The organism is Amycolatopsis sp. cmx-11-51, from assembly GCF_047608665.1.
GTDB lineage: Bacteria > Actinomycetota > Actinomycetes > Mycobacteriales > Pseudonocardiaceae > Amycolatopsis.
In genome coordinates this window covers 1-54,347 of sequence record NZ_JADNQO010000020.1, presented here as the reverse complement: position 1 = coordinate 54,347, position 54,347 = coordinate 1, and the positions used below count along the sequence as shown (strand labels likewise).

General features: G+C 68.7%; 57 protein-coding genes and 1 pseudogene (1 of these 58 running past the window's edge). 24 read left to right on the top strand and 34 right to left on the bottom strand.

Going from position 1 to position 54,347, the window contains the following annotated elements; genetic code table 11:
• From ACM6LU_RS35845 to ACM6LU_RS35835, 3 genes are all read right to left on the bottom strand, one after another.
• Nucleotides 1–237: the 5' portion of a helix-turn-helix transcriptional regulator gene (locus ACM6LU_RS35845; RefSeq protein ID WP_414942297.1), read on the bottom strand. Its footprint begins 33 nt before the window's first position; 237 of the gene's 270 nt are visible here — the first part of the coding sequence; its start codon is at nucleotides 235–237; its stop codon lies beyond the left edge, outside the window.
• An 82-nt stretch (nucleotides 238–319) separates the two neighbouring features.
• The gene (locus ACM6LU_RS35840) at nucleotides 320–1,861 is read right to left on the bottom strand and encodes a glycerol-3-phosphate dehydrogenase/oxidase (RefSeq protein WP_414942296.1); all 1,542 of its coding nucleotides are present in this window, start codon (nucleotides 1,859–1,861) and stop codon (nucleotides 320–322) included.
• Nucleotides 1,858–2,421 carry a TetR/AcrR family transcriptional regulator gene (locus ACM6LU_RS35835; protein WP_414942295.1) on the bottom strand — a complete coding sequence of 188 codons (564 nt, stop codon included), beginning with the start codon at nucleotides 2,419–2,421 and terminating at the stop codon, nucleotides 1,858–1,860. Before ACM6LU_RS35835 ends, ACM6LU_RS35840 begins: the two co-directional genes overlap by 4 nt.
• A gap of 97 nt (nucleotides 2,422–2,518) precedes the next feature.
• Here ACM6LU_RS35835 and ACM6LU_RS35830 point away from each other — a divergent pair, with 97 nt between their 5' ends.
• A complete protein-coding gene (locus tag ACM6LU_RS35830; RefSeq protein WP_414942294.1) occupies nucleotides 2,519–4,138 on the top strand; it encodes an FAD-binding oxidoreductase in 1,620 nt (539 codons plus the stop codon).
• Here ACM6LU_RS35830 and ACM6LU_RS35825 read toward each other — a convergent pair.
• The 4 genes from ACM6LU_RS35825 to ACM6LU_RS35810 form a co-directional block, all read right to left on the bottom strand.
• Nucleotides 4,116–4,763 (bottom strand): gamma-glutamylcyclotransferase family protein, encoded by a 648-nt coding sequence (locus ACM6LU_RS35825; RefSeq protein WP_414942293.1) that lies wholly within the window; start codon nucleotides 4,761–4,763, stop codon nucleotides 4,116–4,118. The two genes, ACM6LU_RS35830 and ACM6LU_RS35825, sit on opposite strands and share 23 nt — an antisense overlap.
• Entirely contained in the window at nucleotides 4,757–5,851 is a 1,095-nt protein-coding gene (locus ACM6LU_RS35820; protein ID WP_414942292.1) for an S-(hydroxymethyl)mycothiol dehydrogenase, read from the bottom strand. The genes ACM6LU_RS35825 and ACM6LU_RS35820 overlap by 7 nt, the downstream gene beginning before the upstream one ends.
• 148 nt (nucleotides 5,852–5,999) lie before the next feature.
• Complete coding sequence (locus tag ACM6LU_RS35815; protein ID WP_414942291.1) at nucleotides 6,000–7,262, bottom strand: C39 family peptidase; 1,263 nt, start codon at nucleotides 7,260–7,262, stop codon at nucleotides 6,000–6,002.
• Between the two features lie 199 nt (nucleotides 7,263–7,461).
• Entirely contained in the window at nucleotides 7,462–9,183 is a 1,722-nt protein-coding gene (locus tag ACM6LU_RS35810; protein ID WP_414942290.1) for a TIGR03767 family metallophosphoesterase, read from the bottom strand.
• Nucleotides 9,184–9,353: 170 nt separating this feature from the next.
• On the opposite strand from ACM6LU_RS35810, the gene ACM6LU_RS35805 reads away from it, so the two are divergent.
• Nucleotides 9,354–9,788, top strand: coding sequence for a hypothetical protein (locus ACM6LU_RS35805; RefSeq protein ID WP_409493723.1), 435 nt, complete (start codon nucleotides 9,354–9,356; stop codon nucleotides 9,786–9,788).
• 419 nt (nucleotides 9,789–10,207) lie between these two features.
• Here ACM6LU_RS35805 and ACM6LU_RS35800 read toward each other — a convergent pair whose 3' ends face one another.
• Entirely contained in the window at nucleotides 10,208–11,470 is a 1,263-nt protein-coding gene (locus ACM6LU_RS35800; RefSeq protein WP_414942289.1) for an ABC transporter substrate-binding protein, read from the bottom strand.
• A 90-nt stretch (nucleotides 11,471–11,560) separates the two neighbouring features.
• Entirely contained in the window at nucleotides 11,561–13,198 is a 1,638-nt protein-coding gene (locus ACM6LU_RS35795) for a long-chain fatty acid--CoA ligase (protein WP_414942288.1), read from the bottom strand.
• Nucleotides 13,199–13,648: 450 nt separating this feature from the next.
• Here ACM6LU_RS35795 and mihF point away from each other — a divergent pair, with 450 nt between their 5' ends.
• The gene (mihF, locus tag ACM6LU_RS35790; protein WP_005155963.1) at nucleotides 13,649–13,960 is read left to right on the top strand and encodes an integration host factor, actinobacterial type; all 312 of its coding nucleotides are present in this window, start codon (nucleotides 13,649–13,651) and stop codon (nucleotides 13,958–13,960) included.
• Nucleotides 13,961–14,067: 107 nt separating this feature from the next.
• Entirely contained in the window at nucleotides 14,068–15,207 is a 1,140-nt protein-coding gene (locus ACM6LU_RS35785; RefSeq protein WP_414942287.1) for an isochorismate synthase, read from the top strand.
• A gap of 76 nt (nucleotides 15,208–15,283) precedes the next feature.
• Here the strand turns inward: ACM6LU_RS35785 and ACM6LU_RS35780 are convergent, their stop codons facing one another.
• The gene (locus ACM6LU_RS35780) at nucleotides 15,284–15,973 is read right to left on the bottom strand and encodes a 4'-phosphopantetheinyl transferase family protein (protein ID WP_414942286.1); all 690 of its coding nucleotides are present in this window, start codon (nucleotides 15,971–15,973) and stop codon (nucleotides 15,284–15,286) included.
• Entirely contained in the window at nucleotides 15,970–17,310 is a 1,341-nt protein-coding gene (locus tag ACM6LU_RS35775; RefSeq protein ID WP_414942285.1) for a cation:dicarboxylate symporter family transporter, read from the bottom strand. Before ACM6LU_RS35775 ends, ACM6LU_RS35780 begins: the two co-directional genes overlap by 4 nt.
• Before the next feature lie 126 nt (nucleotides 17,311–17,436).
• Between ACM6LU_RS35775 and ACM6LU_RS35770 the strand changes: the two genes are divergently transcribed.
• A complete protein-coding gene (locus ACM6LU_RS35770) occupies nucleotides 17,437–18,606 on the top strand; it encodes an acyl-CoA dehydrogenase family protein (RefSeq protein ID WP_414942284.1) in 1,170 nt (389 codons plus the stop codon).
• 162 nt (nucleotides 18,607–18,768) lie between these two features.
• Here ACM6LU_RS35770 and ACM6LU_RS35765 read toward each other — a convergent pair whose 3' ends face one another.
• The 4 genes from ACM6LU_RS35765 to ACM6LU_RS35750 are packed head-to-tail and all read right to left on the bottom strand — an operon-like array spanning nucleotide 18,769 to nucleotide 22,073.
• Nucleotides 18,769–19,098: a hypothetical protein gene (locus tag ACM6LU_RS35765; RefSeq protein WP_414942283.1), complete on the bottom strand. Its 330-nt coding sequence runs from the start codon at nucleotides 19,096–19,098 to the stop codon at nucleotides 18,769–18,771.
• A 58-nt stretch (nucleotides 19,099–19,156) separates the two neighbouring features.
• Complete coding sequence (locus tag ACM6LU_RS35760) at nucleotides 19,157–19,792, bottom strand: TetR/AcrR family transcriptional regulator (RefSeq protein ID WP_414942282.1); 636 nt, start codon at nucleotides 19,790–19,792, stop codon at nucleotides 19,157–19,159.
• Complete coding sequence (locus ACM6LU_RS35755) at nucleotides 19,789–21,333, bottom strand: ATP-dependent acyl-CoA ligase (protein WP_414942281.1); 1,545 nt, start codon at nucleotides 21,331–21,333, stop codon at nucleotides 19,789–19,791. The genes ACM6LU_RS35760 and ACM6LU_RS35755 overlap by 4 nt, the downstream gene beginning before the upstream one ends.
• Complete coding sequence (locus tag ACM6LU_RS35750) at nucleotides 21,330–22,073, bottom strand: enoyl-CoA hydratase/isomerase family protein (RefSeq protein WP_414942280.1); 744 nt, start codon at nucleotides 22,071–22,073, stop codon at nucleotides 21,330–21,332. The genes ACM6LU_RS35755 and ACM6LU_RS35750 overlap by 4 nt, the downstream gene beginning before the upstream one ends.
• A 47-nt stretch (nucleotides 22,074–22,120) precedes the next feature.
• Here ACM6LU_RS35750 and ACM6LU_RS35745 point away from each other — a divergent pair, with 47 nt between their 5' ends.
• The 7 genes from ACM6LU_RS35745 to ACM6LU_RS35715 all read left to right on the top strand — a co-directional run bounded on the left by ACM6LU_RS35745 (nucleotide 22,121) and on the right by ACM6LU_RS35715 (nucleotide 27,407).
• Nucleotides 22,121–23,749: an amidohydrolase gene (locus ACM6LU_RS35745; RefSeq protein ID WP_414942279.1), complete on the top strand. Its 1,629-nt coding sequence runs from the start codon at nucleotides 22,121–22,123 to the stop codon at nucleotides 23,747–23,749.
• Nucleotides 23,750–23,754: 5 nt separating this feature from the next.
• Complete coding sequence (locus ACM6LU_RS35740) at nucleotides 23,755–24,204, top strand: GNAT family N-acetyltransferase (RefSeq protein ID WP_414942278.1); 450 nt, start codon at nucleotides 23,755–23,757, stop codon at nucleotides 24,202–24,204.
• A 36-nt stretch (nucleotides 24,205–24,240) separates the two neighbouring features.
• Nucleotides 24,241–24,924: a metal-dependent transcriptional regulator gene (locus ACM6LU_RS35735; RefSeq protein WP_414942277.1), complete on the top strand. Its 684-nt coding sequence runs from the start codon at nucleotides 24,241–24,243 to the stop codon at nucleotides 24,922–24,924.
• Between the two features lie 187 nt (nucleotides 24,925–25,111).
• Complete coding sequence (locus ACM6LU_RS35730; protein ID WP_414942339.1) at nucleotides 25,112–25,492, top strand: transcriptional regulator; 381 nt, start codon at nucleotides 25,112–25,114, stop codon at nucleotides 25,490–25,492.
• A gap of 9 nt (nucleotides 25,493–25,501) precedes the next feature.
• Nucleotides 25,502–26,560, top strand: a complete 1,059-nt coding sequence (locus ACM6LU_RS35725; protein WP_414942276.1) for an alcohol dehydrogenase catalytic domain-containing protein — start codon at nucleotides 25,502–25,504, stop codon at nucleotides 26,558–26,560.
• Nucleotides 26,561–26,646: 86 nt separating this feature from the next.
• Nucleotides 26,647–26,784 (top strand): hypothetical protein, encoded by a 138-nt coding sequence (locus ACM6LU_RS35720; RefSeq protein WP_414942275.1) that lies wholly within the window; start codon nucleotides 26,647–26,649, stop codon nucleotides 26,782–26,784.
• Entirely contained in the window at nucleotides 26,772–27,407 is a 636-nt protein-coding gene (locus tag ACM6LU_RS35715) for an alpha-ketoglutarate-dependent dioxygenase AlkB family protein (RefSeq protein ID WP_414942274.1), read from the top strand. Before ACM6LU_RS35720 ends, ACM6LU_RS35715 begins: the two co-directional genes overlap by 13 nt.
• Nucleotides 27,408–27,620: 213 nt before the next feature.
• On the opposite strand, the gene ACM6LU_RS35710 is transcribed toward ACM6LU_RS35715, so the two are convergent.
• The 5 genes from ACM6LU_RS35710 to ACM6LU_RS35690 are packed head-to-tail and all read right to left on the bottom strand — an operon-like array spanning nucleotide 27,621 to nucleotide 31,918.
• Nucleotides 27,621–28,481 carry a biotin-dependent carboxyltransferase family protein gene (locus ACM6LU_RS35710; RefSeq protein WP_414942273.1) on the bottom strand — a complete coding sequence of 287 codons (861 nt, stop codon included), beginning with the start codon at nucleotides 28,479–28,481 and terminating at the stop codon, nucleotides 27,621–27,623.
• Complete coding sequence (locus ACM6LU_RS35705) at nucleotides 28,478–29,095, bottom strand: 5-oxoprolinase subunit B family protein (protein WP_414942338.1); 618 nt, start codon at nucleotides 29,093–29,095, stop codon at nucleotides 28,478–28,480. The genes ACM6LU_RS35710 and ACM6LU_RS35705 overlap by 4 nt, the downstream gene beginning before the upstream one ends.
• A complete protein-coding gene (locus tag ACM6LU_RS35700; RefSeq protein ID WP_414942272.1) occupies nucleotides 29,095–29,853 on the bottom strand; it encodes a LamB/YcsF family protein in 759 nt (252 codons plus the stop codon). Before ACM6LU_RS35700 ends, ACM6LU_RS35705 begins: the two co-directional genes overlap by 1 nt.
• On the bottom strand, nucleotides 29,853–30,647 hold the full coding sequence (locus ACM6LU_RS35695) for a putative hydro-lyase (protein ID WP_414942271.1): 795 nt from the start codon (nucleotides 30,645–30,647) through the stop codon (nucleotides 29,853–29,855). The genes ACM6LU_RS35700 and ACM6LU_RS35695 overlap by 1 nt, the downstream gene beginning before the upstream one ends.
• A 26-nt stretch (nucleotides 30,648–30,673) precedes the next feature.
• Nucleotides 30,674–31,918, bottom strand: coding sequence for an MFS transporter (locus ACM6LU_RS35690; protein ID WP_414942270.1), 1,245 nt, complete (start codon nucleotides 31,916–31,918; stop codon nucleotides 30,674–30,676).
• A gap of 182 nt (nucleotides 31,919–32,100) precedes the next feature.
• On the opposite strand from ACM6LU_RS35690, the gene ACM6LU_RS35685 reads away from it, so the two are divergent.
• Nucleotides 32,101–32,748, top strand: coding sequence for a GntR family transcriptional regulator (locus ACM6LU_RS35685; protein ID WP_414942337.1), 648 nt, complete (start codon nucleotides 32,101–32,103; stop codon nucleotides 32,746–32,748).
• Nucleotides 32,749–32,812: 64 nt separating this feature from the next.
• On the opposite strand, the pseudogene ACM6LU_RS35680 reads toward ACM6LU_RS35685, so the two are convergent.
• Nucleotides 32,813–32,947 (bottom strand): annotated as a pseudogene (locus ACM6LU_RS35680) (1,3-beta-glucanase); the annotation flags it as partial.
• 175 nt (nucleotides 32,948–33,122) lie between these two features.
• Nucleotides 33,123–34,370 (bottom strand): ROK family protein, encoded by a 1,248-nt coding sequence (locus ACM6LU_RS35675; protein WP_414942336.1) that lies wholly within the window; start codon nucleotides 34,368–34,370, stop codon nucleotides 33,123–33,125.
• 97 nt (nucleotides 34,371–34,467) lie between these two features.
• Between ACM6LU_RS35675 and ACM6LU_RS35670 the strand changes: the two genes are divergently transcribed.
• Entirely contained in the window at nucleotides 34,468–35,856 is a 1,389-nt protein-coding gene (locus ACM6LU_RS35670; protein WP_414942269.1) for a GH1 family beta-glucosidase, read from the top strand.
• A gap of 118 nt (nucleotides 35,857–35,974) precedes the next feature.
• Here ACM6LU_RS35670 and ACM6LU_RS35665 read toward each other — a convergent pair whose 3' ends face one another.
• Both ACM6LU_RS35665 and ACM6LU_RS35660 read right to left on the bottom strand, forming a co-directional pair.
• Entirely contained in the window at nucleotides 35,975–37,117 is a 1,143-nt protein-coding gene (locus ACM6LU_RS35665; RefSeq protein WP_414942268.1) for an acyl-CoA dehydrogenase family protein, read from the bottom strand.
• On the bottom strand, nucleotides 37,114–39,465 hold the full coding sequence (locus ACM6LU_RS35660) for a bifunctional salicylyl-CoA 5-hydroxylase/oxidoreductase (protein WP_414942267.1): 2,352 nt from the start codon (nucleotides 39,463–39,465) through the stop codon (nucleotides 37,114–37,116). The genes ACM6LU_RS35665 and ACM6LU_RS35660 overlap by 4 nt, the downstream gene beginning before the upstream one ends.
• Before the next feature lie 48 nt (nucleotides 39,466–39,513).
• Here ACM6LU_RS35660 and ACM6LU_RS35655 point away from each other — a divergent pair, with 48 nt between their 5' ends.
• Nucleotides 39,514–39,912, top strand: coding sequence for a RidA family protein (locus ACM6LU_RS35655; RefSeq protein ID WP_414942266.1), 399 nt, complete (start codon nucleotides 39,514–39,516; stop codon nucleotides 39,910–39,912).
• A gap of 109 nt (nucleotides 39,913–40,021) precedes the next feature.
• On the opposite strand, the gene ACM6LU_RS35650 is transcribed toward ACM6LU_RS35655, so the two are convergent.
• Entirely contained in the window at nucleotides 40,022–40,873 is an 852-nt protein-coding gene (locus tag ACM6LU_RS35650) for a PaaX family transcriptional regulator C-terminal domain-containing protein (RefSeq protein ID WP_414942265.1), read from the bottom strand.
• A gap of 84 nt (nucleotides 40,874–40,957) precedes the next feature.
• On the opposite strand from ACM6LU_RS35650, the gene ACM6LU_RS35645 reads away from it, so the two are divergent.
• The 3 genes from ACM6LU_RS35645 to ACM6LU_RS35635 are packed head-to-tail and all read left to right on the top strand — an operon-like array spanning nucleotide 40,958 to nucleotide 42,475.
• Entirely contained in the window at nucleotides 40,958–41,632 is a 675-nt protein-coding gene (locus ACM6LU_RS35645; RefSeq protein ID WP_414942264.1) for an oxidoreductase, read from the top strand.
• A gap of 37 nt (nucleotides 41,633–41,669) precedes the next feature.
• Nucleotides 41,670–42,020 (top strand): PLDc N-terminal domain-containing protein, encoded by a 351-nt coding sequence (locus tag ACM6LU_RS35640; protein ID WP_414942263.1) that lies wholly within the window; start codon nucleotides 41,670–41,672, stop codon nucleotides 42,018–42,020.
• Nucleotides 42,021–42,058: 38 nt separating this feature from the next.
• A complete protein-coding gene (locus ACM6LU_RS35635) occupies nucleotides 42,059–42,475 on the top strand; it encodes a nitroreductase family deazaflavin-dependent oxidoreductase (protein ID WP_414942262.1) in 417 nt (138 codons plus the stop codon).
• A gap of 86 nt (nucleotides 42,476–42,561) precedes the next feature.
• Here ACM6LU_RS35635 and ACM6LU_RS35630 read toward each other — a convergent pair whose 3' ends face one another.
• Nucleotides 42,562–43,746: an acyltransferase family protein gene (locus tag ACM6LU_RS35630; RefSeq protein WP_414942261.1), complete on the bottom strand. Its 1,185-nt coding sequence runs from the start codon at nucleotides 43,744–43,746 to the stop codon at nucleotides 42,562–42,564.
• 97 nt (nucleotides 43,747–43,843) lie between these two features.
• Nucleotides 43,844–45,178 carry an FAD-binding oxidoreductase gene (locus ACM6LU_RS35625; RefSeq protein ID WP_414942260.1) on the bottom strand — a complete coding sequence of 445 codons (1,335 nt, stop codon included), beginning with the start codon at nucleotides 45,176–45,178 and terminating at the stop codon, nucleotides 43,844–43,846.
• A gap of 70 nt (nucleotides 45,179–45,248) precedes the next feature.
• On the opposite strand from ACM6LU_RS35625, the gene ACM6LU_RS35620 reads away from it, so the two are divergent.
• On the top strand, nucleotides 45,249–46,133 hold the full coding sequence (locus ACM6LU_RS35620; protein ID WP_414942259.1) for a LysR family transcriptional regulator: 885 nt from the start codon (nucleotides 45,249–45,251) through the stop codon (nucleotides 46,131–46,133).
• On the opposite strand, the gene ACM6LU_RS35615 is transcribed toward ACM6LU_RS35620, so the two are convergent.
• From ACM6LU_RS35615 to ACM6LU_RS35605, 3 genes are all read right to left on the bottom strand, one after another.
• Entirely contained in the window at nucleotides 46,102–47,196 is a 1,095-nt protein-coding gene (locus ACM6LU_RS35615) for a methyltransferase (protein WP_414942258.1), read from the bottom strand. The genes ACM6LU_RS35620 and ACM6LU_RS35615 overlap by 32 nt on opposite strands.
• Before the next feature lie 125 nt (nucleotides 47,197–47,321).
• Nucleotides 47,322–48,146: an NAD(P)H-binding protein gene (locus tag ACM6LU_RS35610; RefSeq protein ID WP_414942257.1), complete on the bottom strand. Its 825-nt coding sequence runs from the start codon at nucleotides 48,144–48,146 to the stop codon at nucleotides 47,322–47,324.
• Entirely contained in the window at nucleotides 48,143–48,760 is a 618-nt protein-coding gene (locus ACM6LU_RS35605) for a hypothetical protein (RefSeq protein ID WP_414942256.1), read from the bottom strand. Before ACM6LU_RS35605 ends, ACM6LU_RS35610 begins: the two co-directional genes overlap by 4 nt.
• Nucleotides 48,761–48,812: 52 nt before the next feature.
• Here ACM6LU_RS35605 and soxR point away from each other — a divergent pair, with 52 nt between their 5' ends.
• On the top strand, nucleotides 48,813–49,259 hold the full coding sequence (soxR, locus tag ACM6LU_RS35600; RefSeq protein WP_414942255.1) for a redox-sensitive transcriptional activator SoxR: 447 nt from the start codon (nucleotides 48,813–48,815) through the stop codon (nucleotides 49,257–49,259).
• Here the strand turns inward: soxR and ACM6LU_RS35595 are convergent.
• Together ACM6LU_RS35595 and ACM6LU_RS35590 are read right to left on the bottom strand one after the other, a co-directional pair.
• Nucleotides 49,249–50,469, bottom strand: a complete 1,221-nt coding sequence (locus ACM6LU_RS35595) for an RNA polymerase sigma factor (protein WP_414942254.1) — start codon at nucleotides 50,467–50,469, stop codon at nucleotides 49,249–49,251. The genes soxR and ACM6LU_RS35595 overlap by 11 nt on opposite strands.
• Nucleotides 50,457–50,825 (bottom strand): YciI family protein, encoded by a 369-nt coding sequence (locus ACM6LU_RS35590; RefSeq protein WP_414942253.1) that lies wholly within the window; start codon nucleotides 50,823–50,825, stop codon nucleotides 50,457–50,459. The genes ACM6LU_RS35595 and ACM6LU_RS35590 overlap by 13 nt, the downstream gene beginning before the upstream one ends.
• Nucleotides 50,826–51,101: 276 nt before the next feature.
• On the opposite strand from ACM6LU_RS35590, the gene ACM6LU_RS35585 reads away from it, so the two are divergent.
• On the top strand, nucleotides 51,102–51,869 hold the full coding sequence (locus tag ACM6LU_RS35585; protein WP_414942252.1) for an SDR family oxidoreductase: 768 nt from the start codon (nucleotides 51,102–51,104) through the stop codon (nucleotides 51,867–51,869).
• Here the strand turns inward: ACM6LU_RS35585 and ACM6LU_RS35580 are convergent.
• Entirely contained in the window at nucleotides 51,860–52,420 is a 561-nt protein-coding gene (locus tag ACM6LU_RS35580) for a TetR/AcrR family transcriptional regulator (RefSeq protein ID WP_414942251.1), read from the bottom strand. The two genes, ACM6LU_RS35585 and ACM6LU_RS35580, sit on opposite strands and share 10 nt — an antisense overlap.
• A gap of 83 nt (nucleotides 52,421–52,503) precedes the next feature.
• Between ACM6LU_RS35580 and ACM6LU_RS35575 the strand changes: the two genes are divergently transcribed.
• Both ACM6LU_RS35575 and ACM6LU_RS35570 read left to right on the top strand, forming a co-directional pair.
• Entirely contained in the window at nucleotides 52,504–52,992 is a 489-nt protein-coding gene (locus ACM6LU_RS35575) for a DoxX family protein (RefSeq protein ID WP_414942250.1), read from the top strand.
• Nucleotides 52,993–53,043: 51 nt separating this feature from the next.
• Nucleotides 53,044–53,205, top strand: coding sequence for a hypothetical protein (locus tag ACM6LU_RS35570; protein ID WP_414942249.1), 162 nt, complete (start codon nucleotides 53,044–53,046; stop codon nucleotides 53,203–53,205).
• 19 nt (nucleotides 53,206–53,224) lie between these two features.
• On the opposite strand, the gene ACM6LU_RS35565 is transcribed toward ACM6LU_RS35570, so the two are convergent.
• The gene (locus ACM6LU_RS35565) at nucleotides 53,225–53,932 is read right to left on the bottom strand and encodes a hypothetical protein (RefSeq protein WP_414942248.1); all 708 of its coding nucleotides are present in this window, start codon (nucleotides 53,930–53,932) and stop codon (nucleotides 53,225–53,227) included.
• Nucleotides 53,933–54,136: 204 nt separating this feature from the next.
• Here ACM6LU_RS35565 and ACM6LU_RS35560 point away from each other — a divergent pair, with 204 nt between their 5' ends.
• Nucleotides 54,137–54,283, top strand: coding sequence for a hypothetical protein (locus tag ACM6LU_RS35560; RefSeq protein WP_414942247.1), 147 nt, complete (start codon nucleotides 54,137–54,139; stop codon nucleotides 54,281–54,283).
• Nucleotides 54,284–54,347: the final 64 nt, after the last annotated feature.

Sequence of the window (54,347 nt, the reverse complement as noted above, 5' to 3'; positions counted from 1 at the left end):
CAGTGGCGTGAACGGTTCGCGGCTGAACACGGCTTCGACCGGGAGGTCGAACACTTCGCAGATGCGGAACGCCAGATCCAGGCTCGGGTAGTGATCCCCCCGTTCGAGCGCGCCGATGGTCTGCGGGTTGACCTCGACCGCCGCCGCGAGGGCGGCCCTGCTCAGCCCGCGCTCCGCCCGGAGCACGGGAAGCCGGTTGTAGATCGGCAGCTCTTTGCCGCGTCTGACCGGACTCATGGAACATACTGTTGCAAAAACCCAACGTTTCGTCAACCTAAAAGCGCGCTTCACTGCGCGTAGTTGACTAATCGCGGGTGGGTCAGACGAGCCCGGCGAGCGACTTGTCGACGAGTTCCTGGACGCGGGCACTGGCGGCCTCGGCTTCGGCGGCGACCAGGCTGAGCCGGGTGCGGCGCTCCAGGACGTCCTCGACGTCGAGCGCGCCCTCGTGCCGCACGGCCCAGACGACCTCGGCCGCGCTGATCTCGGTCCCGCCGAAGAGGGGAAGGCCCAGGTCGGGATCGACCTCGCCGAGCGCCGCGATCTTGGGCGCTTCGGTGCCGTATTTCGCGACCAGCCGGGCAGGAGCATCCACAGTGGACAGACGGCTTCGCTGGATCGCGCCCAGCAGCGGAAGCCGGGACGTGGTCGACGGCCCGGCGTGGAGCCCGGATCGTTTCAACGCGGTGTCGACGGCGTCCTCGGCCATCTTCCGGTACGTCGTCAGCTTGCCGCCGACGACGGTGAGCACGCCGTCGGCGCCGGTCACCACCGCGTGCTTGCGCGAGAGATCCGCGCTTCGCCCGCCGCCGCCTTCGACCAGCGGCCGCAGTCCGGCGAACGTGCCGGCGACGTCGGCGCGGGTCAGCGGGCGGGTGAACGCCGTCGACGCCACTTCGAGCAGGAAGTCCACATCGGACTCCGGCACGGTCGGCACGCGCGGGACAGGGCCGTCGGTCGGTTCGTCGGTGACTCCGACGAACACCCGGCCGTCGGGTTGCGGCAGCAGGAAGACGAACCGGTTGTTCTCGCCGGGGACGGGGACGTTGACCGACGTCGCGCCGATCCGTGCCGCGCCCGAAGCCAGGATGAGGTGCGAACCGCGGGACGGCCGCAGCCGTACCGATTCCGCCAGTTCGCCCGCCCAGACGCCCGTCGCGTTGATCACCTGACCGGCGTGGATTTCCACTTCCTGACCGGTGAGCCTGTCCCTGGCCAGTACCGAACCCGCGTCGAGCCGGAGCGCCTCGACCCTCGTCAGGATCTTCGCGCCGCGTGACGCCGCCGTGCGCGCCAAACTCACCACGAGCCGCGCGTCGTCGGTCAGTGCGCCGTCGTAAGCCAGCAGCGCGCCACGCAGGTCTCGGGGGGACAGGCCGGGTGCGAGCGCCAGCGCCTCCGCGGCCGGGATCGACCTCGGCCGGGGCAGCACCGACGCCGGGGTCCCGGCCGCGCGGCGGAGACCGTCACCGGCGGCGAGTCCGGTCATGATGAACGCCTGCTGGCCGCGGGAGGTCTTGCGGTACATGGGGAACAGCTGCGGGATCGCCCTGGTGAGGTGCGGCGCGGTGCGCGTCATGAGGATGCCGCGCTCGACCGCGCTTTCGTGTGCCAAGGCCAGATCGCCCTTGGCGAGGTAGCGAAGTCCGCCGTGGACCAGCTTGCTGGACCAGCGTGAGGTCCCGTACGCCAGGTCGTACGCCTCGATCAAGGCCACCGACAGACCACGCGCGGCCGCGTCCAGCGCGATCCCGGCGCCGGTGACCCCGCCACCGACCACCGCCAGGTCGACCCGCTCACCGCCGGCCAGTGCCGCGAGTTCCCGCTCGCGACGCAGGGCGTTGAGTGAGCCCGGCGTCACGGCCGCAACGCCGCGTCGAGCACGTGGGCGAATTCCGCCATCAGGGTCTTCTCGTCCACGTCCGCGGTGGCGGGGCGGTACGAGAAGGCGAAGGACTGGATGAGCAGCAACAGGGTGCGCGCCTGCGACGGCAGGTCGCCCTTGCGGATCGAGCCGTCTTCGTGGCCCGACCGCAGCAGATGGTGGATCACGCCCTCGGCGAAGCGCTGGGTCTTCCCGAGCCGCTCGACGATGTAGGGCAGGACGAGTTCGGGGTCGAGGTCCAGCAGCGTGCGGAACAGCGGGTCGCCCGACAGTGCGGCGACGGCGGCGGCCGAACTCCGCACGAGCTTTTCCCGGAAGTCGGCCGGTTCGACGTCCGGCTCGGCGGCGCCTCGCAGCAGCCCCCCGAATTCACGGGTCATGAGGGTCGCGAGCACGCTGCGCACGTCCGGGAAGCGGCGGTAGACGGTCATCCGGCTGACCTTCGCGGTCCGCGCTATCTCCGCGAGCGTGGTCCGCCTCACGCCGACGGCGAGAACGCACGTCCTCGCCGCGTCGAGCAGAACGTCGTCGGACACGCGCGTGGAGGCCTGGCGGGATCGGGTATCCGCCAGTGCCGAAACGCCTGTTTCCGCAGGTGAGTGACGTTGTACGTCCATATGTAACACTGTAGTCGTGACAGAGCTTATTGACCACCGGTTAAGACGATCCTGGACGCCCGGAGCCGGTGACGCGGCCCACCTTCCGGTGAAGGCGCTGCGATGGCTCGTCCAGCGTATCGGCCCGTTGGGCTCGCCGGTGCCGTTCGCGGGGATTTCGACCTCGTCCGTTCCCGATTCGGCGCTCGGCGAACAGCCGAAACGTGATCTCGAGGACCTCGTCGGCGCCGAGCACGTCCTGGTGGTCCCGGGTGAGCGGCTCGCGAGGGCGAGCGGTTTGTCCTATCTGGACCTGCTGCGGCGACGGGGGTTCGGTGATTTCCCGGTGCCGGACGCCGTCGTCCTGCCGGAGAATCCCGACGAAGTCCAGTCGGTGCTGGAAATCTGCGCACGACACGACGTCGGTGTCGTCCCGTTCGGCGGTGGGACGTCGGTCGTCGGCGGGGTTTCGGCACTGCGCGGGGACAAGGCGGCGGTGATCGCGCTCGACCTCACCAGGCTCGGTGACCTGGTCTCCGTCGATCCCGTGTCCCGGATCGCGGTCCTGCAGGCGGGCGTCACGGGCCCGGAGGCCGACCGGCTGCTCGCCGCGCACGGCTTCACCCTCGGACACGTTCCGCAGTCCTACGAACGCGCCACCATCGGCGGATTCGCCGCGACCCGGTCCGCCGGGCAGGCCTCGTCGGGCTACGGCCGGTTCGAGGACATGGTTTCGGGCGTGCGGCTCGCGACCCCGCGCGGTGAATGGAAACTCGGTGTCGCGCCGGCGTCGGCGGCCGGACCCGACCTGCGGCATCTCGCCGTCGGCAGCGAAGGCACGCTCGGTGTGATCACCGAGGTCGCCCTCCGTGTCCGCCCGGTTCCGGAAGTGCGCCGCTACGAGGGCTACGTCGTCGACGGCTGGGAGAACGGCACCGCCGCGGTGCGCGAACTCGCCCAGCGGCACGCGCTGGCGGACATCACCCGATTGTCCGATGTGGACGAAAGCGAGGTTTCGCTGGCGCTCAACGACAGTTGGAAGACCAAGGCGCTGCGCCGGTACGTCCGTCTGCGAGGGATTTCAAATCCCTGCCTGCTCATCGTCGGCTGGGAAGGTGCGTCGAAGCGCGAGGTCGCGCGGCGCCGTCAGGACACGACGAGGGTGCTGGAGCCGTTCGGCGCCGTCCGGATCGGGCGGACGCTCGGAGAATCCTGGCGCCGCGGCCGGTTTTCCGGACCGCGCCAGCGGGATGCCCTGATGGACAACGGCGTCTGCGTCGAGACCGTGGAAACGGCCGCGTACTGGGCGGAACTGAGCGACCTGCGCGACGCCGTGCGTGCCGCGCTCACCGCCACCCTCGGCCGGGCCATCATCATGTGCCACGTCTCGCACGCCTACGAAACGGGCGCGTCGCTGTACTTCACCGTGCTCACCGCACGCGACGAGGCCGACCCGGTCGGCCAGTGGCGGCGGGCGAAGGCCGCGGCGTCGGAGGCGATCACCGGGATCGGCACCATCTCGCACCACCACGCCGTCGGCGTCGACCACGCGCCCTATCTGGCGGCGGAAATCGGTGAGATCGGCGTCGAGGTGTTGCGAGCGGCGAAGAAGGCCGTCGACCCGGCCGGGATCCTCAATCCCGGGAAGCTTCTTTGACCAGGCTCCCGGCGTCGACCAGCGTGCAGTCCAGGCCGTGCGTCTCGGCGGGGATCCCCTCCAGCGCCGCGGCCCGGCGCTGTTCGAGGTCGGCGACGCGGATATGCCTGCCGTCCACGAGGATCGGCAGGCGGATGTCCGCCGCGCCGACGTACGCCACCACGTCGTCGAGCACGGTGCCGTCGTCGAGGGTGATGGCCGGGGCGGTCAGCCGCACCAGGCTGTAGCGGCGACTGTTGCCCTCGCACTCGTCGAGCACGGCAAGCTGCTCGGGGGACGCGAACCAGATCGAGTGCTCTTCGACGACCCCTGGGGCGGCGGCGAGCGTCGCGGGCCGTTGCCCGTCCCGGAACCGCAGGCCGGACGCCCACACCGCGGCGAGGTCGGTGCAGCGCGCGTGGCAGACGACGACCGGACCGGCTAGGCCCATGTTCTCCCGCAGCCAGGTGATCTTGGACGGGCACGCGTTCGAGCCGTAGGCGAGCACGGCCTGGCGTTCGCGCCAGCCCTCCGGCGCGGTGTCGAGGCTGTGCCCGGCGCCGTCGAAGTGGACGAACGAATGACCCGGCCGCGCTCCCGGGTACGGGTCGGCGGGGAAATCGGCGTCGGTGAAGAGTTTCACCACGTCACCACGCTGCGGAGGACGTCACCCTGGTGCATCCGCTCGAAGGCCTGCTCGACACCGTCGAGCGCGATCCGCTCGGTGACGAACTTGTCGAGCGGGAGCCTGCCCTGGAGGTAGAGGTCGATCAGCATCGGGAAGTCACGTGAGGGCAGGCAATCGCCGTACCACGACGACTTGAGCGAGCCACCGCGCGAGAAGAAGTCGATCAGCGGCAGGTCCAGCCGCATGTCCGGGGTCGGGACGCCGACGAGCACGACCGTGCCCGCGAGATCGCGGCCGTAGAAGGCCTGACGCCACGTTTCGGGCCTGCCGACCGCGTCGATCACGACGTCCGCGCCGAACGAGTCGGTGAACTCCTGGATCGCTTCGACGACCTGGTCTTCGCTCAGCCCCTTGCTGTTCAGGGTGTGTGTGGCGCCGAAGTCCTCGGCCCAGGACAGTTTCCGGTCGTCGGTGTCGACGGCGATGATGGTCTTCGCGCCGGCGAGGTTCGCCCCGGCGATGGCCGCGTCACCGACGCCGCCACAGCCGATGACCGCGACGGAGTCACCGCGGCTCACCGCGCCGGTGTTCAGCGCCGCGCCGAGACCGGCCATCACCCCGCAGCCGAGCAACCCGGCGACGGCGGGTTCGGCGGCGGGGTCGACCTTCGTGCATTGTCCACTGTGGACCAGCGTCTTTTCGGCGAACGCGCCGACGCCGAGGGCCGGCGACAGAGCGGTGCCGTCGGCCAGTGTCATCGGCCGGGCGGCGTTGAACGTCGAGAAGCAGTACCAGGGCTTGCCCCGGCGACAGGCCCGGCAGGTGCCGCAGACCGCGCGCCAGTTCAGGATCACGTAGTCACCCGGTTCGAGGTCCGTGACGCCGTCACCGACCCCCTCCACGAACCCCGCGGCCTCGTGGCCGAGGAGGAACGGGAACGCGTCGTTGATCCCGCCCTCGCGGTAGTGCAGGTCGGTATGGCAGACGCCGCACGCCTTGACCGAGACGACGGCCTCGCCGGGCCCGGGATCGGGCACCGTCACGGACTCCAGCGAGACCGGTTCACCCTTGGCGCGGGAAACGACGCCCTGGACCTCGTACGGCATGCTTACCTCCGAGTGAGTTCTCCATCCATGCCCCCGCCGCCGCCCTCAACGGACGCGCTGCGCGCGCGGATGGAATCCATGCAGCTTGCCACGGAACCAACCCGGGTCGCGACATCCGCACGGGTGCGGAATCGTTTCAGTGCGTCCCTCAGCGCGGCGTGACGAGGTAGACGACGCCACCCGGAGCACCGGAGACCCCGCCCGTGGTGTTGTACCGCTTGGTGCGCTGCCAGATCGTCTCGAACTGGTGTCGCTTGTAGACGCTTCGGACCTGGTCGTTGCTGCTGGCGGCCGGGTCGTTCGCGATCACGTCACCGTCCTTCGTGAAGCCGACGACGACCATGATGTGCCCGGCGGTGCCGTAACCCGCGCCGTCGAGTTCCTCGGCCTTGAACGACTGTGACGTGATCACCGGGATGCCGCGCGCGATGTAGTTTTCGAGTTCGTTCAAGGAGTGCAAACGGGTGATGTGCCCACGCAGTCCGAGTGAAGCGGCGTACGCGGTGTTGAACGGCCAGTTGCCGGTTCCGTCGTAAGCGTGATCGAAGGTATAACGGGCGGCGTACGCGACGGTCGGATCGACGTAACCCTCCGGGATCCACGTCATGTCCTCGCGCCTGGGCCGTTTGCCCCAGTACTCGGCCACCATTTCGGTGGACGTCGGGCTGCACCAGCTCTCGCCGCCACCGCCGTACTCGGGGAATTGTCCTTTGTGGAGGTTCTGGGCGTAGGCGGGCACCTTGAGTTCGATCCCGGTGGCGCGGCCCGGTTGCGTCGCTCGGACCTCGAACCGGTCCGGGACCAGCGACGTCATCGCGCCGAGCGAGGTCACCGACGGTGTGGCACGGGAACCGGCCTCGCGGTACAGGCTGACCCGCAGTTGGTACGACCGGAGCGCGACGCCCGCCTTCATGACCAGCGTGTCGACGTCGACCGCGGCGTCGGCGTCGCTCTGGCCGTCGACGCTGGTGCGTTTGATGTCGGCGTCCCCGCTGGCCCACCGGCCCATGACGTACCAGGCGGTCTCGGCGCCCGACGAGGTTCGGCCCTTCGCCTCGATCTTGAGCCAGGTCTTGGCGGGTGTCTTCGCGTTCCACGAGGCGATCAGCTGAGAGGCGTCGAACCCGTGCTTGTGGCTCTTCGACGTCCATTGGCCGTATTCGTAGGTCTTCGTGGTGCCGAGTGCGGGTTCGGTGTGTTCGATGGTGCCGATCGGGCGGTCGATGCGCAGTTCGCCGTGGTGCAGGTCGAGCCCTTCCAGCCTGCCGTCACGGAAACCGCGCTGACCGGACCATTCGTGGTAGTCGATCGACTCGTCGTCCGGCTTGCCGGGGCTCGCCTCCACCGCCTGTGCCGTCACCGCGGTCATCGTCGCGATCGTCAGCAGCGTGACCAGCCCTCGTATGCGCATCCCGGCTCCATCCTCCGTGTCCACCCAGTAGGCAAGGGATTTTCGCCGGTCACGCGAGGTATGTAAACAGTTGTCTGCAAGACGGCTCGAGTCTGTGTCACTTTCGCGACCAGCCCCCGCGTTCAGTCCTCTGGTTGCGGTGCTTGCGTGTGCAAGTACCGCAACCAGAGGACTAAACGCGGGAGATCCAGGCCGCGGGTCAGGCGAGGGGGTTCGGCAGCAGGAGTTCGGTGTTCCGGTCCTGTAGCGTCCCGACGGCGGTGAGCGAGGCGTGGATGTCGTTGTAAGAGAACTCCCGATACAGCGAAGCAAGCGCTTGCGTCGAGGTGTCCGAGTACGCGGCCTCGTACGGCGCTTCGGCCTCGATCAGGGTCGTGAACAGCGACAACGTGCCGTCAGCGTTGTCGGCGACCTCGATGATCCGCGCGTGCTGCGGGAAGTCGATGTGCGACGCGGTGTTGATCTCCCAGAAGCCCTGCTTCGCCGTTTTGCCGGGGCGCGGGGTGATCTTGTTGTGGTGCGTGTGCCCGTTGACCCATGCCAGCACGTTCGGGAACCGGTTCAGCAGCGAGACGAAAGTGTCGCCGTCGAGCCGCGGCTCCAGCGGGTGCCGCGCGTCCGGGAGCACGTTGCCCATGGTGTCGCTGGTGTGGTGGCTGAACAGGATGAACAGCTCGTCCGTCACGTTCCGCGTGACCTTGCGGCCGAAGAAGTCGTAGTACGTCGAGCTGTTGCGCTTGAGCGTGTTCTCCACCCAGGTGAACTGCCCGAGCCCGATCGACCCGTCCGCGAGCCCCGCCATCGTCGTGGTGTCGAGGCTGATGCCGACGACACCCGGCGCGATCCGGAAGGTGTAGTACACATTCCGCCCGTCGGCGTTGTCGCCGCTGAACCCGTGCCCCACCGGGCCTGGGCCGGTGTTGGCCGCGTCGAGGTGGCGCTGGACGAACTCCGCGGTGCTGAACGGCCGCCGTCGCGCGTCGGGGGTGATCTCGCGGATCGTGCCCGAGCCGCCGAACAGCTCCGTGATGGGTACGCCGGACCCCGAGCCGATCGCCTTCGCGAGCTTCCTCGACGTCGTCTCGTCCTTGCCGATCACCTTGAACCGGCCGGTGTACCAGGCGTCCATCCCCGGCAGGTCCGGCAGTGTGCCGACGATGCTGTCGTCGTGGTTGCCGAAGGTGCAGAACCACGGGACGTCGAGACCGGGCGAGGTGAACGTGTTCGAAGCCGCGTCGAGCAGGTCGGGCAGCTGCGGGAAACCCTTCTTCGTGTAGGCGTCGTCCAGCGTCTTGCCGGGGTTCCAGTAGTGCGACGAGCCGGACGTCTGGACGCCTTCGTGCGCGTTCGGATCGCCCGACGTCGGGTTCACCGTGCCGCCGTTGAGCACCTTGAGGAACCATTCGAGTTCGATCAGTTCGTGGTTGTCGGTGTTGTCGCCGGTGGTGACCATGAAGTCGATCGCCCGCCCGGTGAACGGGCCCGCCTCGAGGCTGTTCACCCGCTCCACCAGCGCCGTCGTCGCGACCGGGCCGAGTGTCTCCTGCGGCCGGTGCGCCGAGCCGATGAACGGGTGCAGGTACTCGAACCGCGCCGGGCTCTCGGCGTCGGTGAAGTGCAGGTCGGTGAACTGCGCGAACGAGGCCATCGCCCGGCGCCGGTCGTCGCGGCCGGACTTCGGCGCGGCGAGATCGCCCCTGACCACGAGCGGCCAGCCGGGGCCCGCGGTCAACCGGGTGTAGCCCGGACCGCTCTTCACCGGCGCCGCGGCGGATTCCAGCGTGGTACCCGCGGTGCGCACCGCGCGGCTGGTGGTGCGTGCCAAAGCCCGGTCGAGCGCGTTGGCGGTCGGGGTGCACAGCAGCAGGCCGACGCCGGCGGCGCCTGCCGCGGTGAAGGTGCGCCTTGAGATGTCGGACATGGCGGTGCCCCTACTCGTCGCGGGTGGATGTCGCGGAAGGACGATGCCGGAAGACGTTAGCCGTGGGGTGAACGCCAGAAAAGGGCAATACGAAAGATTGTCACGTTCGGCCGAACGTTCTCGCGTCGTGGTCGTTAAGCTGGTCGCTCGGCGAGTGAGGAGGTGGCCCGGTGGGTGCTTCGGCCTGGTCCGTCCGCGGCCGGTTCGACGGTGATCCGGAAGCGGCGCTGGACGCGATGAAGGCACGCGTCTTCGAAGAGGGCGACTACCTCTGGGAAGAGGACGAGCTCGGCCGCCCGGATTCGGTCGAGGAGCTCTACGAGGTGGAGAGCGTCCAAGAGTCCGGGACCCATTCGGTGCTCGACGTCCACGAGTTCATCAGCGCCACGGGTGAGGACGACTTCGGCACGATCCGGCCCTTGACCGACGCCGAACTCCTCATCGCCTTCGGTACCGAGGAGCCGTCCGTCGCCGGCTTCGACGAACTCGACAAGGCGGGACGGCTGCCGTACGAACGCCGTCCGCGCTGGAGCGCGAACTGTGCGCTGCTCTACGAGGACGACGTCGCCGTCGAACTGGCCATCTGGGGCGTTTCCGGCGACTAAAGGCGTGTCTCCCAACTGGGGTTGGCAGGTTGGGCGGGGACACGCGTGCGCGTTTTTCGGCCGGAGGCCTCGGATTCGCGGAGGCGGGCCGCTGGTACGGCTGGGTGAGGGACCAGCCGATGCCGCGGCCCGGCTGCGGAAATCCGAAAGCACGTCCTACCCGGTTTGCCGAGCGAAAGCCCCGCCGAGTCTGGAATCCTTCGTCGGACTTTCGTGCGGAGACGGTTTCCGCCAAGCGAGTGCCCGGTCGGCGGCCGTTCCCGCGGCAACGCGGCCGCGTCCCGGTGGCTCAGCAACAGGGCGCGAGGTGCACCGGGCCGCGCTCGGCTGGCCAAGTGTGCCTCCGTCGTTGGTCGCCGACGGCGGCGCGGTGATCCTGTCGACCGTACTGCTCGTCGCTTACGTCCGCTCGCGGCGGCTCACGCGGACAGGCGACCCAGTTCCGCTTTGACGGCCTCGATGGCGGCCTTCGTCTCGGCGACCGGATCGGCACCGTCGCGGACTATCCGGCCCACTGCCTCGACGAGCACGGTGTTCGCCATCGGCGTCCACAGTGGACCGGCGGCGCGACCGGTCTCCTTGACCAGCCGGGCGGCGTCGTTCGCGGGGGCGATCTTGTCGAGCACGCTCAGGCGTGCGGGCAGATGGAAGCCGAACTTGGTGGCGAACTCCTGCTGGAAGTCGGTGCGCTCCAGCCACAGCCACTTGACGAAGTCCTTGGCGGCGTTGGGGTTCAGGCTCTTCGAATGCACCATCGCGCTCAACCCGCTGACCGGGACGGACGGCGCGCCCGCCGCGTCGAGCCGGGGGAAGGCCAGGATGCCGAAATCGTCCTCCATGGTGTCCTGGATCTTCGGCAGATTCCACAGCCAGGTCCACTGCATGGCGGTGAGCCCGTCGATGAACGGGATCGGGTCCGCCCAGTCCGTCGAAGTGCCCAGCAGCAATGAACCGTTGAGGTCACGCAGTTTCGTGAACGCCGTCGCGGCGCGGGGATCGTCGAAGCCGACGGACTTGCCGTCCTTGACGTAGTCGAGGCCCGCGGCCCACAGCAGCGGACCGGCGAGCGCGGCCGCGCCGGCGTCGTTGCCCGCGAACAGCCCTTTGACGCCGTCTTTGGAGAGTCTCCTTGCCACGTCGACGAGTTCGTCGAGCGTCTGTGGCGGCTGGACTCCGGCCTCCTGCAGGAAACTCTTGCGGTAGAAGAGGACCTGGGTGTCGAGTGCCTGCGGGATCCCGTACGTCTTGCCGTCGACGATCTGGGCCGCGAGTGCCGCTGCGGTGAAATCGCCTTTTACGGAGCCGATGATGTCGTCGAGTGGGACGAGGAGGTTCTGCCGGACACGGTCGACGGTGACTTGGCCTTCGAAGACATCCGGAACCGGGCCCGCCTGGAGTGCGGCGGCGAGTTTCGTCTCGTAGTCGTCGGGATTCCACTGCACGGCGACCTTGGACTTCTGGTACGCGGCCGCGTAGCGCGTGACGGCTTCCTGGACCCCCGATTCGGGGTACGGGTGGTACCACTGGGAGAGGTCCACCGGCTTCGGTTTCGGCCGGGTCACCCCGGCGGAATAGGCCGTCGAAGGTGGCGGGTTTCCTGATTGGACAGTGTTCGACCCGCAGGCGGAGAGCGCGGCCGTCCCCGCCAGTGCCAGGAACGTCCGCCTGCTTGTCTTACGCACCAACAAAACCCTTCCGTGAAGGTGATCTTGAGAGACAGCGTCCCTCAAGATCACCTTCACGGAAGGGCAGGCGCGCGGGAGATTAACCCGTTAGAGCTGACTGATGTCGAGCTTTCCCTCGGAGTGGAACGCCCGCAGCCGCTTCTTGTCGAACTTGCCGACACTGGTCTTGGGGACTTCGTCCACAAAGGTCCAATTCTCCGGAAGCTGCCACTTCGCGACCTTGCCGGACAGGAACTCGCGCAGTTCTTCGGCCGTCACGGTCTGGCCTTCCTTGACCACGACGGCGACCAGCGGGCGCTCGTCCCACTTCTCGTCCGGGATGCCGACCACGGCCGCCTCGGCCACCGCGGGGTGGGCCATCACCTGGTTTTCCAGGTCCACCGAGGAGATCCACTCGCCACCGGATTTGATGACGTCCTTCGCGCGGTCGGTGAGCGTGAGGTAGCCGTCCTGGCTGATCTTGCCGACGTCGCCGGTGCGCAGCCAGCCGTCGTGGAACTTCTCCGGGTCGGCCCCGTCACCGGTCGTGCCGCTGTAGTACGACCCCGCGATCCACGGGCCCTGCACCTCGAGTTCGCCGACGCTTTCGTTGTCCCAAGGCAGTTCCTCGCCGTTGTCGCCGATCAGCCTCGCGCTGACGGACGCCGGGAACCGGCCCTGGGTGTAGCGGTACTCCCACGCCTTCTCGCCGGTGGCGGCGGCGGGCGGACGTGCGACGCTGCCCAGCGGCGACGTCTCGGTCATCCCCCAGGCGTGCAGGATCGGCACGTCGTAGCGGTCCTCGAACGCGTGCATCAGCGACGGCGGCGCGGCCGAGCCGCCGACGATGACCTCGCGCAGGTGGGAGATGTCCTGCGGGTTCGCGTCGAGGTGCGAGAGCAGGCCCTGCCAGATCGTCGGGACGGCGCCGGCGAAGGTCGGCTTCTCGGTGTCGAGCATCTGGGCGATGGGGGCGGGCTGGAGGAACCGGTCCGGCATCAGCAGCGACGCGCCGACCATCAGCGCCGCGTACGGCATGCCCCAGGCCATCGCGTGGAACATCGGGACGATCGCGAGGGCCTTGTCGTGCTGGGCCAGCCGCATGCTGTCGGTCATGGTGACCTGCATCGAGTGCAGCCAGATCGACCGGTGGGAGTACGCGACGCCCTTCGGGTCACCCGTGGTGCCCGAGGTGTAACACATCGCGGCGGCCGAGCGCTCGTCCACCTCGGGCCAGTCGAAGGTGTCCGGCTGGGCGGCCAGCAGCTCGTCGTAGGAGTGCACCTGGACGCCGTCTGGCGCGGTGAGGGTGGAGGCGTCGCCGTTGGCCACGATGACGTGACGCACGGTCTTCAGCTTGGGGAGCTGCTTCGCGAGCAACGGGACCAGCGTGCCGTCGACGATGACGACCTGGTCCTCGGCGTGGTTGGCGACGAAGACCAGCTGCTCCGGGAAAAGCCGGATGTTCAGCGTGTGCAGCACCGCGCCCATGGCGGGGATGGCCAGGTAGGCGGCCATGTGCTCGGCGTTGTTCCACATGAAGGTGCCGACGCGCTGGTCGCCGGTGATACCCAGGCTCCGGAGGGCGTTGGCGAGCCGCGCGGCGTGCTTGCCGAGCTCACCGTAGGTCTCACGACGGGCTTCTGAACCGGTCCAGGTGATGACTTCGCTCGCGGAGTGCACTCCTGCGCCGTGGCGGAGCAGTCTGGCGATGGACAGCTGTCCGTCCTGCATCGTGCTCAACATCGTGTACTCCCGGTAGTGCTCGGTCGCCGGTGAACTGGGGTTGGGTCGACTCTAATCCGGCTGGGGTGAACTGGTCAGTAACGTCGCGGGCAACCGTTCGGTCACAGTGTCGCGCTATCGGGTGTCCGCCGGTTCGGGTCAAGATCGTCAATAATTCGTATTTTTCCTACCATGAAACGAAAAATGGCTAACAGTGCGAAGTCGAGGTATCGCTCATAAGGGTGATGAACGCCATCGAAACACCGCCCGAAAGGCGTGTTTCCGCAGGCTGGGGCGGTTGCCCATGACGTGGTCGAGGGGTAATAAGTGCGTGTCGGTTTCACGGTCGCGGAACGGGTGGCGTTTACTGGGGCCGTGGTACAGAGACGGCTGGCCAGCGCTTGCTCTCGCAAGCATGGGTAAAGGCCGTCGGCCGCGAAAGCGGAGACCTGAGATGAAAGGACTACTACGTTGGCTCTGCCCACGTTGACTCCGGAGCAGCGCGCCGATGCCCTCGCCAAGGCGGCTGAGGCTCGCAAGGCGCGCTCCGAGCTGCTTGCGTCGATCAAGTCCGGCAAGGAGAGCATCGACAAGGTGCTCAAGCAGGCCAAGGAGAACAAGACCATCGGCAAGACGAAGGTCACGCAGCTGCTGAAGGCCGTCCCCGGTCTGGGCGCGGTCAAGGTCGCCGCCCTGCTGGAGCAGGCCGGCATCGACCCGGACCGGCGCGCCGCCGGCCTGGGTGAGCGGCAGCGCGAGGCCCTCCTCGAGGCGCTGAAGTAACGCTTCCGCCCAGGTCACGGGCTGACCAGGGGAAGGTGTCGCCCGAGAGGCTGTCGCCAGGGCGACACCTTCCCCTGGTCTCAGCCGGAGCCTGGGACGCTGGTGGGGTGACGACCAGTACCGCACCAGCGACCCCGGCAGACCTGGCCGCCCGCTACGAGCGGGGAGACTTCCTCCTGGCCACGGCTCGGCACGCGCTCCTCGCGAGCGGGGCCGCGGCCACCGCGACCGACACCGATCCGGCGCGGTTGTCCCGGGCACTCCCGGGGCTGTTCACCGACTCGGGTGCTCCGATCGCGGTCGGAGTGCTGCCCTTCGACACCACCTCGACGCCGAGCCACCTGGTTCTGCCTCGTACGGTGCACCGCGCGTCGGCCGATCACGCGGCCGTTCCGCCGCGCACCGCGCTTCCGGGGCCGGTGAAGGTCACTCCCGTGCCCGAACCGGAGGCGCATCTCGCCGCCGTCCGCGCGGCCGTCGCCGCACTGAGCGACCGTGACCTGCGCAAAGTGGTTCTGGCCCGTGCGCTCGATCTCGGCTTCGCTGAGGCCGTCCCGGTCGCCGACGTCGTCCGGAACCTCGCGAACGGGAACCCCCGGCACACCACCTACGCCGCGCAGTTGCCCGGCGGGCGCACGCTGGTCGGCGCCACTCCCGAACTCCTGCTGTCCCGCACCGGTGGTTCGGTCGTGTCCAGGCCGCATGCCGGGTCGATGCCCCGGTCGGCGGACCCGGCGATCGACAAGGCGAACGGTCAGGCACTGCTGGCGTCCGAAAAGGACCACCTCGAACACGCCGTGGTGGTGGAGTCCGTCGTCGAGATCCTCCGGCCGTTCTGCCGTGCCCTCGACGTTCGCGGCCCCGAACTGGTCACGACTCCGGCGATCTGGCACCTCTCGACGACCGTCACCGGCGAGCTGATCGACCAGGACGTCACCGCGCTGGACCTCGCCGCCGCGCTGCACCCGACGCCCGCCGTCTGCGGTACGCCGACCGACGCCGCGCGCTCGCTGGTCCAGGAACTCGAGCCGTTCGACCGCGCGTACTATGCGGGTGCCGTCGGCTGGGTCGACGCGGCCGGAGACGGTGAATGGGCCGTCGGGATCCGGTGCGCGGAGATCGCCGACACCTCCATGCGGCTGTACGCCGGCGGCGGCATCGTGCCCGCTTCCGACCCCCGGACCGAGCTGGACGAGACGTCGGCGAAGTTCCGCACCCTGCTGGCCGCCATGGGCCTGGAGATCTAACCCCCACGCGATTAGTCCTCTAGTTGCGGTACTTGCACGCGCAACTACCGCAACTAGAGGACTAATCGCGTGGGGGTCAGAGGGTCGCGAAGTCTTCGGTGACCGAGATTTCGTCCGCCGTCAGCAGTGCGACGGCGGCCCGGTAGCCCTCGGTCGCCTTCAGGTCGGCGAGCCGCGTCCGTGCGGGGTCGAGGGCCGCGTTGCCCGACCGGACCAGCCGCGCCTCCTCGTCGTACCCGGAGAACGTGATGCTCTGCAACGGGATCTTGAGGCCCTTCCCGGTGGCCTTCATGACTGCTTCCTTGCGCGTCCAGTACGTGAAGAACGCCGTCGCGCGCTGCTCGTCGAGCAGGCCGGCGATCGCGGCCTGCTCCGGCGGGCTCAGCGCGTACTCGATGAGCGAATCATCGGCTCGCCTGCCGGCGGTCTCGACGTCGAGCCCGACCGGGGTCCCGCTGGTGGCCGCGACGCCGATGAGGTCGCCGGAATGCGAGATCGACAGCATCAGCGCCGCGCCGGGCACCCTGGGACGGCCGTGCGGTTTGCCGCAGTCGTCGCAGGTCGCGTCGAAGCTCACGTCCTCGACGGCCAGGCCGAGCCGTTCGGCGGCGACGGTCTTCGCCAGCACTCGGCCGGTCAGGAACCGGCGTTTGTCGATGTCCTGGCGGTAGTTGGCGTACCGGCCCTGCTCGAGCTCGTCGAGCAAAGCCAGGAACCGGGGTTCAGCGGGCAGGGGCGGGGACCAGCGGACCGCACATTCGATCACATCTCCTTCTTACCCGATTCCGCCCCGGCTTCACTCGGATGTTCGTCGAGAAGCGTCGCTTCGTCGAACGGTGATCGGCCGTTCAGGGTCCGGTCCAGCTGCTCGCGGTCGATCTCCTTGGTCCAGGTGCCGATCAGCACGGTCGCGACGGCGTTGCCCGCGAAGTTCGTCAGCGCGCGGGCCTCGGACATGAACCGGTCGATGCCGACGATGAACCCGACGCCGTCCACCAGTTCCGGCCGGTGCGACTGGAGACCGCCCGCCAGCGTCGCGAGCCCGGCACCGGTGACGCCCGCCGCACCCTTGGACGCGATGATCATGAACACCAGCAGCGAGATCTGCTCGCCGATGGCCAGCGGTTTGTCGAGCGCGTCCGCGATGAAGATGGACGCCATCGTCAGGTAGATCGCGGTGCCGTCGAGGTTGAACGAGTATCCGGTCGGCACGGTGATGCCGACGACCGGTTTCGACACCCCGGCGTGTTCCATCTTCGCGATCAGCCGCGGCAGCGCCGATTCCGACGACGATGTCGACAAGATCAGGAGGAACTCGCGGCCGAGGTATTTCAGCAGCTTGAAGATGTTGACCCTGGCCAGCAGGCCGAGGATCAGCCCGAGCACCACGAAAACGAACAGCGCGCAGGTGATGTAGAAGCCGAGCATGATCACCGCGAGGCTCTGCAGTGCCTTCCAGCCGGTCTCGCCGACGACGGCGGCGATGGCGCCGAACGCGCCGACCGGGGCCGCCCACATGATCATCGCGAGGATCCGGAACACGAGCCGCTGGATGTGCTCGATACCGCGCCGGATCGGCTCGCCCTTCGTGCCCAGTTTCTGCAGCGCGAACCCGGTGAGCAGCGCGACCAGCAGCGTCTGGAGCACCTCGCCCTCGGTGAACGCCGAGACCAGCGTTTCCGGGATGATCCCGAGCAGGAACTCGACGGTGCCCTCGCTCTTGGCGATCTGGCCCTGGCCCTTTTCGGCGATCTCCGGGGTCAGATGCAGGCCGGAGCCGGGCTGCAGGATGTTGCCGATGACCAGGCCGATGACCAGCGCGACCGTCGACATCACCAGGAAGTAGCCGAGCGCGAGCCCGCCGACGCGGCCGACCTTCGCGGCCTTCGCCACCGAGCCGACGCCCAGCGCGATCGTGCAGAAGATGATCGGCGAGATCATCATCTTGATCAGATTCACGAATCCGGTCCCGAGCGGCTTCAGTTCCTTGCCGACCTGGGGGAACAGGATGCCGACCGCGATGCCGAGCACCACCGCGGCGATGACGGCGATGTAGAGGTAATGGGTGCGGTCCCGCTTCGCCGCGGGTTGTTCCGTGCTCATGGGTGCCCTTCGACGAGAAGAGAACAGGTCGCGAAAACTTATGACAACTTCTCGGCGAACGACAACCGAAGCGGTACGCTGAACTAAGCGAGCGCTTAGTCAATGCCGAACAGGAGCGGGCCGACCATGGATTTCTCTCTGAGCGTCGAGGAACGCGAGGTGCGCGACTGGGTCCGCACGTTCGTCCAGCGCGACCTGATGCCGCGTGAGCAGGAGGTGCTGCGCCGCGAACGCGCCGGTCAGCCGGGCCTCACCGGCGAGGAACTGCGCGAACTCCAGCTGAAGGCCAAGGAGTCCGGCTTCTGGGGCGTGCAGACGCCCGAGGAGTACGGCGGCATGGGCCTGTCCGCGGTGATGACCGCGTTGCTGGAGGCCGAACTCGGCCGCACGTTCGTGCCGTTCCGCTTCGGCGGCGCCGCGGACAACATCCTCTACTACGCCAACGACGAGCAGAAGGAGCGCTATCTGCTCCCGACGATCTCGGGCGAACGCAAGTCGTGTTTCGCGATCACCGAACCCGGCGCTGGCTCGGACGCCAAGGCCATCCGGACGTCCGCCCGCAAGGACGGCACCGACTGGGTCATCAACGGCGAGAAGACCTTCATCACCGGTGGCAACGAGGCCGACTTCGTGCTGGTCTTCGCGATCACCGACCCCGAGAAGGGGGCGAACGGCGGCGTCACCTGCTTCCTCGTCGATCGCGACGCGGGCTGGAAGTCCGAATACATCGACACCATGGGTGAATGGGGCCCGGCGGCGCTGGTCTTCGAGGACGTCCGCGTGCCGGAGACGCAGATCCTCGGTGAACTCGGCCACGGTTTCGACCTGGCCATGCAGTGGATCGGCGCCGGCCGCTACCTGCTGCCCGCCCGCGCGATCGGCTCCTGCGAACGGCTGATCTCGATGGCCATCGAGCACGCCAACACGCGGGAGACGTTCGGGCAGAAGATCGCCGAGCGCCAGGCGATCCAGTGGATGATCGCGGACTCCGGCACCGAACTGGAGGCGTTGCGCTGGCTGGTGCTGCACGCCGCCTGGCAGGTCGACCAGAAGCTGGACTCGCGGCACGCGCAGTCGATGGCGAAGCTGTACGGCGGGGTGAAAGCGAACGAGATCGTCGACCGCGTTTTGCAGATCCACGGCGGAATGGGCTACACGCGGGAACTGCCGGTCGAGCGGTGGTACCGCGAACTGCGGCTGCTGCGGATCTACGAGGGCACCGACGAGATCCAGCGCCGGACCATCGCGCGCAACCTGCTGAAGGGGCACGTCAAGGTGGGCGGCACCCTGGGCTGAAGCGCCCTGCCAGAACGATCACTCCCCAACCGGGTGGCGACGCAGTGAAGGCCTCCTTCCTTATTCTCAAAGTAGGGAAGGAGGCCTTCACGGACCTCTCGGCCGACTCTCCCACGCCAGGTGACAGGGCGTGAGGAAAGTCCCGTTCAGTACATCGGCAGGCTAGTCGTCGTCCTTCTGGGTCCGCATCGCGATCGGGACCCCGGCCAGGTCCTCCTCGTTGCAGAGAAGTTTCACGTCATAATACGGCGAACCCTTGCGGTCGTCGTAGTCGAGATGGACGGCCAGCACATCGACCGGTTCCCCGAGCCACTCCTGAGCCTGGCGTAGCCATGTCGCGCACCGTTCGAGGGCCGTGGGCAGGTCGTCGTCGCGGAATCCCACCGGGCGGTAGGGGACGTCCTGCACCTGATCACGGGGGTTCGAAGGCATCGGCAACGCCGGCGAGAGACCCGAGTCGTCCAGTTCGAGTTGGATCGTTTGCTCAGTCACCCTTCGAGCGTCCCCCAGACAAGCCGTCTGAGCAAGGCGTACCGGGTATGAGTCGCCGCTAAACGGGCACTCGCCACACTCCCGAGACCACTTCACGGCAGTTTTGCAGGTGGGTGGGCTCCAGCGGTCTGGCACAGCCTAACGCCCGCAGCGCCAGTTCCGCGTAATGCGAGGCCAGCTGGTCCAGGGTGAGCGGCCCGCGCGGTGAATACCAGCGCGCGACCCCGCTGCACATCTCCACCAGTGCGAGCCGGGTGACCGAAGGCTGGTCGGTGTGGAAGACACCTGCCGCGACGCCGTCTTCGATGGCGTCGGCCCACAGTCTTTCGTAGGCATCGCGCAGCGCCACCACTTCGGCCCTGGCGGCGGGGGTGAGCGCGTGGACCTCGTTGTCGACCACGCGGGTGTCATCCGGCTGGATGGCGTGCGCCAGTACGTGCAGTGCCACCAGGGATCCGAGTCGCGACACGGGATCGGGCAACCCGGCGGTCGCCTGTTCAGCCGCGTCGAGCAGCCGCCGCAGCGACTCGTTCATGATGGCCACCAGCAGATCCTCTTTGGTGCCCATGTAGTGGTACAGGCTGGCGGAGGACAGCTCCGCCTCTTGGGCGAGATCCCGGATGCCGGTACCGTGGAAACCTTTGGTGGCGAACAGTTTCACCGCGGCCTGGCGGACTCTTTCGCGGGTGTTCACAGCCAGGTCCCGGTGGTCCTGTCCCACGATCCGGCACGCAGGTCTTCGGCCTTCTTCAGCTCGCCCTTGGCGACCCGTTCCGACGGCGTCATCGGCAGGTCCACCGTGAACGTCCAGAACCGGGGAACCTTGAAGTAGGCCAGTTTCGCCGAGCAGAACTCGGCCAGTTCGGCCGGTTCGCACTGATGTCCCTCGTTTTCGTCGAGGACGAGGTACGCCTTGACCTCCTCGCCGCGGATCTCGTCCGGCACCGCGATGACGGCGGCGAGTTTGACCGCCGGATGCAGCTGTAAGGCCCGCTCGACCTCGTCGGCTGAGATGTTCTCGCCGCTGCGGCGGATCATGTCCTTGGTGCGGCCCACGTAGTACACGCGGCCCTCGTCGTCCATTGTGGCCAGATCGCCGGTGTGGAACCAGCCGCCGTCGAACGCGCGCCTTGTCGCTTCGACGTCGTCGTGATAGCCGTGCATCAGCCCGACCCCGCGGATCAGCAGCTCACCGGTTTTCCCGCGCGGCAGTGGTTTCCCGGCCGCGTCCGCGATCATCACCTCGCGGGTGGGCGCGGGCCTGCCGAGACAGCCGGTGCCGATCGTCTCCTCGTGATCCGCCGGGTACATCCGGATGTCGCCGCCGGTTTCGGTCATGCCGAAGGCCTCGTACCACGGCGTGTCCCAGCGCGCTTCGAGCGTGGCGTGCAGGTCGCGCGGGATGGCCGAAGCGCAGATCGCGCGGACCTGGTGAGCCTTGTCCAGTTCGCTCTCCGGCTGGCGAAGCAGGAGCGTCGGCATCAGGCCGAGGCAGTAGAACCAGGTGACGCCGTGTTCGCGGACCTTCTCCCAGAACGTGGACGGGTGGAAGCGGTCGAGCACCACCAGCGTCGCGCCGCCCGCGAGCCCCAGCGCCACGTTCCACTGTGGATCGATGTAGTGGAACGGTTGCGCGGTCAGGACGACGTCGTCCGCGCCGACCATGGGGAAGTCCGTGGCCAGGCTGATCGCCAGTGTCGTCCAATACCGGTTCGGCAGTACGCAACCCTTGGGTGCGCCCGTGGTCCCCGACGTGTACTGGATGTTGACCGGGCGTTCGCCTTCGCTCGTGAAGGCCGGGTCGCCGCCGGGATCGGTGAGTTCACCGGGGGTAAGCACGCGTTCGAGCGTGGTCTCGGCCGCGATCTTGTTCACCAGCTCCAGGAATTCCTCGGCCGCGACGGCGAACCGGGCGCCGGAATGCCGGAGGACGTGGGCGCCGTCGAATTCGCGGTACCCGGTGTTGACCGGGACGAGTACCCCGCCAATCTTGGCCAAGGCCAGCCACAGCAACGGGAATTCGGGCTGGTTGCGCAGCATCACCGCGACCCTGTCACCCGGCTTCACGCCGAGGTCCAGCAGTGCGCGGGCGAACTCCGTGCTGCGCGCGTCGACGTCGGCGAAGGTGAAGCGTTCGCCGGTGGAGTCGAAGATCCACGCCGTCTTGTCCGGCCAGAGCACGGCGGCCCGGCCGGTCAGCCCGAGGAGGGTGTCGATCCCGGCGAGCGAGGTCATGTCCGGCTCCGGAACGCCTCGGCCGACGCGAGGACGGCCGCGGAGTGCTCGGTGATCAGCGCGTGGCTGACTTCGAGTTCGAGCGCGGCGTCGAGCGAACTGTCGAGGCCGGAATCGAGGGCGCGTTTGGCCATCGTGGCCGCGGCGGCCGGATGGGCGGCGATCCTGGCCGCCCAGTCGAGCGCGGTGTCCATCAGGTCGTCGGCGGGCAGGACGGCGTTGACCAGGCCGAGTTCGTGCGCCTTGGCGCCACTCACCCGCTCGCCGAGCAGCAGCAGTTCCTTGGCCTTCAGCGGGCCGACCAGCAGTGGCAGCAGCCGCGAAGCCGCACCCGTGACGCTCAGGCCGAGCGAGACCTCGGGGAAGGCGAACACCGCGTCGTCGGCGGCGAGGATCAGGTCGCAGCCCATCGCGAACTCGGCCCCCGCGCCGATCGCGTATCCGTGGACCGCGGCGATGACGGGCTGACGGAGGCCGCGAAGGCGGCGGGTGACGTCTTGTAGCCGGTCGAGTCGCGGGCGTGAATCACCTTCCGGGGTGGGCTCTTTGAGGTCGTGCCCGGCGCAGAACGCGCGTCCCCGGCCTGCCAGCACGACCGCCCGCGCGTCCGAGTGCGCGGCCGCGTCGAGTGCTTCCAACAGGTCGTCGACCAGTTCGGTGACCACCGCGTTGAGCCGTGCCGGGCGGTTCAGCCAGATCACGCAGATGCCGTCGTCGAGTGCGTAGTCCACGGTGCTCATGACGCGGAGCCTAGACGACCGATCGATCGATCGATAGGGTCGAATCCATGCGGGTCGACACGGTCTACGAGAACGCCCGGTTCCTCACCGGAGTTGCGGAATCCGATGCTTTGGCAGTGCTGAACGGGCGAATCGTCGCTATCGGCGCGGATGCTTCCGCGCTTTCCGCAAAGCGCCGGGTCGATCTCGGTGGTTCGGTGGTGGTGCCCGGTTTCCACGACGCGCACAACCACATGGCCTGGTTCGGCATGGCTCTCGACGACGTCGCGCTGTCGGCTTGCCGCAGCGTGGACGAGGTGTACGACGCCGTCGCACGGCGCGCGGCCGACACGCCGCCGGGCGGCTGGATCATCGGCAGCGGCTACGACCAGAACAAGCTCGTGGGCGGCCATCCGACGAGGCAGGGGCTCGATCGCGCCGCTCCCGGACACCTCGTGCGGCTCAAGCACACGTCCGGGCATATGACCGTGGTCAATTCCGCGGTGCTGGAACGGCTGGACCTCGCCAACGTCCCGGTGGGTGGTGACGTCGTCCGCGACGAGGACGGTTCGCCGACCGGGCTGCTGCGGGAACAGGCCCAGCTGATGCTGCGGCCGCTGACCTACCCGACACCGGTGGAGACCGTCGTGCGCGGGCTGGACCGGGCGAGCGCGCGATACCTCTCCGAGGGGATCACGAGCGTCCAGGAAGCCGGGATCGGCGGGGGTCTCGTGGGGGAGACCCCCGCCGAACTCGCCGCGTACCAGCTGGCGCGTGATCGAGGGGTGCTGCGGGTGCGGAGCACGGTGATGGTCGCGGCGAGTGTGCTGCACGAGCTGGACGCGGGGGCGCGCTCCGAGGCACGCTTTCCCGCCGAGGAGCCATCAGCGCTGTACGGACTCGACCTTGGCCTGCGCACCGGCTTCGGCGACGAATGGCTGCGGATCGGCGCGATGAAGCTGTTCGCCGACGGCTCGCTGATCGGCCGGACCTGCGCGATGCACGAGCCGTTCGCCGGGGAACCGGACAACGTCGGCTACTTCCAGGTGCCCGAGGACGAGATCGCGCGGACGATCGCCGCCGCGCACCGGGCGGGCTGGCAGATCGCGACGCACGCCATCGGCGACCGCGCGATCACCGTCGTCCTCGACGCCTACGAAGCCGCGCTGAAGGCGGATCCTCGGCCCGATCACCGGCACCGCATCGAGCACTGCGCGGTGCTGAGGCCCGAGGAGCTGGAGCGGCTGGCGTCGCTGGGGCTGATCGCCTCACCGCAGGGCCGGTTCGTCAACGAGATCGGCGACGGGATGCGCGCCGCGCTCGGCCCGGAACGCGAGCCATGGTGCTACCGGCTCAAGAGCCTGCTCGACGCGGGTTGCGTCCTCCCCGCCAGCTCGGACCGCCCGGTCGTCGAAGGCGCCCCACTGCTCGCGCTGGCCGACATGGTGCGGCGGAAGACCGCGTCGGGCGTCGTCCTCGGCCCCGAGGAACGGCTTACCCCGGCCGAGGCGTTGCACGCCTACACCTACGGCTCCGCCTATGCCGCCTTCGCCGAGAAGGACCTGGGCACGCTGCTGCCCGGCAAGCTCGCGGACTTCGCCGTCCTCTCGGCCGACCCCACCGACGAGTCCACTTTGGATTCGGTCCACGTCGTCGCCACCGCCGTCGGCGGCGACCTCGTCTACGAACGGAGCTGACACTGATGCCGGTACGGGACGCCGTCGCGGACGACATCGAGGAGATCTGCGCGCTCATCGAGGAGCACGCGGTCTACGAGGACAAACATGATCTGAAGCTGGACCGCCAGGAGCTGGCCGGGTTCCTCTTCGGGCCCGCTCCGAAGGCCTGGGTGCTCCTCGCCACCCCGCCGGGTGAGCCGGGTGAGGTCGCGGGTTTCGCCTTCTGCAGCTGGAACTTCTCCACCTGGGAGGCCAAGCCCGGGATCTGGCTCGACGACCTCTTCGTGCGCCCTGCGCATCGGCGGTTCGGCCTCGGACGGGAGCTGCTCGACGAGCTGGCCGCACGGACGCCGGGCCGGGTCGAATGGGAGATGCAGGAGGGCAACGAGAAGGGTGAGGCGTTCTACGCCCAGCTGGGCGCCGAGCAGGTCCCCGGCTGGATCCGGTACCGCTGGCGGCCGCACGCGGGGTGAGCCCGCGACCAGGCGGCAAGCCGTAAACTCGCACCCATGGGTGAAGGGGCAAATCGCAGGTCGTCGTCCGTCGAGGACTACGTCCGGGTGATCTACGGGCTGGTGGAACGCGGTGAGGCCGTCACCAACACGTCGCTGGCCGGGCGGCTGGAGGTCAGCCCGTCGTCGGCGTCCGGCATGGTCACCAAGCTGTCCCAGCTGGGGCTGGTCGCGCACGTCCCGTACCGCGGGATCGAGCTGACCACCGAAGGCAGGCAGCTCGCCCGCTCGGTGCTCCGCCGTCACCGGCTGATCGAGACCTACCTGGTGTCCGAACTCGGCTACACCTGGGACGAGGTGCACGCCGAGGCCGACGCGCTCGAACACGCGGTGTCGGACAGGCTCGTCGAACGCATCGCGGCGAAGCTCGGCAACCCGGTGCGCGACCCGCACGGCGACCCCATCCCCGCCCCCGACGGCAGCGTCGAGGAGATGCCGATGCGTATCCTCGACGACCTCCCGCCCGGCGCGGTCGGCGAGATCGTCCGCGTCTGGGACACCGACCCGGAACTTCTGCGGTATCTCACCGAGCACGCCATCAACCTCGGCGAGCGGATCGAGGTCGTCGAACGCCAGCCGTTCGGCGGTCCGATGGTGGTCAAGGTCGGCTCGCCACCGGACGCGGCGACGCACGCGATCGGCAAGGAGATCGCACAGGCGCTGTCGGTCGCGCTGCGCTGACCTATGTCCACTGTGGACACATTTCGCCAGGGACGCCAGGTGGGAATTTTCCCTACGTCCCTGCATAATTCGGCGCTCGGACACGTCACCCACCTGCCGGGTGGATAGGTGATCCAAGGCCCTTCCGATCATGTGTTCGCCCGCCTAGGCTGCGCTGTTCCGGGTGGCTAGCGAGCGTGCGAAGGCGATGACAATGACCGGTCAGCGGACACACACCATCGACCGGGGGGTAGCGGAAGGACGTGAACTCAGGCGGCTGCTGGAGAACGGGCCGTTCGCGGACGCCCTCAGGGCGGCGATCAGGGCGAGGGGTCTCGGTCTCGACCGGATCCGGTATCGGCTGCGAGGGCGGGGGTGCTCGGTCAGTCTCGCGACGCTGAGCCATTGGCAGTCCGGGCGGTGCCGTCCCGAACGGCCGGAATCCCTGCTGGTGCTCAAGAATCTCGAGGAGGTCCTCGGGCTGCCGTCGGCGTCACTGTCACGGCTTTTGGGACCGCCACGCGGCCGGGCGGCCCGGTGTACGGTGCCCGGCGAGGGCCTGGTGACGCAGCGAGGCCGGGAGACGTAGGGAGAGTCGGTGCGGGCGGTCGTCTTCGAGGAGTTCGGGGTGCTGCCCGAGGTACACGAGGTGCCGGATCCGGTGGCCGCGCCGGGCGGGGTGGTGATCGCCGTCGACGCGACCGGGGTGTGCCGCAGCGACTGGCATTCCTGGCAGGGTCACGACACGTCGGTGAAACTGCCGCACGTCGCCGGGCACGAACTCGCCGGCCGGATCACGGCGCTCGGTGAGGGCGTCCGAGGCTGGTCGGCGGGGGACCGGGTGACGGTGCCGTTCGTCTGCGCCTGCGGCACCTGTGCCCAGTGCGCGGCCGGTGACCAGCAGATCTGCGACCGGGAGTTCCAGCCGGGAGCGACCCACTGGGGCTCGTTCGCGGAGTACGTCGCCATCGAAAACGCCGAGGTCAACCTCGTGGCGCTGCCGGACTCGCTGTCCTCGGCCGAGGCGGCGGCGCTGGGCTGCCGGTTCGGGACGGCGTTCCGGGCGGTGCTGCGCCAGGGCGGCGTGCGGCCCGGTCAGTGGGTCGCGGTCCACGGCTGTGGTGGCGTCGGCGTCTCGGCGATCCTGCTGGCCGTCGCGGCCGGTGCTTCGGTCGTCGCCGTCGACCCGTCTCCTCCGGCCAGGGCGCTGGCCGCGCGGATGGGCGCCGCCTTGGCCGTCGACCCGTCCGCGTTCGACGGCCACGAGGCCGTCGCCGCGCACGTCCGCGACCTGACCGGCGGCGGCGCGCACGTCTCGCTCGACTGCCTCGGCTCACCCGCCACCTGCGCGGCCTCGATCGGCGGCCTCCGGAAGCGGGGACGGCATGTCCAGGCCGGCCTGATGCCGCCCGCGCGGGGCATCGCGCCGATCCCGATGCACCGGGTGATCGGCGGGGAACTGGAGATCGTCGGCATCCACGGGCTGCAGGCGCACGAGTACCCCGAGATGCTGCGGGTGGTGGAAACCGCCGGGATCGATCTCGCGGGCATGATCGGCAGGCGCGTCGGCCTCGACGACGTCCCCGCGGTGCTGGCGGAGATGAACGACCCGGTGCCCGCGCGGGCGGGCGTGACGGTGGTCGAATTCGGTCTGTGACCGGGTAAACGCAGGGTGGTCAACCGGCCGATCGGAGTAGTCCGATGGGTGGCTTCGCACGGCTCCTTGTGGCAGGTTTTCTCGCTGTGACAATCAAGGACGCTCCGTCTCAGCCGCGGTTCTTCCAGCGCCTGCTGAGCCGGTTCGCCGCGGCAGGCGTCCTGGTGCGGGGCCACCGGCTCATCGGCGCGCGCCCTGGCAAACTCGACGTGTGGACGCGCTGATCCCCCGACCCCGGAACGAAGTCGCACCCGATGCCGTGCACGTCCCCGGCTGGCTCGACCTCGACGCGCAACGCCGTCTGGTCGAAGCCTGTCGTGGATGGCGTGGTTACCGTCAGACGCGGTTGCCGAACGGTGGCGTGATGTCCGTGCGGACGGTCTGTCTCGGATGGCACTGGTACCCGTACCGGTATTCGCGAGTGACCGACGACGGCTCCCCGGTGCTCCCGTTTCCTTCCTGGCTGGGCGATCTCGGGCGACGGGCCGTTCTTGATGCCTACGGGTCTTCTTCGTCTTCGTATGACCCCGACATCGCGCTGGTGAACTTCTACGACTCCGCCGCGAAGATGGGGATGCACCAGGACAAGGACGAGGCCTCGCTAAAACCCGTCGTGTCACTGAGCCTGGGGGACGCGTGTGTCTTCCGGTTCGGGAACACGTCGGATCGCGGGCGGCCGTATACGGATGTGGATCTGCGGTCGGGGGATCTGTTCGTGTTCGGCGGGGAGTCGCGGCTGGCTTTTCACGGGGTGCCGCGGGTGCTACCGGGCAGTGCCGACCCGGAGCTGGGGTTGGTGGGGCGGTTGAACATCACTTTGCGGGTTTCGGGGCTGGGCTCCTCGTGATCCACCCAGTGAGGGGTGCGGTCCGGCATCGGCACCGCGCCCGAACACGACACTGTCGCCTTGCCTCTCGATGACCGTCCTTGCCACTCACGAGTTTCTTGTGCCGGGCTGGTCGTGTCGTCCATTCAATCACGCGTGTTATCCCGCTGGTCACGCGAAACCGCCATCGGCGCACCGCGGTAGGTACCTAGGGCACCCTCGGCCTAGCGCGACTTACCACTCAAGGGTGAACCGCACCCGCTGTCCCGGCCGAAGCTGTGCGGCCAGATCCAAGTCGGCCTCGTCCACCACCGCGATCACCGGATAGCCCCCGGTCACCGGATGGTCGGCCAGGAACAGGATCGGCTGCCCCGAAGGAGGGATCTGCAACGCACCGGGCACGGTGGCCTCGGGCGGCAGCTCGCCATCACGCGCTCGTGACAACAGAGGGCCCTCGAGCCGCACGCCCACCCGATCGACATCGGAGGTGGCCACGAACGGCGAACCGACCAAAGTGGACAGTGCCCCGGCGGTGAACCAGTCGAGTCGCGGTCCAGGGGAAACCCGCAGGACCGGTTCCCCGGGCAGCGAAGGGCGGGGTGCGAGATCGACACCGGGATGGGCCAGCACCCGATGTCCCACCGGCAAGGTCATCCCGGCCGACAACACTGGCGGCCCCAGTTCGCCGAGGGTGTCGGTCGCCCGGGCGCCCAGCACCGGCAGGACGTCGATGCCGCCGCGCACGGCGACATAGCAACGCAATCCCCGAGAAGCCGTGCCGAGCACGAGGTCTTCGCCCGCCCGCAGAAAGACCGGCGAGTCAGGGCCGGCGGCCCGCCCGCCGGCGGTGATCGAGCAGGTCGCGCCGGTGACGGCGACAGTGGCCGGCGCCGAGAACCGCAGTACGAGGCCGCCGAGAACCGCCTCCAGGGCCGCGTTGCCCTCGGGGTTCCCGACCAGCCGGTTCGCCAGCCGAAGTGAACCGCGGTCGGCGGCGCCGGACCGGCCGACGCCGATCGCGGCCAGGCCGGGGCGTCCGAGATCCTGCACGGTGGCGAAGATCCCCGGGCGGACGACTTCGATCTTCGAGGTCATCGGAGAACCGCTGAAGAGAACCTGATCCGCGTACCCGGCGTCAGCAGGTTCGGCGGCTCCCGCTCGACGTCCCAGACCGGCAGCGTGGTCCGTCCGATCAGCCGCCATCCACCGGGCGAGGCGTTCGGGTACACCGCCGTGTACTCGCCCGCGATCGCGACCGATCCGGCGGGCACCCTGGTGCGCGGGCTCGTCCGGCGCGGCAGGCGCAGGGCGGGGTCGAGTCCGGTCAAATACGCGAAACCCGGCGCGAAGCCACAGAACGCCGAGACATACGTGCCGTCCTCGTGCCGCCGGACGACCGCCTCCGCCGACATTCCGGCGGCGGCCGCGACGTCGGCCAGGTCCGGACCGTCGTAGCGCACCGGCACTACGATCTCGGCGGCTTCGCGCGGCGCGACGTCCACTGTGGACCGATCGAGGACGTCGCCGGCGAGCCGGTCGTGGTGTGTCCGGCCGGGGTCGAACCGGATGAGCAGGGTCCGCGCGGCCGGGACCAGTTCGACGACGCCGTCCGGCGGATCCCGATCCAGTGACGCGTGCAGCCCGAGCACCTCCGACGGATCGTCGAAGTCGACCATGGCCGCACGTGCCCCATAGCGCAGCACTCGCATCACGCGGCCTCGATGAACGGTCCGATGTGGACACCTGACGCGTCGAGCCCCGCGCGGATCCGTCGCGCCAGTTCGACGGCTCCGGGCGTGTCGCCGTGCACGCAGAGCGAATGCGGCTGGAGGCTCAGCTCGGTCCCGTCGTCGGCGACGACCTTGCCGGTGGTCGCCATCGCGACCGCCCGTTCGGCCACCGCGTCGGCGTCGTGGAGCACGGCGCCCGGCAGTTTCCGTGAGACCAGAAGACCTTCCGGCGTGTACGCGCGATCCGCGAAGGCTTCGGCGTACGCGGGGAATCCGGCCTTTTCCGCCTGCTTGGCCATTTCCGAGTTCGGCGGGCACAGCAACGCGAGCGCGGGATGGAACCGCCGGATTCCCTCGACGACCGCGGCCGCCTGCTCCGGATCGACGGAAGCGGTGTTGTACAACGCCCCGTGCGGTTTGACGTACCGCACCCGTGTCCCCGCCGCCCTGGCGAACGCGTCGAGCGCGCCGATCTGGTAGAGCACGTCGTCGGTCAGGTCGGCCGGGGCGACGTCCATCGCCCGCCGCCCGAAGCCCGCCAGATCGCGGTAGGCGACGTGGGCACCGATGACGACGCCCCGCATCGCCGCGCGTTCGCAGACGCGCCGCATCACCGACGGGTCACCGGCGTGGAAACCGCACGCGACGTTCGCGCTGGTGACGATGTCGAGCATGGCGTCGTCGTCGCCCATTTTCCAGGCGCCGAAACCTTCGCCGAGGTCACTGTTGAGATCCATCAAGCCACCCTGAACTCACTGTCGAGCTTGTCGGTCACGAACATGTAGCCCGGCGCGTGCGTGATCGCGAACGGCGGCCGCGAGGCCATGAGCGCCGCTTGCGGGGTCACACCGCACGCCCAGAACACCGGCACGTCACCGGGTTCCGCGTCGACCGGGTCCCCGAAATCGGGGCGGGCGAGATCCGCGATGCCGAGCGCGGCCGGGTCCCCGATGTGCACGGGCGCACCGTGCACATCGGGCATCCCACGGGTGATGCGCACAGCGTCGTCGACGCGATCTTCGGGGATCTGCCGCATCGAGACCACCATCGGCCCGTGCAGCCGCCCAGCTGGGACACACTCGCGGTTCGTCCCGTACATCGCCACGTTGCGGCCCTGGTCGACGTGCCGCAGCGGGATCCCCGCCACGGCCATCGCCGATTCGAAGGTGAAGCTGCAGCCGATCGAGAACGCGACCATGTCGCTGCGCCACAATCCGCTCGCGTCCGAGATCTCACCGGACAGCGCGCCGTTCTGCCAGACGCGATAGCGCGGCAGGTCGGTGCGCAGATCCGCGCCGGGCGCCAGCCGCGTCGACGGGTCGCCGGGATCGCTGACGTCGAGCACCGGGCAGGGCCGAGGGTTCCGCTGGCAGAACAACAGGACGTCGTAGGCCCAGTCTTCGGGGACGGCGATGAGGTTGGTCTGGGTGAAGCCGTTCGCCCAGCCGGTGGTCGGCTTTTCGGCGCCAGCGCGGAACAGGGCGCGGGCCTCGCCAGGGGACATCGTCGCCGGTTCGTCAAAGGTGGTCATCGCGGTACCTCCTCCTCCGATCGTCGTCACCGGAGTTCGCGGCCGCGAGTCTCGGGCAGGCCGAGCAGTGCCAGGATGGCGATGCCGTAGCCGACCGCGCCGAACACCATCGCGCCGCCCGCGCCGAGGAAACCGACCACGGCGGGGAAGGTCGCGCCGATGGCCCGGCCGAGGTTGTAGGTGAAGCCCTGTCCGGTCCCGCGCAACGCCGACGGGTACAGCTCGGCGAGGAACGCGCCGAAACCGCTGAAGATCGCGGACATCGAGAACCCGAGCGGGAAGCCGAGGAACAGCACGAGGGTGTTCGCGCCCGCCGGGATCTGGGTGTAGGCGATGATGAGGCCCGCCGACAAGACCGAGAACAGCAAGAACGTCTTCTTGCGCCCCAAGAGATCCGTGAGATACCCGCCGGTGACGTACCCGATGAACGCGCCGGAGATCAGGAACGCGAGATAACCGCCGGTCCCGATCACGGTGAGGCCGCGCGTGGTCTTCAGATAGCTCGGCAGCCAGGTCGCGAGCGTGTAGTAACCGCCCTGGACACCGGTGGCGAGCAGGGCGGCGAACAACGTCGTGCGCAGCAGGTCCGGCTTGAAGATGCCCGCCAGCGAGCCACGTTCCTTCTTCGCGGTCCGGGCGGCCTCCGCGACGGGCGCGTCCTGGACGTTGCGGCGGACCCACAGCACCAGCAGCGCGGGGATGACGCCGGTCCAGAACATGACGCGCCACGCGATGTCCGGGCTCCAGATACTGAAGACGACCGTGTAGACGACGACCGACAGCGCCCAGCCGACCGCCCAGGCACTCTGTACGAAGGCGACCGTCCGGCCGCGGTAACGCGCCTGCGAATACTCCGCCACCAGCGCGGCACCCGCGGCCCACTCACCACCGAAGCCGAGGCCTTGCAGGGCGCGGAAGATCAGCAGCGTTTCGAAGTTCGGCGCGAACCCGCAGAGCACGGTGAAGATCGTGTACATCGCGATGGTGATCTGGAGGGTGCGCACGCGGCCGATGCGGTCTGCCAGGATGCCCGCGCCGATGCCACCGATAGCCGAGACCACCAGCGTCGTCGTGCCGAGCAGGCCGGCTTCGCCGCCGGAAAGGCCGTAGTACGCGGTGATCGCGGCCAGGCCCAGCGGCAGCGTCTGGTAGTCGAACGAGTCGAGCCCGTACCCGCCGAACGCGCCGACGAAGGCCCGGCGGCCTCGCGAACCGAGCGTGCGGAACCAGGCGAAGGGGTGGGTGTCCTCGGTAGTGGCTGTCGCGTTCATCGGCACCTCCAGAGGGTGATTCTCATCGTGGCACGGGTCACATGGGTAAGCACTGTAAGTATTGTTCAACAATTCCACAAGAGGATGCTTGGCTTGTCCTCTTGTACCTGGATAGGGTTAGTCGTGTGACGATCGCGGAGGGTGGTCCCGTCGCAATGCAAGGACTCGAAGCCGATCGGGGCATGATCAGCCGCACCAGTACCGCCGAGCGTGTCGCGGGCGTCTTGCGCACGCGGATCGCCGAAGGCTTCTTCCTGCCCGGCGTCCGGCTGTCGGAACACGACATCGGCTCGGCGCTCGGCGTCTCCCGTAACACGCTGCGTGAGGCCTTCCGGCTGCTCACGCACGAACGGTTGCTGACCCACGAACTCAACCGCGGCGTCTTCGTGCGGGTGCTGTCCGTCGAGGACGTCGTCGACCTCTACAAGGTGCGCAAAGTCGTCGAATGCTCGGCGGTGCGGGCGGTGACGGAAAAGCCATCGACGTTCGAGAAGCTCGCGCGCATGGTCGAGGACGGCAAGCTCGCCGAGCGGGGTGAGCGCTGGCAGGACCTCGGCACCGCGAACATCCGGTTCCACTCGGCGATCGCGGAACTCGGTGGCAGCGAACGGATCGACGAGCTGATGCGCGGCATCTTCGCCGAACTCCGGCTGGTGTTCCACATGATGGCCGACCCGCGGCGCTTCCACGAGCCGTACCTCAAGCGCAACGCGGAGATCCTCGAGCGCATCGAGGCCGGCGACGGCCTCGGCGCCGAAGCGCTCCTCGCGCAGTACCTCACCGACGCCGAAAACCAGCTCGTCGAGGCCTACGCCGAACGCACCCCCTGACGCGTTTAGTCCTCTAGTTGCGGTAGTTCTGAGTACGAACTACCGCAACTAGAGGACTAAACGCGTAGGTCTGGGTGAACTGACCTTGAGTGGGCAGTCGGGCCGAGGTGTACTCGCAGCGCCCGTACCAGCGGTTGTAGTTGCCGGGGTTCTCCTTCTTCGCGGTGATGACCAGATTGCCCTGGCCGTCGAGCGCCGCAGCCCGGCGGAACCGGGAGGAGATGGACATCGTTGTCGCCTCTCTGACCGTTGGGGACGCGGGCGAGGAGAAGGCGCACGTCGGAACTATTTTGTTGCGCTGGCAACAAAATACGCATGGTCTTACCACTGCGACAAGATGTTCAGGCACGTATTTTTCGACCTCGAATTTAGGGTCAAGCGGCCGTGCCCCGCTTCGATCCGGCAGTCCGTAGGTCCGCGCCCTGGTCCAGCAGGGCAGCGACGGGGAGAGTGGCGGCTCCTATGGCGACCGCGTCCGGCCCGAGCCGCCCGAGGTCGATCTCGGTCTGGTCGAACACGTGCGCGAGCGCGTGCTCACCAGCCACGCGCCGGATCTCGGGCAGGTACTCCTCGCCGAGCGCGAGCCCGGCCCAGCCGCCCAGCACGATCCGCTCCGGGTTGAACAGGTTGATCAGGTTGCCGATCCCGGCGCCGAGGTAGCCCGCGGTCTCTTCCAGTACTTTGGCCGCCGCCTTGGACTTGCCCGCCGACTCCAGCAGGACGGCGAACTGCGTCTGCTCGTCTTCACCCGTGGTGGGTTTCCCGCCGCGCGCCTTGCGATAGCGCGCGAGGACACCCTCCGCGCCGACGTAGGACTCCAGGCAGCCACGCGATCCGCAGCGGCATTCCTGTCCGCCGTAGACGATCGTCGTATGACCCCATTCGCCCGCGCTGCTGGTGGAGCCCCGGTAGGTGGTGCCGTCGGTGACCACGGCCGCGCCGACCCCGGACCCGATCAGCACGATCACCGCGTGCCGGGCACCGCGACCGGCGCCGAACCACATTTCCCCCTGGCCTTGGGTTTTCGCGCCGTTGTCGACGAACAACGGCAGCTCGACGCCCTCCGCGCGCAGAAGATCGGTCAGCGGGACTTCCTTCCAGCCGATGGTGGGCGCGTGCACGCGGAGCGCCGCGCCCTGTTCGACGGTGCCGGGAACGCCGACGCCGACACCGAGCACGGTCGCTTCGTCGATCCCCGCTTCGTTGATCACTTCCCGGATTCCGGACGCCACCTGGGTGACGGCCGCGGCCGCGTCGGGTCGCGGGGAGGCGAGGGGGTGTTCGACGGTGGCGAGCCGGTTCATGGTGAGGTCGAACAGTTCGACCTTGACCCCGGTCTCGCCGATGTCGACGCCGGCGACATGGCCGTATGCCGGGTCGACGCGGAGCAGGACGCGTGGCCTGCCGCCGTCGGACTCGACCAGCCCGGCTTCGGTGATGAGGCGTTCTTCGCCGAGTTCGGCGGTCACGTTGCTGACGGTCGCGGCGCTCAACCCGGTCAGACCGCTCAATTCGTGGCGGCTGAGCGGGCCGTCGAAGTAGAGTTTCGACAGCAGGAGGGAACGGTTGTGCCGCCGCAGGTCACGGACGGTGGTGCGCTTGGCAGGCATGCGGATACCCATCTTGTGGCGGCGGACCTTTCGAGGATGCCCCACGACCTTAGCCTCCGCCATGTATTAACTGGTGAAATAAGGCGGGACCAGGCCGGAAGGAGGTGCCATGACGGGAGAAGACGAGCTCATCGGCACCCTGCCGTCCGATTTCCGGTGGGGGGTCGGCAGCTCGGCCTACCAGATCGAGGGCGCGGTCGCCGAAGACGGACGAACACCGTCCATTTGGGACACCTATGGCCAGTCGCCCTGGACCATCGACAACGGCGACACCGGCGAGGTCGCCTGCGACCACTACCACCGGATGCCCGCCGATATCGCGCTGGTGAAGAAACTCGGCGTCGACACCTACCGGTTCTCCGTTTCCTGGCCGAGGGTGCAGCCGCGCGGGCGCGGCGGCGTCAACCCCGCCGGGATCGGCTTCTACGACCGGCTGGTCGACGAACTGCTCAACAACGGCATCGATCCGTGGCTGACGCTCTACCACTGGGACCTGCCACAGCACCTCGAAGACGCGGGCGGCTGGCCGTCACGCGACACCGCTGTCCGGTTCGCCGACTACGCGATGCTCGTGTTCGAGCGGCTGAGCGACCGCGTCCGACACTGGACCACGCTGAGCGAGCCGTGGTGCACGGCCATGCACGGTTACGTCCACGGGGTGATGGCGCCCGGCCGCCGGGACGCGAAGGCGGGGATGGCGGCGGCCCATCACCTGCTGCTCGGCCACGGTCTCGCCGTGCGGCGGATGCGGGAACTCGCGCCGCCCGGCACGAAGTTCGGCATCACGCTCAACCTGAGTACCGCCGACCCGGCCACCCCCAGCGAGGCCGACCGCGAGGCCGCCCGGTTCGAAGACGGGCTCGGGACGAGGTTCTACCTCGACGCGCTCGTGCACGGCCGGTACCCGGAAGACGTCCTCGAAGACCTCGCGCGGCAGGGCATCCGCCTGCCGTCCGAGCCGTGGGACCCGTCGATCATCGCGGCACCGCTCGACTTCCTCGGCGTCGACTACTACTTCGGCACGCGGTATTCCGGGGTGGAGGAGAACGGGGACGCCGTCGAGCATTTCGGGATGCCGTCGTTCCGCAAGGTCCCGTTCGGGGCCCCGTCGACGGCGCTGGGGTGGGAGATCCTGCCGGACAAGCTCACCGAACTGCTCGTCCGCGTCAGCCGGGACTATCCCGGTTTGCCGCTTTACGTCACCGAAAACGGCGCCGCGTTCGCCGATGTCCCCGACGAGACCGGCTTCGTCCGCGACGACGACCGCGCCGCGTACCTGTCCGCGCACATCGCTGCCACGGCCGCCGCGCGACAGGCGGGCGCGGACGTCCGCGGCTACTTCGCCTGGTCCTTTTTGGACAGCTTCGAATGGGCATACGGCTACGCCAAACGACTCGGCCTGGTTCGGGTCGAACGGGATTCCCAGGCGCGGACGATCAAACAGAGCGGGCTGGCCTACCGCGACATCGTCGAACGGGTGCGCGCCGGACAGCGGTAGGACTTGCCCCACCGTGGATCCGGCGGTTCACTCCCGTCACCGTCCTAACGTCGGCATCGGGAACAAGGGGAGAGACGATGACCGTCAGACTGGAGCACCCAGACCCACCGCCGTCCGGTCAGGAAGAAGTCAGGGATCGCGCGATGATCGTCCGCTGGACCTCGGACGCGCCTTCGTAGATTCGCGGCGCCCGGACCTCGCGGTAGAGGTGTTCGAGCAGATGCCCGCGCCGCAGTGCCCGCGCGCCGTGGATCTGCACGGCCGAGTCGACGACGTACTGGGCGGTCTCGGTGGCGAACAGCTTCGCCATCGCGGCCCGGCCGGCGAGGTTCCGCTCGCCCGCGTCATAGGCGGCGGCCGCGGCGTACACGAGCAGACGTGACGCCTCGGTGCGGGTCGCCATCTCGGCAAGGGTGTGGGCCACGGTCTGCTGCTTCAGCAACGGCCCGCCGAACGCGACCCGGGTCTCGGCGTGGGTGACGGCGGCGTCGAGCGCGGCCTGTGCCATCCCGACGGCGAACGCGCCGACGCTCGGCCGGAACAGATCCAGTGTCCGCATGGCGACACCGAAACCGCGGTCCTGTTCGCCCAGCAGTTCGCCCCGCTCGACCCGGACCCCGTCGAACACGAGAGTGCCGATGGGATGCGGGCTGACGAGGTCGAGGTGCTCGCCGGAAAGTCCGGCGCGATCGGCCGGGACGACGAACGCGGAGACGCCGCGTGAACCCGCTTCCGGTGTGGTGCGGGCGAAAACGCTGTAGAAGTCGGCCTCGGGGGCGTTGGAGATCCACATTTTCTCACCGGTGAGGCGCCAGTCGTCGCCGTCGGGCTCGGCGGCGAGTTCGAGTGCCGCCGCGTCCGAGCCCGCGTTCGGTTCGGTGAGCGCGAAAGCGGCGACGGCGTCACCAGCGGCCACGGCGGGAACCCACTTCGAGACCTGTGCGTCCTGTCCGGACTGCAGTACCGGATAAGTGCCCAAACCCTGCAGTGCCAACGCTGTCTCGGCTTCGGTGCTCTGACTCGCGAGGGATTCCCGTAGGATGCAGAGATCCGTCGCGGCGGCCTCGCGGCTCGGGCTGCCGCCGTCGGCACCGGGGAACAACCGGGACAGCAGGCCGAGCGTGCCCATTTCCTTGAGCAGTGGCCGGTTGACCGCGCCTTCGATGCCGGATTCGGCCAGTGGGCGGAGTCTTTCGGCGCCCAGCCGTCGGACTTCGTCGGCGAAGGCGCGTTGTTCCGGGTTCAACGCGAAGGCGGTCATCGATCGCTCCCAGGTCGCCAGCGGGCATGTGCGGTGCCGGGTTCCCCCGAGCGCAACAGTTCCAGCCGTGGCTTCGGCCCGTCGGTGCGGCCGCCCTGCGGTTTCCGCCTGCCCGCCGCGTACTGCTTCGGCCACGGTATCGGGTAGTCCTGTTCGGCGGCGGCGTGCAGTGTCCACTGTGGATCGTAAAGGTGGGTCCGGCCGAGGGCGCACAGATCCGCGCGGCCCGCCAGGATGAGCGAGTTGACGTCGTCGTAGGAGGAGATCGCGCCTACGGCGATCACCGCGATCCCGTACTCACGCCCGATCTCGTTGCGGATGCGGTCGGCGTACGGCGTCTGGTAGCTGCGGCCGTACTCGGGTTTCTCCTCGCTGACGACCTGCCCGGTCGAGACGTCGATGCCGTCCGCCCCGTGCTCGGCGAACGCGCGCGCGATCTCGACGGCTTCGTCGACGTCGATCCCGCCGTCGTACCAGTCGGTCGCGGAGATACGGACCGTCATCGGCCGCTCGACCGGCCACGCCGCGCGGACCGCGTCGAAGACCTCGAGCGGGAAGCGCAGCCGGTTCTCCAGCGAGCCGCCGTAGTCGTCGGTACGCCGGTTGGTCAGCGGGGACAGGAAGGATGACAGGAGGTAGCCGTGCGCGCAGTGGAGTTCGAGGAGGTCGAATCCGGCGCGGCCGGCGGCACGGGCGGATTCGGCGAACTGGTCGCGGATCTCGTGTAACTCGGGGGCGGTGAGTTCGCGCGGCGCCTGGTTCGCGTCGCTGTACGGGATCGCGGACGGGCCGCAGATCTCCCAGTTGCCCTCCGGCAGCGGCTGGTCGATCCCGTCCCACATGAGTTTCGTGGAACCCTTGCGGCCGGAATGGCCAAGCTGGACACCGATCCGCGCGGGAGTGTTGCCGTGGACGAAGTCGGTGACCCTGGCCCAGGCGCGCTCTTGTTCCCCGGTGTAGAGCCCTCCGCAGCCCGGGGTGATGCGGCCGGTCTCGGAGACGCAGACCATCTCGGTCATCACCAGCCCGGCGCCGCCGAGCGCCTTGCTGCCCAGATGCACCAGGTGGAAATCGTTCGGGACACCGTCGTCCGAGGAGTACATGTCCATCGGGGAGACGACGACGCGGTTCGGCAGGTCCAGGTTCCCGACCCGGAATGGCTGGAACATCGGCGGCCGGACCTCGGTGTCCACGGTGGACGCGAACCAGGTGTCCAGTTCGGCGGCGAACTCGGGGTCGCGCAGCCGGAGGTTGTCGTAGGTGACACGGCGGCTGCGGGTGAGGATGTTGAACGCGAACTGCGGCGGATCCTGATGCGTGTACTGGCCCAGGTTTTCGAACCACTCCAGGCTCGCCTGCGCGGCGCGCTGGGTCGAGGTGACGACGGGACGACGCTCGGCCTCGTAGGCCTTCAAACCAGTGTCCATATCGGACTGTTCGTGCAGGCAGGCGGCGAGTGCGAGCGCGTCCTCCATGGCGAGTTTCGTGCCGGAGCCGATGGAGAAGTGCGCGGTGTGGGCGGCGTCGCCGAGCAGGACGACGTTCTCGTGCCGCCAGCTCGCGCAGCGCACGGTGGCGAACGCGGTCCACTTCGAGTTGTTGGCGAACACCTGGTGGCCGCCGAGGACGTCCGCGCACAGTTCGCGGATGACCTCGATCGACTTCTCGTCGCTCTCGCCCGGCGCGAGTGCCGTCGTGGCGATCTCGCCGAACGCGCGCTGCCAGACGTCCTCGTGGAGTTCGAGGATGAAGGTGCTCGCGGTGTCGCTGTACGGGTAGCCGTGGATCTGCATGATCCCGTGCGGGGTTTCGAGGACGTGGAACTTGAAGGCGTCGAAGACCAGATCGGTGCCGAGCCAGATGTATTTGCAGCGCCGGGTCCGGATGTCCGGCCGGAAGCTTCCGGCCAGCGCGGCGCGGGTCGGCGAGTTGACGCCGTCGGCCGCGACGACGAGGTCGTACTCCGCGCTCGCCTCGGCCGCGCTCGGCGCCTCGGTGCGGAAACGCACGGCCACGCCGAGTTCCGCACAGCGTGCCTGGAGGATGCCGAGCAGTCGTTCGCGGCTCATCGCGGCGAACCCGTGCCCGCCGGAGGTGCGCACCGTGTCGCGGAAATGCACGTCGATGTCGTCCCAGCGCGCGAACTCGCGCCGCATGGCGGCGTGGATCACCGGATCGGCGTGCTCGATGCCGCCGAGGGTCTCGTCGGAGAACACCACCCCGAACCCGAAGGTGTCGTCGGGCGCGTTGCGCTCCCAGACGGTGATCTCGTGATCGGGATGGAGCTGTTTCGCCAGCGTGGCGAAGTAGAGCCCCGCCGGGCCGCCGCCTAACACCGCGATACGCACGTCGCTCAGGGTATGTCGCGGTATGTACGACCGTCAACGATGCGGGATATGCTGACCAGCATGGAGCGTATCAATCCGCCAGGGCTCGGCCGCCCTTCCGGCTTCTCGCACGCTGTCGCGGCGAGCGGACGGTTCGTCTTCCTCGCCGGTCAGACGGCTTTGGACGAGGAGAACCGCATCGTCGGCGACGGCGTGGTCGAGCAGTTCGAACGTGCGCTGACCAACTTGCTCACCGCGTTGCGCGCGGCGGGCGGGGAGCCGTCGGACCTGTGCAGCGTGACCATCTACATCGTCGACATGGACGACTACCGCGCCCACGCGCGCGAGATCGGCGCGGTGTGGAAGCGGCTGGCCGGGAGCGGGTACCCGGCGATGGCGGGGATCGGCGTCAGCCGGCTTTGGGACGTCGAGGCGCTGGTCGAGGTGCAGGGCTTCGCCGTCGTCTAGTACTGGATGCCGCCGCCGTGTCGTCCGTCTGATCACGACGCTGGTGATCAGGCGGACGACACGCGTGATCAGCTGGACGACACGCGTGAGGGGCGGATGCGGTGCCGGGCTAGCTAAGCAGCGTCCGCGAGACGTGCGCGGCCGCGGCCTCGCCCAGTCGCGAGTGCAGCGTGAAGAACAGGTACCCGGCCCGGATCCCGGCCCACGCGGGCGGCAGCAGTTCGGCGGGCAGCCCGGGGTCGAGGTAGGGCAGGCGCCGCCAGTGGGTCAGCACCCGGACGTAGTCGGCGAACGCCTCGGCCTCGTCCGTGGTCTTGCGCCGTTGCCAGCGCCGGAGCGCGGGCGTGTGCTCGTCGAGGAAAGCCGCATAGAGCGTTTCGAGCTGGTTGAGGTCCCACCACTCGCGGATCTTCTCCCGCACGTCGCCGAACGCGAGGTGCTCGGCGTGGAAAAGATCGGCGTAACTCTCCAGTTCGAGCCGTCGCAGCATGTCCGACGTCGCGTCGCGCAGATGCGCGGGCGCGATCCAGACACCGGACGACGCCGTCCCGAAGCCGAGCCTGGCGAGCTGGGTGCGAAGAACATGCCTTTTGTGCCGTTCGGCTTCCGGGACGGAGAACACCGCGAGCAGCCAGCCGTCGCCGGGGGTGGCGCGGGCGCGGCGGAAGATCCGCTCGTCCCCTTCGCGCAGGATCGCCAGCGCGGTCTCGGAAAGTTCGTAACCGGCCGCGCCGTTCCGGCGCACCGCGGAAAGGATCCCGCGCCGCTTCAGCCGGGAGATCGACGATCGGACGGCGGGTTCCTCGACGTCCACCCCGGCCAGCAGGTCGATCAGGGAACGGACCGAAAGCCAGCCGCCTTCGCCGCGTGAGTAGAGGCCGTACACGGTCACGATGAGCTGGCGCGGTTGCGCCGTCCGCCCCGCGCCGTCGACTTCGGTTGCCTCCGACACGGCCGTCACCCGGTCACCATAACAATGAGCCCCCGCTCCCGGCGCCCGCACATTTCGGCCGTGACCGAAGCGTTCCGCACTTAGCGTCGCGGTATGGAGAATTTGCTGATCGAAGCCCCCGTCCCGCCGGTGCCCCAGGACGTCGAGCCGGGTGGTGTCCGGTGGCTGCGCGCGAACGTCGCCCGGTTCAGCCCCGCCGAGGACCACGCGCGGCGCCGCTCGCTCGTGCTCGCCGAACTCGCGCCGATGGCTTCGTTGCGGGACAAGGCCTCCGCGTTCACCCGGGAGCTACAAGGCGAGCCGGTGGACCGGATCGTGTGGACGGTCCCGGTCGCCGTCCTGGCTGCCGAACTCGGCCTTCCGGACGTTTCCCGCGACATCGCGACGGTTTCCGCCGCTTACCACCCGCACACCGAAACCGGTCCTGACGCCGAAGAGGCCATGCGGCGGCTGATCGAGGACTGTGGCGGCGATGTCGACGAGCGGACGGCCGCGCGGATCGGGCTCCTGGTGCAGGCCTGTGACGCGACGGCCAAGCTGCTCGGCAAGGCCCTGGCCGCTCACCGGCCCGGCGAGGACGCCACGAGCCTGCTCGACCGTGTCCTGCGCGAGGATCCGCCGGTCCGGATCACCCGGCGGTGGGTCGGTGGCGAGGTCGTCGAGGTGGACCTGACGGAACGTCCGTTCGGAGCAGGGCCCAGACAGTGCCCGGGCCAGGCACACGCACTCGAAGTGGCCGCGGGAATTCTCGAAGTCCTCTTGTGCTAATACTTACCCCGGTCATCTGGAACTGGGGAGTTTTCGCATGCTGTATTTCAATGGTTTCTTCGGCGTTCTCACACTCGGTCTGTGGATCTTCTGCGTCGTCGACGTGATCACCACGGACGAGGGGTCATGCCGCAACATGCCCAAGGGGATGTGGCTGCTGCTGGTGCTGATCGTCCCGTTGATCGGCTCGATCGTCTGGCTGGTCGCCGGCCGTCCGCAGCACGCCGCCCGCGCCCCACGCGGCCGCTGCGAACGCGAAAGCCCGGCGTTCCCGGAGTACGACCGGCCGGGCCGGTTCGCCGCGACGAGCGCCGAGGGCGACGAAGAGTTCCTGCGGAAGTGCCGTGAGCGCGCCGAAGCGCAGCGCCGCAAGGCACGCGAAGACTGAGTAGCCTCGGCGGGAGAAAGATCGACGCTGGAGGACGAATGACCGACCCGCTGGACTGGAACCGGAACATCATCAAGGAATTCCGTGAGAACGAGGGGAAGGTGGGCGGGCCGTTCGAGGGTGGCTCCCTGCTGCTTCTCACGACCACCGGAGCGAAGAGCGGTGAGCCGCGGACCTCGCCGCTCGCCTACGCGGAGGAGGACGGCAAGTACGTCATCGCCGCGTCGTACGCCGGTGCCGACAAGAACCCCGCCTGGTACCACAACATCGTGGCGAACCCGAAGGTCACCGTCGAGGTCGGCACGGAGAAGTTCGACGCGACCGCGACCGTCGTCCTCGAAGACCGTGCCGAGCGGGACCGTCTCTACGCGAAGATGGTCAGCCTCATGCCGGGCTTCGGGGACTACGAGAAGAAGACCGATCGGGTGATCCCGATCGTCACGCTCTCCCGCTGACTTCGCAATTAGTCCTCTAGTTGCGGTCCTTGCGCGTGCAACTACCGCAACTAGAGGACTAAACGCGGGGGTGGTCAGCGGGGTGGTCAGTGTGCGGCGCTGGGGGCCTCGACCGCGCGAGGCTCCCTCGTGAGTTCGACTTCGGCGGCACGCAGGGCCTTGCGCTCCTGGCGGCGCGCGATCAGCTTCTTGCCGGTGACGATCATCGGCTGCTCCACCCAGCGGTGGATCAGGTCCGCGATGCCCAGCCCGACCGCGAACACGGTCAGCGCGCTGATCATCCGGTGCTCGCCCAGCGGTGGGATCGCCGCGACCACGACGAAGTGCACCGGGCCCTGCAGCAAGTAGAGCGAGTACGAGCGCTCACCGACGAAGCGCATCACCTTCGTCCCCAGCAGCCAGCGCAGCGGTCCCGGCGAGACCAGCACGACCAGCAACATCGCCGAGAGCAGGCCGTAGGCGATCAGCAGGCCAAGGTTGCTGCCGGTCTCCCACCACAGGCTTTCCATGTTGACGTGCAGCACGGCGAACGCGCCGAACACCGGGATCGCGGCGAGCGGATGGGTCAGCGGTTTGATCACCGCGTAGGACCGGCGGTAGTGCATCGCGATCGCCAGCACGCAGCCGATCAGCAGGATCGCGTAGTGCACCGTCGACCGGTAGATCGGCACCTGCGGCCCGTTGAGCACCCAGCCGCTGGTGACCCCGACCAGCCCGGCCATCAGCGCGAACGCGGCGAACGCCAGCGCGAGTTTCCGCCAGGCCGCGGCCAGCCCGACGGCGCCCGCGACCACCAGCAGGAACGGCCAGACCAGGTAGAACTTCTCCTCGATGCCCAGCGTCCACGAGCCGCTGAAGAAATTGTCCGCGCCGTTCGGTTTGCTGCCGGGCAGGAACTCGTTGAAGAACGTCAGGTAGTACTTCAGCGCGTGCGGGAACTCGCGGGTGAAGAACTCGCCGCGCAGCCATACGAACACGACGATCCCGCCGAGGATTACCAGGTACGGGGGCAGGATCCGGAACACCCGGCGCAGGTAGAAGGCCCAAAGCGAGATCCGGCCGGTCCGGTCCTGCTCACGCAGCAGCAGCGTCGTGATCAGGAAACCGGACAGCACGAAGAAGATGTAGACACCGACCCAGCCCGACAGCCAGCTCCACTTCGGACCAGCGAAGTGGAAGAGGATCACGATGGTGGCCGCGATCGCGCGCAGCCCGTCGAGCGCGGGGAACCGACGCATGGCGAGGAACTCGTCATGGCCCAAAGTGCGCACAGTGCCCCCTAATGGCGGTATCGGCCCGGAAGTATACGGGTGCCGGCCTGTGCGCCTTCCGCCCGGATCGGGGCCTTCTGCCTGCGGATTCTGGACATCACCCAGCGTCACGCGCCGGTTCGACGTTGTGCGTGAGCCGGAACCGGTTCGCCGGGTCGACGGCCTTCTTGATCTTCGCGAGGCGTCGCAGGTCAGCGGCCGAGTACACCTTGGACGCTTCCTCGGCCGGGTCGCTCTCGCCGTAGACGAAGGTCAGGAGTTTGCCGGTCGACCAAGGCTTCAGCGCTTCGAACAGCTTTCCGTGCGCGCTCCGGATCTCCGGGATCGAAGAGTCGTCCACTACGGACAGTGCCCGGACGGTGAAGCGGGCCTCGCGGTCCCAGCCGACGCCAGGGTGCTCGGGCACGTCGGACAGCGCGCCGCCGAGCAGGTCCAGCAGGACGACGGTCGGCACCGGCGCGTCCGGGCCGGCGTGTTCGAGGATCGCGTCGAGCATCGTGTCGTTGAGTTCGGACACGGTGGCGTTGTCGGCGCGGTAGCCGTGCGGGAACGGCGGCTCGTTCGCGATCTTGCCCGATTCGGTGAACGGGATCTCGGCGAGCGTGTCGCCGAGCACCTTGGCGGCGGCGCGCAGCGGGGCGACCAGGCGTTCGCCCTCGGCGGTGTCACCGAGGTACGCGATCCGGATCTGCGCGACGTGCTGCCCGCGCAGCGGCTCGGGCACCATCGGCAGGTCCGGCATCGGGACCATGCCCAGCGACGACGTCATCTCGCGCGGCATCTCCGCCGCCCAGTCACGCCAGGTGTGGAGTACCGCGGCCAGCGATTCGGTGCCGAACTGCAGGCTCCCGCCGTACAACCGGGTGACCGGAACGAGCCGGAACTCGAGCGCGGTGACGATCCCGAAGTTGTCGCGGCCACCGCGCAGTGCCCAGAACAGGTCCTGTTCGGTGTCCGGGGTGGCGCGCCGGAGTTCGCCGTCGGCGGTCACGACCTCGATGGCGGTCACGCGGTCGGCGGCGAGGCCGTACTCGCGGCCGAGCAGGCTGAACCCGCCGCCGAGGGTGTAGCCGACGACGCCGACACCGGGGAACGAACCGCTCAGCGGTGCCAGCCCGTGCTCGGCGGCCGCCTCGATGACCGCACCCCAGCGCACACCCGCGTCGACGCGGGCGATGTCGCCGTCGATCCGGATCCCGGTCATGCGCTGGGTGGTGACGAGGACGCCGCCCTCGAAGGGGACGCCCACGCCGTGCCCGGTCGAGTGGACCGCGATCGGGAGGTCGTGTTCGCCGGCGTACCGGACCGCCTCGACGACGTCGGCGGCCGAGGCCGCGGGCACGATCACGGCGGGACGTCGGGGGACGGCGGTCTGAAAGCCGGCGAGTTCATTGTCGTAACCGGAATCGCCGGGGCGGAGCATCGTGGTCATGCCTCCAGCCTGATCTCGATCCGGCCAGAAGTCCAAGATCTGGTTTGTCTGGGAACTAGAATCATCCGTTATGGAACTGCGTCAGCTCGAATACTTCGTCGCGGTGGCCGAGGAGGCGAACTTCACCCGGGCCGCGGAGCGGCTGCACGTCGCGCAGCCCGGCGTCAGCGCCCAGATTCGCCGTCTCGAACGCGAACTCGGACAGCCGCTGCTGGACAGGTCGGCCCGGGCGGTGCGGCTCACCGAAGTCGGCGCCGCCGCGCTGCCGCACGCGCGGGCCGCGCTCGCCGCCGTCGCCGGGGTGCGGCAGGCGGTCGAGGAGCTCACCGAGCTGGTCCGCGGCCAGGTCGCGATGGGCATGGTGTCCTCGCGTGGTCCGGTCAACCTGCCGGATCTGCTGGCGCGGTTCCACGAACACCATCCCGCGGTGGACATCACGCTCGCCGAGGCGACCTCCGACGTCCTGCTCGCGGGTGTCGCCGACGGCCGGTTCGACATCGCGCTGATCGGGCTCTCCGGCGAACCGCCGCCGGGGATCGGCTTCGAGGTCGTCCTCGACGAGCCGCTCGTCGCCATCTCCGGGCCGGACGATCCGCTCACCGGGCAGGCCACGATCACGCTGTCGGAGCTGGAAAGCCGCTCGCTGGTGAGCCTGCCGAAGGGCACCGGCATGCGCGCGATCGTCGACGCGGCCTTCCTCGCCGACAGCGCGCAGCCGCGGGTGACGCTGGAGGCGGGCGACCCGAACGTCGTCGCCGAACTGGTCGGGCGCGGCCTCGGCGTCGCGGTGGTGCCGATGTCGCTGGCGACGCACTACACGGAACTGCACGCCATGGAGATCACACGACCGGCGGGGTTGCGCGCGAAACTGGCGCTGGCCTGGCGGACGGAGGGGCCGGTCAGCCCCGCCGCCCGCGTGTTCATCAGTCAGGCACGGGCGCTGCTCGGTTTGTGAGCCGCCACAACGAGGTGACCTCCCGCGCGCGAAACACGTGCAGTGGATCGCGTGGATCGGTGGCCCGGCGATGCCTCGGCCGGGTGTCCTCCCGGCCTCGGACCTCGAGTCCGGAGCGCTCGAATGTCCTGAGGAGCTGGGCGCGGGTGCGCAAGCCCAGCAGTTCGGCGAGGTCGGACAGGATCAGCCAAGCCTCGCCGCCAGGTTCGAGATGCCATGGCAGCCGGTCGAGGAAGGCATTGAGCATCCGGCTTCCCGGGTCGTAGACGGCTCGTTCGAGCGGGGTGTGCGCGCGGGCGGGCAGCCAGGGCGGATTGCAGACGATCAGTGCCGCGCGCCCCGGCGGGAACACGTCCGTCTCGAGGGTTTCGACGTGCGGGAAGCCGAGGCGCTCGAAGTTCTCCCGCGCGCAAGCGAGTGCGCGGGGCTCGGTGTCGGTCGCCACCACCCGTTCGACGCCCCGACGAGCGAGGACCGCGGCGAGCACACCGGTCCCGGTGCCGATGTCGAACGCCAGTTCCTTCGAGGGCAACGGAGTTCGCGCGACCAGGTCGACGTATTCGCCGCGGACCGGGGAGAAGACCCCGTGGTGCGGATGGATCTTCGCGCCGAGTGCCGGGATTTCGACGCCGTTGACCCGCCATTCGTGCGCGCCGACGACGCCGAGCAGTTCTCGTAGCGACACCAGCGACGCGGTTTCCGAAGGGCCGTAGACCTCGGTGCAGGCCGCCCGGACATCCGGGCCGCGGCGCAGCGGCAAGACGTGTCCCGGATCCAGCGGGACCAGCAGCCTGCCGAGGATCCTCGCCCGGCGCGCTTGATGGATTCGGTGGTCTCGAAAGGGTTTTCCGGCCGCCGAACCGCATCGGCGCGACATCGCGGCGAGGAGGTTCCGCGCGTTCGGGAAGTCGCCGTGCCAGGCGAGTCCGGTGCCTGACACGGCGAGTCGATACGCCTCGTCGGCGGTGACCCGATCGTCGACGGTGACGACGGTTCGAGGCGGTATCGCGGCGACGGTGGTCAGCCAGCGCCGACCATCGTCCTTTATGGACAGGGGGTTCATGGTTTCCGTTCCTGGATTCGCCCATGGCGAAGAGACCCCACGGGCGGTGCTCGTCGGGGGACAAGATCAGGAACGGCGGCTAGTGGACCGCCGCGGCATGGACCGGTGTCGACACGAATCCGATGCTACTGGAAATCGGCCGCGTGGTCGGCCGCCCAGGCCTCGAAGTCCTGTCCGGGCCTGCCGGTGACGTCTTGGACGGTCGAGGTGACCTCGCCCGGTTTCGCCACCAGTCCGCGGAAGCCGGTCAGCATCGTGTCGACGATGAAGTCCGGCATCCTCGCGAGCATCGCCTCGCGTGCCGCCGCCAGCGGGATCTCCTCCCAGCGCGCCGGACGGCCGGCGGCCTCGCCGATGATCCGGACCTGGTCGGCCTGGGTGATCGGCCGCGTGCCGGTGAGGACGTACTTCGCCCCCTCGTGCCCGCCGCCGGTCAGCGCCTCGACGGCCACCGCGGCTAGGTCCTTCTCGTGGATCAGCGGCATCGACGCCTCGCCGTAAGCCCCTCGGACGACGCCGTCCGCGCGGATCGACGGCGCCCAACCGAGGGTGTTCGTCGCGAATCCGTGCGGCCGCAGGAAAGTCCAGTCGATACCCGCCGCCTCGATCGCCTCCTCGACGGTCCGGTGCCAGGCGCCGATGAGGTTGTCCTGCTCCGCCAAGGAATCGTCGACGGCACCCGAAGACAGGAACACCACTCGCTTCACTCGTTCGCCCAGCAGCGACACCGTGGGCAGGAGCGCCTCGGCGGATCCGGCGAGCATCAGGAACACCGTGTCGACGCCGTCGAGCGCCGGCGCGATCGTCCCGGGTTTCGCCAGGTCACCGCGGACACCGTCCGGCGGCGGATTCCGGCTCAGCGCCCGGACCGGTACGTTCCGCGCTCGCAACTGGGTGGCTACTTGCGCGCCGACGTTGCCCGTGGCTCCGGCGACCAGGATCGGCTTCATGCCGCCACCGCCGAGACGACCGGGCGGTACCGCTTGACCGACCCGCCCTCGGTCATACCGGGGTAGGTCTGCACCTTCTTCCAGACGTCCGTCGTGCCGATGCCGTTCGCTCCGGGGGCGGCGAGCGCGGCGAGGTGTGCTTCGGCGCTGGTCCATTCGGCGTAGTTCAGCACGCGTGTCCCGTCAGTGCTCACATGGAAGTACCCCGAGATCCCGCCTTCCGGTCGCGCGGGTTCCGAGTCCAGCGCGGTGAAGACGAGGTCGATCCAGTCCCGCTGCCGCTGTTCGTCGGGCCCCTCGAATTCGACCGAGACGACCACGAGCGCGCCGGGGATCCCCTCGCTCCGGTTCCCGCGGTAGAGGCGGTAGACGGGCGCGCCGTCCAGGTTCTCGATGGCGTCTTCGCTGGTCCACTGCGCGTAGGTGAAGGCGCCGTCGTGGTCGATTCCCTCGTACGCAATGAAGGAGACGAGTCCTTCGCCCCCGCGCCTCTCGAACGCCTCTCGCGCGGCCTCGGCGCTCGGCCACTCCCGCGCCACCGCCACCAGTTCCTCCGCCGGTGTCGGCCAATGTCCTGTATGGATGGTCGTTTTCGCGATCCCCTGTTCCGTCATGCCTCCAGCATGAAACTTAAACAAGGGTTCAAGTCAAGCTAGGATCGTGGACATGTCCGAACCGCCGTCCGAGCTGACCATCGGCGAGCTGGCCCAGCGCAGCGGTGTCGCCACCTCCGCCCTGCGGTTCTACGAACGCCAAGGCCTCATCAGCAGCAGGCGGACCAGCGGAAACCAGCGCCGGTACCCCCGCGGCACACTCCGCGCGCTCGCGTTCATCCGTGCGTCGCACCACCTCGGCATCCCGCTGGAGGTGATCGGCGGCGTGCTCGACCTCCTGCCGGAGGGCGCCGCGCCGGACCAGGCGTTCTGGCAGCGTGCCTCCCGGTGCTGGAGCGCCGAGATCGACAAACGCATCGAGAAACTGGAGTGCCTGCGCGACCGGTTCACCGAATGCATCGGCTGCGGTTGCCTGTCCTTCGAGCAGTGCGTGCTGGTCAACCCCGGTGACGTCCTCGCCGCCGAAGGACCCGGTCCGGCCCGGTTGATCAGCGACTGATCGCGGCCAGTTTCCGTTCCAGCAGCCGCCGTTCGGCGCTGTTCTCCGCTCGCCGGATCGCCGCCTCGTAGGCCTGTGCCGATTCCGCTTTGCGGCCGAGCCGGTGCAGCAGATCGGCGCGGATGGCGTGGTACAGGTGGTAGTCCTCCATTTTCAGCTCGTCGATCGCGTCGAGTGCCGCACCGGGACCGTCCACCTCGGCCACCGCGACGGCGCGGTTCAGCGTGACGACCGGCGTCGGGTTCATCGTCAGCAGCAGGTCGTACAGCTGGACGATCTGCGACCAGTCCGTGCTTTCCGCGCCGACGGCGTCGCTGTGGACGGCGTTGATCGCCGCCTGGATCTGGTACGGACCGGGCTGGTTCCGCCGCAGGCAGGCGCGGACCAGCGTCTGCCCTTCGGCGATCAGTTCCCGGTTCCACCGCGACCGGTCCTGATCGGCCAGCAGTACGACGTCGCCGTCCGGGCCGGTGCGGGCGAGCCGGCGGGACTCGGTGAGCAGCATCAGCGCCAGCAACCCGGTGACCTCGGGTTCGTCGGGCATGAGGCCTGCCAGCAGCCTGCCGAGCCGGATCGCCTCGGCGCACAGGTCGTCCCGCACCAGCCGCTCACCGGAGCTGGCCGTGTGACCCTCGTTGAACACGAGGTAGAGCACGGCGAGCACCGAACGCAGCCGGTCCGGCAGATCGGCGTCGTCCGGGACGCGGTACGGGATCTTCGCGTCGCGGATCTTGCCCTTCGCCCGGACCAGCCGCTGCGCCATCGTCGTTTCGGGGACGAAGAACGCGTGCGCGATCTCGCCGGTGGTCAGCCCGCCCAGCAGTTTCAGGGTCAGCGCGACCTGCGCGGTGACGGCCAGCGCGGGATGGCAGCAGGTGAAGATCAGGCGCAAGCGGTCGTCCCGCACGGGTCCCTCCTCCGCTGGTTCGTCGGCAGCGTGGATCAGCACGGCTTGGGCGTGTTTGTCGTCGCGCGCGGCTTCCCGGCGCAACCGGTCGATGCCCTTGTTGCGGGCGGTCGTGATGATCCAGCCCGCCGGGCTCGGCGGCAGACCGGTGGACGGCCACCGGTCCACCGCCGCGGCGAAGGCGTCCTGGACCGCTTCTTCGGCGATGTCGATGCTGCCGAAGACGCGGACCAGGACGGCCACCGCGCGGCCGTACTCCTCGGTGAAGACGCGGCCGATGTCTTCGGTGGTCAGGGGACGCACGAAGGGTCTTCCTCGCCCTGGAACGGCCGGACCTCGATCGGCAGGCCGGTGATCTCGGCGATCCGGCGGCCCCATTCGAGTGCCGCGTCCAGATCCGGCGCCTCGACGATGGTGAACCCGCCCAGGTGCTCCTTGCCCTCGGCGTACGGGCCGTCCGTCATCACGATGTCGCCGTTCTCCTTGGCCCGCAGCACGGTCGCCGTGGTCGGCGGGTGCAGCCCGGCGGCGAACACCCAGGCGCCCGCGGCCTGCATCTCGCCGTTGAGCGCCTGGAGCTCGCGGGTGATCGGCTCGAGGAACTCCGGCGGCGGGATGGGGCCGTCGGGCTGGTAGAGGCTGATCAGGTACTGGGTCATCGCGTCCTCCTCGTTCGAAGCGGCTTGTCACTTCCTATACGAAGAACATCCCGCCGATTCGACAACGATGGCGATATTTTTCTCCCAGAAGCGTTGTCGCAGGTCAAGCGGTGTTCATCAGCACGACGTCTGGCGCGAGCACGCCGGTCTCGTCCCAGCCGCTCTGGCGGCTTGACTGGTACTGCCGGACCCAGGTTGACCAGGACGTGCCATCTCTCCGCGTGAGCCGGTTTCCTGGACTCAGAACGAAAACGAGTCCACTCAGGAGAGACAAAGATGACTGACTCCCCGGCACGGCACGCGAACAGGGTCGCCGTCGTCACCGGCGCGTCCAGCGGGATCGGCGAGGCGACCGCGCGGCGGCTCGCCGCCTCCGGTGCCGCGGTCGCGCTCATCGCCCGCCGGGCGGACCGGCTGGAGACCCTGTCCAAGGAGATCGAACAGGACGGCGGAACGGCACTGGTGATCGCGGCCGACGTCGCCGACGCCGAAGCGATGCGCGCCGCGGCGGCCGAGGTCGAAGTGAAACTCGGCCGGGCGGACCTGCTGTTCAACAACGCCGGCGTGATGCTGGCCGCGCCGATCGACGAACTCGCGACCGGTGACTGGCAGCGCATGATCGACGTCAACATGACCGGCCTGATGAACTCGATCGGCGCGTTCGTCCCGCATCTCGTCGCTTCGGCGGCGGAGAAGGGTGTCGCCGACCTGGTGAACACGTCGTCCATCGGCGCGCAGGCCATCTTCCCGTCCTTCGCCGTCTACGTCGCTTCGAAGGCGTACGTCACCCACCTGTCGAAGAACCTTCGCGCCGACCTCGGCCCGAAGGACGTGCGGGTCGCGGTGGTGGAGCCCGGTCTGGTCGACACCGAACTGCAGGGCCACGTCACCGACGCCGGTGCGAACGAGTGGCTGGACGGCGTGCGCGAGACGCTGACCTGGCTGGAGCCGGGTGACATCGCGGAGACCGTGGCGTTCCTGACGTCGCTCCCAGCGCGGGTCAACGTCCAGCAGATCACCGTGATGCCCACCGGTCAGGTCTGATCCGGGTCGCGGGGGAAGAGGATCCGGGCGATCGCGCGGGCGGCGGTGTCCGGATCCTCGAGGTGTTCGGCGCGCAGCGCGCCGGTGAGCCACAGGTTCGCGAAGCCGTGCATCAGCGACCACGCGGCGACTCCCGCCAGCTCATCGTCGCTGACCGAGGACGCCCCGCCCGCCAGCAGGCCGCCCGCGCGGTCACGGGCGGCGACCAGCGCCGTGTCGTCCTCGCGGTGGAGTTCAGGGCGGAACATCACCTCGAAATGCGCGCGATGCTCGATCGCGAACCGCACGTAGGCCACCCCGACCTCGACGAAGTCCCGCGTGCGTTCGCCCGTGGCGGCGAGTGCGTCCGCGAGCAGTCCGAATCCCTCGGCGGCCAGTGCGGTGAGCACTCCGGTCTTGTCGCCGAAGTGGTGCACCGGACCGGCGTGCGAGACGCCGGCGCGCCGGGCGAGATCGCGGAGGCTGATCCCGGCCGGGCCGTGTTCGGTGATGGCCGCGACGGCGGCGTCGAGCACGGCCCGTCGGAGGTCGCCGTGGTGGTACGGACTCATGCCGATGAATCTAGTCATTGACAAGATAGCCCGCAACGACGCATCTTGTCAGTGGAAAGTTTCGCTGCTCGGAGGGTGTTGTCATGGATCCCGGTCTCGTACCCGTACTGATGTTGGCCGCCGTCACGGCGACGTCGTCCCTGCTGGGGGTGGTGGGTGCCCGTCGCCTGAAGCCCTGGCCGGTGGCCGTGCGCGGCGGTGTCGCGGCCCTGTTCGTCACGACGGGGCTCGCGCATTTCATCGGCATGCGCGAGGAACTCATCGCGATGGTGCCGCCCGCGTTGCCCGCGCCGGCGCTGCTGGTCACCGTCACCGGTGTCCTCGAACTGGCGGGCGCCGCGGGAGTGCTGTGGTCGCGCACGGCGCCGTGGGCGGCCGCCGGGCTGACCGTCCTGCTGCTGGGGATGTTCCCGGCGAACGTGTACAAGGCGCTGAACGGGCCGGTGACGTCGGTGATGGACGAACTGGTACCGAGGAGCCTGATGCAGGTGGTCTTCCTCGCCGCGACGGTGTCCCTGGTGGCGCATTACGCGCGTACGCCGAACGGCCCCTTTGCCCAAAGGAGACCTTAAGTCTTTCCCAAGTTCGGACCCCTCCCCGAAGAACCGCCCTACCATCCGAGAATGAAGATCTCATTGTGGATCGGATTCTGTGGGCTGTGCATCCTCGCCGGGCATATGCTTCTCGGTGCGGTGGGTCTCGTACTGCTGATGAGCTGCCTCCCGGCGGGGCACGATCACGAATCCGTTGACAAGACAGGGAAAGCGCCCGCGCGACTGGCCTGAGGGGCCGCGCGGGAAATCCTTATCCCAAGGTGCTCGCGAAAGCGAGTGCGCCCAGAACCGGAACAACTATCACCGCGATCACCACCGTCCGGCGACTCGGTTTGGGACTTTCCAGGAATGCGACGATTCCGGCCGGAACCAACGCGACGCAAAGGCCGGTGGTGCCGATGATCGAAACGATTTCGGTTCCCTTCAGCACGCCCAGCGGTAGTAGTCCCATCGTCGCCAGCCCGATCGACTGGACGGCGTTGAGCGTTTTGGCGCGATAGGCGGCGAAGGCGAGCACGAACCAGCCGAACAGGATCGTGAACGACAGGAAACTGAACAGATGCAGATCCTGATATGACTCACTGACCACACTCTCGGCGAAACCGGCGCCGCGCCGGATGGTGAGACCCATCGCGGCCTGGTCGATCCCGGCGTGGAAGGTCCGCTCGAAGAGTCCAATAAGGACGAACAGGCCACCCCAGGCGGCCAACGCGGGCTTGGTGCGCCCGATCTTCGTGGCGAGCGCGATGATCGCGGGGAACAGCAGGACGTTGCCCGCGAGGAAACACGTGTAGGCGGCCGTCATCAGGCCGGGATGGTCGCTCATCGCCCTGAGCTGATCGGGGAAGAAGAAGGTGAACCGGGACCGCAGCAGCGTGCCGGTGAGCAGCAGGACCGGGCCGAGGACCATCGAGACCGCGGCGACGGGGCGGCCGGGGAAGACGTAGTCGATTTCCATGGCGGTGAGCCTGCCGATCCTGGCGCGTGCCCGGATCGGCTCACGGTCCGGTCTTTCGGCTCAGACCGTGGGTGGACTCGTGAGTGGTCTGGGTTCGCCGTTTATCGGCAATGGGCTCAGAACACGGGGCGCATGTCGCCGATCCAGTGACAGCGGCTCCGCTGGTGGAGCGGCTGACGGGGTGCGGTTGGCGGCACTGGGTCCATGCGCGGCATGGGAGAGCGCTCGCCGGTTCTCGGCAACGGGCCCAGAACGGTGCCGGAAGACTGGCTGCTTATCGCCGATCCAGTGACAGCGGCTCCGCTGGTGGAGCGGCTGACGACCGCGCAGCTGACGGCACTGGGCTCGTAAGCGGCTTGAACGAACGTGTGGCCGGTTTTCGGCATTGGAGGCGGGCGGTGGCATACGTCGCGCG

Coding starts and splice junctions, on each gene's coding strand:
- ACM6LU_RS35610 (WP_414942257.1), bottom strand. CDS start 48,146: ATGAAGCCGATCCTGGTCGCCGGAGCCACGGGCAACGTCGGCGCGCAA.
- ACM6LU_RS35635 (WP_414942262.1), top strand. CDS start 42,059: ATGACCGACCCGCTGGACTGGAACCGGAACATCATCAAGGAATTCCGT.
- ACM6LU_RS35735 (WP_414942277.1), top strand. CDS start 24,241: ATGGGTGAAGGGGCAAATCGCAGGTCGTCGTCCGTCGAGGACTACGTC.
- ACM6LU_RS35775 (WP_414942285.1), bottom strand. CDS start 17,310: ATGAGCACGGAACAACCCGCGGCGAAGCGGGACCGCACCCATTACCTC.
- ACM6LU_RS35590 (WP_414942253.1), bottom strand. CDS start 50,825: ATGACCCAGTACCTGATCAGCCTCTACCAGCCCGACGGCCCCATCCCG.
- ACM6LU_RS35755 (WP_414942281.1), bottom strand. CDS start 21,333: ATGACCTCGCTCGCCGGGATCGACACCCTCCTCGGGCTGACCGGCCGG.
- ACM6LU_RS35620 (WP_414942259.1), top strand. CDS start 45,249: ATGGAACTGCGTCAGCTCGAATACTTCGTCGCGGTGGCCGAGGAGGCG.
- ACM6LU_RS35670 (WP_414942269.1), top strand. CDS start 34,468: ATGACGGGAGAAGACGAGCTCATCGGCACCCTGCCGTCCGATTTCCGG.
- ACM6LU_RS35645 (WP_414942264.1), top strand. CDS start 40,958: ATGGAGAATTTGCTGATCGAAGCCCCCGTCCCGCCGGTGCCCCAGGAC.
- ACM6LU_RS35815 (WP_414942291.1), bottom strand. CDS start 7,262: ATGCGCATACGAGGGCTGGTCACGCTGCTGACGATCGCGACGATGACC.
- ACM6LU_RS35580 (WP_414942251.1), bottom strand. CDS start 52,420: ATGAGTCCGTACCACCACGGCGACCTCCGACGGGCCGTGCTCGACGCC.
- ACM6LU_RS35665 (WP_414942268.1), bottom strand. CDS start 37,117: ATGACCGCCTTCGCGTTGAACCCGGAACAACGCGCCTTCGCCGACGAA.
- ACM6LU_RS35700 (WP_414942272.1), bottom strand. CDS start 29,853: ATGGATCTCAACAGTGACCTCGGCGAAGGTTTCGGCGCCTGGAAAATG.
- ACM6LU_RS35710 (WP_414942273.1), bottom strand. CDS start 28,481: ATGACCTCGAAGATCGAAGTCGTCCGCCCGGGGATCTTCGCCACCGTG.
- ACM6LU_RS35625 (WP_414942260.1), bottom strand. CDS start 45,178: ATGACCACGATGCTCCGCCCCGGCGATTCCGGTTACGACAATGAACTC.
- ACM6LU_RS35675 (WP_414942336.1), bottom strand. CDS start 34,370: ATGGGTATCCGCATGCCTGCCAAGCGCACCACCGTCCGTGACCTGCGG.
- ACM6LU_RS35740 (WP_414942278.1), top strand. CDS start 23,755: ATGCCGGTACGGGACGCCGTCGCGGACGACATCGAGGAGATCTGCGCG.
- ACM6LU_RS35745 (WP_414942279.1), top strand. CDS start 22,121: ATGCGGGTCGACACGGTCTACGAGAACGCCCGGTTCCTCACCGGAGTT.
- ACM6LU_RS35605 (WP_414942256.1), bottom strand. CDS start 48,760: ATGACGGAACAGGGGATCGCGAAAACGACCATCCATACAGGACATTGG.
- ACM6LU_RS35820 (WP_414942292.1), bottom strand. CDS start 5,851: ATGCCGTACGAGGTCCAGGGCGTCGTTTCCCGCGCCAAGGGTGAACCG.
- ACM6LU_RS35685 (WP_414942337.1), top strand. CDS start 32,101: ATGATCAGCCGCACCAGTACCGCCGAGCGTGTCGCGGGCGTCTTGCGC.
- ACM6LU_RS35575 (WP_414942250.1), top strand. CDS start 52,504: ATGGATCCCGGTCTCGTACCCGTACTGATGTTGGCCGCCGTCACGGCG.
- ACM6LU_RS35690 (WP_414942270.1), bottom strand. CDS start 31,918: ATGAACGCGACAGCCACTACCGAGGACACCCACCCCTTCGCCTGGTTC.
- ACM6LU_RS35795 (WP_414942288.1), bottom strand. CDS start 13,198: ATGTTGAGCACGATGCAGGACGGACAGCTGTCCATCGCCAGACTGCTC.
- ACM6LU_RS35770 (WP_414942284.1), top strand. CDS start 17,437: ATGGATTTCTCTCTGAGCGTCGAGGAACGCGAGGTGCGCGACTGGGTC.
- ACM6LU_RS35570 (WP_414942249.1), top strand. CDS start 53,044: ATGAAGATCTCATTGTGGATCGGATTCTGTGGGCTGTGCATCCTCGCC.
- ACM6LU_RS35655 (WP_414942266.1), top strand. CDS start 39,514: ATGCTGACCAGCATGGAGCGTATCAATCCGCCAGGGCTCGGCCGCCCT.
- ACM6LU_RS35615 (WP_414942258.1), bottom strand. CDS start 47,196: ATGAACCCCCTGTCCATAAAGGACGATGGTCGGCGCTGGCTGACCACC.
- ACM6LU_RS35750 (WP_414942280.1), bottom strand. CDS start 22,073: ATGAGCACCGTGGACTACGCACTCGACGACGGCATCTGCGTGATCTGG.
- soxR (WP_414942255.1), top strand. CDS start 48,813: ATGTCCGAACCGCCGTCCGAGCTGACCATCGGCGAGCTGGCCCAGCGC.
- ACM6LU_RS35640 (WP_414942263.1), top strand. CDS start 41,670: ATGCTGTATTTCAATGGTTTCTTCGGCGTTCTCACACTCGGTCTGTGG.
- ACM6LU_RS35585 (WP_414942252.1), top strand. CDS start 51,102: ATGACTGACTCCCCGGCACGGCACGCGAACAGGGTCGCCGTCGTCACC.
- ACM6LU_RS35565 (WP_414942248.1), bottom strand. CDS start 53,932: ATGGAAATCGACTACGTCTTCCCCGGCCGCCCCGTCGCCGCGGTCTCG.
- ACM6LU_RS35695 (WP_414942271.1), bottom strand. CDS start 30,647: ATGACCACCTTTGACGAACCGGCGACGATGTCCCCTGGCGAGGCCCGC.
- ACM6LU_RS35810 (WP_414942290.1), bottom strand. CDS start 9,183: ATGTCCGACATCTCAAGGCGCACCTTCACCGCGGCAGGCGCCGCCGGC.
- ACM6LU_RS35560 (WP_414942247.1), top strand. CDS start 54,137: ATGCGCGGCATGGGAGAGCGCTCGCCGGTTCTCGGCAACGGGCCCAGA.
- ACM6LU_RS35705 (WP_414942338.1), bottom strand. CDS start 29,095: ATGCGAGTGCTGCGCTATGGGGCACGTGCGGCCATGGTCGACTTCGAC.
- ACM6LU_RS35730 (WP_414942339.1), top strand. CDS start 25,112: ATGACAATGACCGGTCAGCGGACACACACCATCGACCGGGGGGTAGCG.